The sequence below is a fragment of the Moraxella sp. CTOTU48268 genome (assembly GCF_032069585.1).
Classification (GTDB): Bacteria; Pseudomonadota; Gammaproteobacteria; order Pseudomonadales; family Moraxellaceae; genus Faucicola; species Faucicola cinerea.
This window is the reverse complement of record NZ_DAMALV010000004.1, coordinates 64,886-122,295: the sequence shown is the minus strand read 5'-3', so window position 1 is coordinate 122,295 and position 57,410 is coordinate 64,886. Positions and strand designations below refer to the sequence as shown.

The window sequence follows — 57,410 nt, the reverse complement described above, 5'->3', positions numbered from 1 at the left end:
ACGTTGGGTTAAGTGAAGCCCCAGGTGTCTCACCCAATGGACAACACTATATTTATTCCAATAAAAATGTCATTACCATTGTATCGAATGGCAAATCCATCAGTATTAGCCCATCCCAAAATGGCGTACCCAATGGCTTGATTTATGGACCACTTTGGCTCAATCCAGACGCCAATAATGTTTTACCTTAACCAAGCTACAAATAACATGAAGCATGTTTATCTCTTACCTCGTTTATGGTGCGCCGCTGTTATGGCAATTGTCATGGCAATTAGCTTGGCGATGACAGGCTGTCAGACCATGCGCTCGCCATCAACAACCTTATCTAACACCACCCTGCAAAGTTCAACCTCATTGCCCAAAGTCATAGCGACTGCACCCACCAATTTGCCGCACATGGATGCTCGCCAGCTGTCAGGCAAGTTAATTTTTATTTATTTAACCGGATTTGGGGAAAATCGCCAAGCGCAGCTGATTGAAACCCAAATCGATGGCAGCGATCCAAAGACTTTGTATGAGGTCAATGGGACGATAATGAGCTTATCCGCCAGTCGCTTAGGCGACCGCCTGATTTTTACGGTTCAAGCAGGCAAAAGTTATCCTAAAGTTGTTATCCTTGATAGAGCGACTTTGCAAGTCACTGAGGTTTCGGGGGCTTCTGCGGTTTCTGCCAAACGCACCCATAATTTTAGCGGCGCAATCTCCCCCGATGGGCGCCAATTGTTACTAGCAAATAGCCAACCGGGCAATCCAGAGATTTTTTTGACCGATAGTAGCGGCAATATAAAACAACAACTGACGCATCAACCAGCAATTGATTTAGCCCCTGTGTGGTTGCCCGATGGTCAATCCTTTATATTTACGTCGGATAAAGCCAAATTTTTACAACCGCAACTTTATCAATACCATTTTGCAAAACAACAATTTTTGCCTTTAAACTTGCCTGGTAAAACCAATGCCATCGCTCGGGTTAGTCCTAGGGGGCGTTTGATAACTTATGTCAGCGATAATAGCCAAGGCAGGCTCGCAGATATGGCAACTAAAAAAAGTATCGCTATCAATGATGAAGGATTGGCTGAACCTGCCAACTTTTCGCCCGATGGCAACTATTTGTTGTATTCGGCAAAAAATCGCATAAAAATCATCCCAGTACCAACCTTCGAGCCGTTGATACTGCAACAGTCGCCTGCTAATTGGACGATTCAGTTTGCCGATAGCAACCACCAACCATTTACCATTCGAGAGCCGATTTGGGTAACACCCTAAAGTCCATAACAATCAATTGAAATTCTATACTACGACCCGATAAAAAAAGTAATAATCATTAATGGAAAATTATAATGAACCTAGAAAAACCAACAGATGCTCACACACCTGACCCAGCCAATCCACAATTTGGTAGTGGGGCGAATGGTTATCCATCATCGTTACCGCAATACACGCAGCTTAGTCAAAACTTACCGGTGACCCAAAGCCAAATCAGTTATAACCACATTACTTATGCGTTGGCGCTGTTTAGTTATTTTACCGCGGGACTGACTTGGATTATTCCGATTGTGATGAATTATTTAAAGCGCGATGAGGCTAGAAACACGTGGCTTTATAGTCACTTTGATTGGCAAATCAAAACGTTTTGGTACAGCATATTTTTTTGGGTGATTGGTTTTGTCATGGTGATTTTTGCAACGGGTGGGCTGTTTTTTGGCGCCGCCGTTGATAGCAATCATACGATGGGTGGTAGCTTTATTGTCGGTGCTTTAGGCGGCCTGATAATCGTCGCCACAGTCTTATGGCATCTGTATCGCATTGTTCGTGGTTGGATTGCGTTGTCAAATGGTCGACCTGTGCCTTAACCTTCGATTAAAAGACTTTAAAAGCTAAATCCTACAATCTATACTCTAAATACTCTGGGTTGATAGCTGATATGATAGTTACTAAAGGCGTTAAGGTAAAGAAAATTGCAGGTGTTTATTTAGCCTCAACACTGATATAATAGCTTCTCTGATTTTGACGAGGTAGTCTAGACAGCGCGTCAACGGCTGCTATCTCTCAAGCTAAATAGGTTAGTTCTGCTTGTATAAAGGGCAGAGTCAATTAGATTCACCCATGCAATGTGAGTGCTTATTCAACTATGTATGCCTTTCTTCGTCCGTTCTTATTTAATACCGATCCTGAAAAAGCCCACGAAATCACGTTATCGTTACTCGAAAAATCGCAAAAATTTGGGATGCTCGGGTTTTTGTACGGTAAGCAAGAACTAATAACCGAATGTATGGGGTTAACCTTTACCAATCCGGTTGGTTTGGCAGCAGGGCTTGATAAAAACGGCGAATATATCGATGCGTTAGCGGCATTGGGTTTTGGCTACATCGAAATTGGTACGATTACCCCAAAACCACAGCCTGGCAATGAAAAACCCCGTCTATTTCGTATCAAAGAAGCTCATGCCATTATCAATCGCATGGGATTTAACAATAAAGGCGTCGATTATCTCATTGAGCAAGTCAAGCGTGCAAAATATCAAGGCATTTTAGGTATTAATATTGGCAAAAATGCCAGCACGCCGGTTGAAAATGCCCTAGATGACTATATTTATTGTCTAGAGCGAGTGTATCCTTACGCGTCTTATATTACGGTGAATATCTCCTCTCCCAATACCAAAAACCTGCGCGACTTGCAAAGTGGTGATGCGCTCACGGCGCTGCTTGATGGTATCAAATCACGTCACAGCCAACTCGCTAGCCAACATCAGTATTATGTACCATTAGTGCTGAAAGTTGCCCCAGATTTGGAAGAAGACCAAATTGATTATATAGCCAAAGAATTGGTGCGTTTTGATATTGATGGGCTGATTACCACCAATACCACCTTAAGCCGTAATGGGGTAGAAGATTATAAAACCAGTCAAGAAGCCGGCGGGCTATCAGGTCGACCACTCAGTCACCGTAGTACCCAAGTTCTTGAGCAGTTTGCCGAACGCTTACCGAGCTCAGTTGCGCTTATCGGCGTAGGCGGCATTGACAATGGTCAACGTGCGGTTAAAAAAATTGAAGCAGGTGCGGATTTGATTCAGCTCTATAGTGGTTTGATTTATGAAGGACCTGAGCTTATTCAAACCTGTGTTGAAGCCATTGACGGTTATCGTCTAAGCCAACATTCGCCGTCTAATTTGTAAATCCCATGATACGAGCTTGACCCGATGACTTTGTTAGATATGGTAGTGTTGTTTGTATTGTTTATGGGGTTGTGGCAGGGATTTAATAATGGCTTAATGCGCTCACTGGTGGGCATGTTTGGTTGGCTATTGGCACTGCTGCTAGCCAGTTATTTGGCAAAACCTTTAGCACCGTTTTTTGTGTCATTCACTGGCTCAACCGGCCTTAGTATCATTGCGGCATTCTTGGCAATTGGCTTATTTGTCATTGTAGGACTGCAAATCGTATTATGGGTGATGAGTAAAACCTTGCAGGGGCTTAGACTGAGCATTCTAGATAAATTGGCGGGCGCAGGGTTTGGCTTGGTCAAAAATTTGGTCATTGTGTTGATGGTGCTGAGTTTATTGGCGCCTTTTGTCGGTCAACGTGACTTTTGGCAGCAGTCTAAGTTTGCCAATGCGCTACTGCCAATGGCACCTTTTGCGACCCAAATCACCCAACAGCTTGCTACCACGCTGGGTAAAACCGCTGCCGATAAAATGGGTCAATAGTGGGGCAAATGGGCCAATAGCATTGGTAAGTTTAACTGACGGCTAACATCTTCTAAGCCGCCAAATAAGGTAGTTTCATTCAATTTTCATCAGGTCTCATAGCCATCCGTGAAAAATCAAAGGGGTAAAATATGTGTGGAGTTGTCGGTATAGCCGCTCACAGTCCGGTTAATCAAATGCTATACGATGCGCTGACTATGCTGCAGCATCGCGGGCAAGATGCTGCGGGTATTGTGACATGTCAAGATGGACGTCTGTTTTTGCGTAAAGAAAATGGCATGGTGCGCGATGTGTTCATGACCCGTCACATGATGCGTCTTGTCGGTAATCAAGGCATCGGGCATGTACGTTACCCAACAGCTGGTACGTCTAGCAGTGCGGAAGCTCAGCCTTTTTATGTCAATTCGCCGTATGGTATTACCTTGGCGCATAATGGTAATTTGACCAACGCAGAAGAGATTGCCAAAGAACTGTTTATGGAAGATATGCGCCATATTAATACCGATTCTGATTCAGAAGTCTTGCTCAATGTGCTAGCGCATGAGATGCAAAAACTCGGTATCCAGCATCCAAGCCCCGATGATATTTTTGAAGCGATGACATCCGTCTACAAACGTATCGAAGGCGCGTATGCGGTAGTCGCTATGATTACAGGCTATGGTATTTTGGCATTTCGTGACCCCAATGGTATTCGTCCGCTGATTTTTGGTCAACGATTAGCGGAAAATGGCGGTTTTGAATATGTGGTGGCATCTGAGTCAGTTGCGTTAACCGCATTGGGTTTTGATATCGTTCGAGATGTGAAGCCCGGTGAAGCGATTTTTATCGATGAAAACAATAACTTCTTTAGTCGCCAATGTGTCGAAGCCAAAGAGTTTAGACCTTGTATTTTTGAATATGTCTATTTTGCCCGCCCAGATTCGATTATTGATAATATTTCTGTTTATAAAGCCCGTATGCGTATGGGCGAGACTTTGGCGCAGAAGATCATCAAAGAATGGGGCGAAGATCACGGGATTGATGTGGTTATCCCTATTCCTGATACCTCACGTACTTCTGCGATGGAACTTGCCCAGCATCTAGGCGTAAAATACCGTGAAGGCTTTATGAAAAACCGCTATATCGGTCGCACCTTTATTATGCCAGGGCAACAGCAGCGCAAAAAATCGGTGCGTCAAAAATTAAGCGCAGTGCCTTTTGAATTTAGAAATAAAAACGTATTGTTGGTCGACGATTCAATTGTACGTGGCACGACTTGCCACGAGATTATCCAAATGGCACGTGATGCAGGCGCCAATAATGTGTATTTTGCCAGTGCCGCGCCACCCGTCAAATATCCCAATGTGTATGGTATTGACATGCCAGCGCGCAATGAGCTGATTGCCTCAGGTCATAGTGTGGAAGACGTTTGTAAAATCATCGGCGCGGATCGTTTGATATTCCAAGATTTGGATGATTTGATTGAAGCGGTACAAGACAAACACAGCGATGCCAAAAAATTTGACTGTTCGGTATTTGATGGCAAATACATCGCCGGTGGTATTGATGAAGACTATTTGGATGAATTGCAGCGTAAACGCAGTGATAAAGCCAAACAGAAAAAATCTGGGATACAAGACGTGGCGGATACGCCTGTGGATATTGTCGGGGTGCAAACCGAGGTATAAGTTATCCTACATAAAAAAAAGCCCAAGTTGGGCTTTTTTTATGGCTATTGAAAACCCATCAGATTCAATCCCCATAAAAATCCATTAAGGCTAGCAATCCCTACTAGCATACTTAGCAGTAATTGCTTTTTCCAATGATAGCTGAGCAACACCACTAAAAGCGCCAATATCTCTGCCACAAGCAATGGCGATAAGCCCAGACTCACAATCATAGCGTTGGGCATAGGCTTGGGCTGCTGCCAATGCAAGGAAGTTAAAATCAACAGCGTCATCACGGATAATGGCAATGCTTTATTCACCGCGAGCAACAAGGGAGCATCCAATAATCGCTTTGGCAAAATTAGTGGGGTTAAGCGGGTGAGAAAAGTCACCAACGCCATGGCAAAAGTAGCGGCGACTAAATAAAAGTTATCAGGTGGTGTGTTCATAATATTCTAACGATTAATGGATAAATTTTTTAGCGGTTGAGCTGTCAGATAGTTTGAACTATCAGAGAGCTTGCTCATGAGCAGATTTATTGCCCATCAAAAAATGGATGATAATGAGTCCCAAACTCACGCAAATCGCTGATAGTAAAAGCCAATCGGATATAAAATAAAACGCCGCTATAAATGCAATGATGGCAATGAAAATGGGATAGTAAGCCTTGACTGCTTTAAACTGCTCGTAGGCTAAAATAGCAAATAAGCACACTAACGCAAAATCCAAATGGGGCACCCAATCATTGAGCCCTGCACCTACCAAAATGCCTAATATGGTACCGATAACCCAATAACACTGATTGAGCAAACTCACCGGTAGTATCAGTCTTTGGCGTTCATTTTCATGAAGGGTGGTTAACACGGAGAAAGTTTCATCGGTTAACGCAAACAAGCAATAAAATCGACTGATAGGATTGGTTGGTAATTGTTTTAACAAAGGAATGGCATAAAAAGCATGGCGCAAATTTATCGCTAAGGTATTGCTGGCGATGGTTGAGATTCCAACCCCGCCCGCTAACAGCGCGATAGAAGCATATTGCGCCGCACCCGCGTACAACACCACACTAGATAAAATCGCCGCCCATATAGGCAGTTTTGCTGCCACAAACAACACGCCAAAGGCAATTCCTGCAGGTATATAGCCCATTGCTACAGGAAAACTTACTTTAAACGCCTGTTGCCATAACCCATTTTTTATTAATTCATTTGTCATCATTGCTATTCTTGTTTAAATTTTAGCCATAAAAATACCCTAGCAAGTAGGGTATTTTGCCGCTCAAACCATTTATTGATTATCTAACACTTTGTTGTCGTACATAGGCGCATTGCGGTCTTCAAAAACCACTTCGTCCTCAACAAATTCTGGTTTGACTTCGACAATAAAGTCTTTGCGTGACATACCGAGCCACAGTGGAATTGCACTGGCGATATACACTGATGAGAAAGTACCTAATATCAAGCCAATGAGCAATGCTACTGAGAACCAATGTAAGCTTTCGCCGCCAAGCAGCAGCATCGCGACAACCACCAGCAACACCGTTGAAATGGTCATAATAGTACGACGTAGCGTTTCAGTGAGCGATAAATTGACAATTTGCGTTGGACTAGCACCACGGACCCGGCGGAAATTCTCACGGATACGGTCAAAGACGACGATGGTATCGTTAATCGAGTAACCAATCAGTGATAACACCGCAGCAAGCACGGTCAAATCAAACGGCCATCCGAAAAGTGCGAAAATACCCACGGTGATAATACTATCATGAAATAACGCCAACACCGCGCCTAAGGCTAATTTGGCTTGGAAGCGCACCATCACATAAATAAACATACACACTAATGCCAGTGCCGTTGCCCCTAAGGAGCTGATATAAATCTCATTACCGACTTGGCTGCCAACCACATCAATGTTCTTGATGGTGGCATTGTTGTTGGGTAAATCTAACGCCGCATCAAGAGAGTTTGATAACCCTTCGATTTGTTTTTGCGGGGGCAGGCGTACCAAAATTTCTTTGTTACTGCCCAAATATTGCACCACACTGTCATTGATTTTATGGCTTGCTAAGGCTGACTGAACTTGGGCTTGTTGCACGGGTTGCTCATAAACTACCGTGGCTGACACACCACCAGTAAAATCTAAGCCTAGATTTAAACCTTTGGTTAAAATAGCGACCAAACTAAGAATCGTTAAGATGGCGGAAAATATGGCAAAAGGTTTAGCTACCTTTAAAAAATCAATAATACGCCGCCCCGCAAAGAGTTTTTCACCGCCAAAACCCTCTGCCGAAAATTCAGCACTGGCAGTGTTAGCCAGCGCTAACCCAGCGTTTTGGGTTGTATCGGTAGGAGTAACAGGCTGCTTGACCAAATTTTTATTCACCCCTTTACCATTACGGCGCGGCGTTCTGCGGTGCTGTGTATTTGATACCATTTCATCGCTACGACGTACACCCAGCTCGGAGAGTTTTTGCTCGGGGTTAATGGGTTCTGAGCCGTCTAAACCGTCTAGATCCTCTAACTTGTCATCATTCATTATTCGCTCCTTAACCAATACTTAGGCGTTTGACAGTTTTGCGGTAGCCATAAGCTAACTGTACCAGTGCACGCGTGACGGTCACTGAGGTGAAGATAGAGCTGGCAATACCAATGGCTAAGGTGACAGCAAAACCTTTAATCGGACCTGTACCAATCGCAAATAAAATAAATGCGACAATCAAAGTAGTCAGCTGCGCATCAAAAATACTGGTAAATGCGCGATTAAAACCCGCCACAATCGCAGATTTGGGTCTGGCGCCGTTGGCAAGCTCTTCGCGGATGCGTTCAAATATCAGCACGTTGGCATCCACCGCCATCCCGATGGTTAACACGATACCTGCGATACCCGGCAGGGTTAGGGCAGAACCAATCAATGACATGATGGCTAAAATCATCATTAAGTTAAAAATCAACGCGATATTGGCAATCAAACCAAATAAACGATAAAAAATAATCATAAATAAAAAGACGAGTAAGTAGCCGACTTGGGTAGAGAACATACCTTTTTGGATGTTATCTTGTCCCAATGATGGACCAATAGTACGTTCTTCAACAAAATACATGGGCGCCGCTAGCGCACCTGCACGAAGTAACAAAGCCAGCTCTGAGGCTTCTGCATTACTATCTAAACCCGTGATTTGGAAAGTTGAGCCAAAGACGCCTTGAACGGTCGCTTGATTGATAATATGGCTTTCTGCGTAAGGTGTTCTTACTTCTTTATTTTGACCCGTCACTGGGTCTGGCTGGAAGGTGACACGCTGCTTATTTTCAATAAACAGCACCGCCATTTGTTTGCCCACTGATTTTGCTGTGGTATTTTGCATCAAACGACCACCCGCGTTATCTAGCGTGATATTCACTTGGGGGCGACCGTTTTGGTCCATCCCTGCTTGAGCATCCTGTACGTTTCGACCGGTGACCACAGCTTGACGTTCCAATAAGGTCTTTTGTGGGCTGTCGACTTCACCAAATGAGTAGGCTTCAGTGCCTGCAGGCAATACCCCGGATGGATTGGCTTGGAAGGTATTGTTTTGCTCAGAGACCATACGAAATTCGAGATTGGCGGTACGACCAATGACCCGTTTGGCTTCTGCGGTATCTTGCACACCGGGTAATTCCACCACAATACGATTGGCACCTTGTGATTGCACCACGGCCTCAGCCACGCCTAGCTCATTAATACGGTTACGCAAAGTCGTCAAGTTTTGGGTGACCGCATCTTGAGAAATTTGTGAAATCGTCGACTGGGTCAAGGTCATGTTAATCGCTGGACCCCCCGCATTGATGAGCGGTTGTAATTCGTAATTTGTCCCAAAGCGACTACGTAACACATTCATGGCTTGATCACGCGCGGCATTATCGACAAAGTTTAAAGTCAGATTATTTTGCCCTGCTTGTAAATTGGTCACGGCAATTTTTTGGTTGCGTAGCTCTGTACGAATATCTCGAGTTAAGTTTTCCAAACGCTGAGAGACGGTTTTGCTCATATCAACTTCTAGTACAAACCGTACACCACCCCGCAAGTCCAAGCCTAATTTAATAGGATTGCCACCAATATTACGTAGCCATGCTGGCGTGGTTTGTGCCAAGTTTAGTGCCACCACGTAATTGTCGCCAAGCTTTTCTTTTAGCACTTGTTGCGCTTTAAGCTGCGTTTCAGTCGACTCATCACCAATTTTTAACAAAGCTGATTTACCATCAAAACTGTTGTTTTTGGTTGGGATGTTGGCGGCATTTAGGATGGTTTCCGCTTGCTTTAGCACATCATTGGTCAATGTGGTACTAGCGGAAGCCCCCGTGATTTGAACGGCGGGCTTGTCTGGATAAAGGTTTGGTAGGGCATACAGGGTGCTCAGTAGCAGCACAATGCCGATTAAAAAGTATTTCCAAGCAGGGTAGTGCATAATCTTGACTTCTTAAACTTGATTTTTTTAGGTAACTAGTTGTTCTACTAGGTCTATTAACCGTAGGGCTATTAACCGCGATCAACAAGGCATTACAATATCATAATAGCCAGTTGGCAACCTAACAGAATGCTAGGTCGCCAACCTGACAGGTGAGCTGCATCAGCAATTATTTAAGACTATCAATGGTACCCACAGGTAATACCGAAATGATTGAGGCACGTTGTACCATCACCTCTTGGGTAGTATTTAATGCTACAACCGCATATTCACCTTGAAGTTTTTTGATTTTCCCCATCAAGCCACCGGCAAATACCACTTCATTGCCTTCTTTAATGGCATCAATCATTTGACGATGCTCTTTGTTACGACGGCTTTGTGGTCGGATAATAATGAAGTAAAAAATAGCAAAAAAAGCCAATGGTAATAGCATTTGCATAATGGTGGAAGCACCCGTTCCAGTAGGTGCTGCCGCCGCACCTTCCGCATGGGCAGATTGGATAAATGCTAAAATAGCGGTAAGTAGCATAGTTAAAATACCCTTAAATTGAGATTTAGTCATAAAACAGTGATAAAAACAACCTGTAATGATAACCGATTTAGCCAAATTAATAAATGATTAACCCTTGTTTGCTGAAATAATTCAGCGCTAGGAAGATGAACGGTGAGTAGAAAATCCAGCGATTTTGGATGGTTTTGGATAATAAGGTCAAAAATTTTTATCGGAATTATTCACTATTTTATGCTTGATTATTAACAATGACGTAACAATAAAGTTAATGGTTATGCTATGCTTAGTTGTAACAAATTATTTCTTTTAGGGTCAAACAATTGGTGTTACCAATTGAAGGAAAATCTCATGACTATGACGTTAAATTTTCAACCGATTGATAAAATCCGAAAGCAAGTAAGGTCAAAATTATGGTTAGGGTTAGTCATGGCGACTTCGTTAACCGCCCCAACGCTGGCAAATGCTGAAATCACCCAGCGTGATATCGATAATTACGGTACTGCGATGGCGGCTGCAGCAAATGCCAAAAGTATTTCGCGCGTTGCAAGTCTAGTAGCAGATGATGCCTTGATATCTGTGTCGCGTAAAGGAAAAACCACCACCTTAAATAAAACCAATTATCTAAACCTCTTGCAAAACAACTGGTCAAAAGCAACGCGATATGGCTATGATATACAATTAAACAATGTGGTATCTAGCGGTAACCATGCCAAAGCAGATGCGATAACAACAGAAGTCATCGTCGAAAATAACGTAACGACACGTTTAGTAACAACTTCACGTATTACCTTCGCTGAAAGCGGTAACTCAGTGTTATTGTCCAGGGCGATTAGCCAACTTGTGATTGAAAAGCACTAATTTAGTGGTGTTAAAAAGGGTGGTACAAAAGTTTTGTGCCACTTTTTTTATGGATTCTAGTATAATTTCAGCCAATATTTAATTTCACGGGCTTGAAATCACAGCCGTTTTTTTATTTATAATGTCAAATTTTAGCTTATATTCTTCCATAGTTTTATGCTATGGGATGGGTATATGTCCTACATCTAAATTGCAAAAAAGAGCTAGGAATTATCATGTTGCTTTCGATAAGCCATTCATCAAAAAAAACTATCAAACCGTTAAGTTTAGCTATTTCCTCTATTATTTTGGCAGCCTGTAGCAGTGCGCCAACCACCAGCACCACCAGTCCAGCCGGTAAACCTATGATTGGATCATCCAGTCACAGCAAAAGCACGGTGCGTAGCGCGCAAGAAAATGCCGCCCTACTGGATATGGATAGTTTGGATGAACTTGAAGGCTTACTTGAAGCCACCGACATGAGCATGGTAGAGAATAACGCTTTGTTGGTTCAGCGCTATGGTAATTTGTGGGATAGACTGCGCGTCAATTTTCGTATGAACTCAAATGTGTACGATCCGCGTATTGAAGCGCAAAAAAGTTGGTTTATTAGCCGCCAAGACTATCTAAACCGCTTAACAGCGCGTGCTAGCCGCTATTTATACTACACGGTGCGAGAAGCTGAGCGTCGCAATATTCCAACGGAACTGGCATTATTGCCTGTTATTGAAAGCTCTTATGATCCCAATGCCAATAGTAACGCATCTGCTGCAGGGTTATGGCAGTTTATTCCAAGTACTGGTCGTATTTATGGGTTGAATCAAACCAGCACCTTTGATGGTCGCCGTGATGTGATTGAGTCAACCCGTGCTGCTTATGACTTTTTGACCGCATTGTATAACCAGTTTGGTAGTTGGGAGTTGGCATTGGCATCGTACAATGCCGGTCCAGGCCGTGTCCAATCTGCGATTAATTACAATGCAGCACGGGGGTTACCAACGGATTATTGGTCGCTCAAATTGCCCACTGAAACGATGAACTATGTTCCTCGGTTTTTGGCTGTGGCGCAAATTGTCAAAAATCCGAGTACCTACAATGTGTATTTACCCGCAATTGCGAACCGTCAGCATTTTAGAAGTGTCCCTGCCAATGTTGGGGTGAGCTTGTATGAAATTAGTAGTTTGACAGGCGTAAGCTACGATGAACTGCGTGCCCTAAATCCTGCGTTAATTGCAGGTACGGTAGATATGTCAGGCCCAAGCCGTATTCTGATTCCCAATGATCTCAATGAATCAATTGACCGTAAAATCACCCAGTTACGGGGTAATGGTTATATGAGTCAGCAAGGTTATTTGGCAAATAATAGTTATGTCACCCCTAAAACTACTACGTCTACTTATAACACACCGCCGACAAACTTTGGCAACCAAACTAGAACCACAACCGCAAGTCAAGGTGATTCGCTCACTGCCGCCCAACAAGCCTATAGCAAAAAAGAAAAAGTTACCTTGCCATCCTCTAGCAGCGACTTGGCGGCGATGGCAAATAATATGGTTAAAAACCAAACCACGACTTATATCGCCCCCATTCCTAGTGCGCCAAGTATCCAAAGCCGTAATACGGTAATCAAAGAACCGCCGATTACCGCCACTGAGCAAAAAATGGTGACCGCTGAAATGCAGTCTAGCAATACACTACCAACGACTTCAGCGATTGTCACTGCCAATAACACCGTTGTGCAAGAACCGCCTTTGTCCAATCAAGAGCGTAACTTAATTGCTAAAGAAATCGAACAAACCGCACCACAAGTAGAGCAAGCCATTAACCCTGCCGATGGCCATATCAAGCTCAATGCCATTCAGACCCAGCAATCTGTGCTAGAAGCCAAAGGTGAGACCAAAAAACTCACTTACGAAGAACCACCCGTGGTGTTGCCAAAAGAGGTCAAAATTACCCAATCATCGAGTTTAAATGGCAAAGCACCCAGCACGGCGCAAGCAACCACGAGCAAACCTGTCACTGTTAGCAAACCGGCTGCTAAAAAACGTCCGAGCGGCACACGTAGCACCTATCAAGTCAAAGCTGGCGACACCTTGGCAAATATCGCCAGTCGCATGGGTGTGAATTGGCGAGATATCGCTGAATGGAACCAAATTGATCCAAATGCCGCCTTGCTAGCAGGTTCAACACTTTACTTATACAACGCCAAGCCTATCGAACCCAAACTAGTGGAAGCGCCAAAACGTAAAGCCAATAGCTATATCGTGCAAGCGGGGGATACCTTGACAGGCATCGCCGACAAGTTTGATTTAAATGTCAGTGAGTTAGCAAAATTTAATAATTTGCCTGTAACTTATCAAGTTCGTACCAACCAAAATTTGTGGTTAATTCCAGACAAAATGCCGAAGCCGACCGTGGCACAGCCCGGAGCGCAAAAGCCTGCCCCTGCTAGAGCTGAAGTTCAACCGGTATCAAGTCGTTATACGGTTCAGACGGGTGATACCTTGTCGGGTATCGCTGATCGATTATCCGTATCGCCCAAAGATATTGCTGATGTCAACGGTTTTAACACCAATTATCGTGTGCAAAAAGGGCAAGTCATCATCGTGCCTGTCACAGTTGAAAAGGTCAAATATGCGCTAGCTGGCAAATCGATTAACTACACGGTACGCCCAGGTGATAGCTTAGGTAGCGTCGCCAATAACTTTGATTTAACGGTAGCAGCTTTAGCCAAAGCCAATTATCTAAAACCGACGGCAAATTTAATTCAAGGGCAAAAACTGGTTATTCCTCAAGCAGGATTGGGTACGGTGGCTAGCGTGACAGCGACCCGCGAACCGATGAGCAAGCAGGACTCTGCAAAACCAGAGAGCAAAAAAGAAACAAAAAAAGAGACCAAAACAGCCAAAGATACCCAATCAGAGGATGATAACAAGCCAGCGTCAAAACCAGTAAGCAAATATAGCCGTGGTGATACGCAAAGCTACCAAGTAAAATCTGGTGATAGCCTGACAAACTTGAGTGCAAAATATGGCGTTTCCAAAAGCGAACTTGCCGCTTTAAATAACTTAAAAGGTAATGAGTCGTTATTGATTGGTCAAAACATCAAAATCCCGAAAACCACAACAACCTATAAAGTTAAAGCAGGCGAAGGCTTAATTTCTTTGGCGGGACGCTTTGGCATCAGCCCTAAAGAACTGGCTAGTCTAAATAACTTGTCACCAACAGCATCGCTCAAAGTGGGTCAAACCATTACAGTGCCAAGATAGATGAACCAAAGCTTGCCAAACAAAAAGACCACTATGTAAAATAGTGGTTTTTTACTTAAGTTTTTACTCAGTTTTTATACTTAGTAAGGAAATTATAAGGCAATAAAAAAGCGTATTTAATTAAAAATACGCTTTTTTAGCTATAAAGAGATAAGGGTTAATTAGTTAACGATATCTTTTAAACTTTTGCCTGCTTTAAAGCTTGGGACTTTGCTTGCTGGGATTTGGATTTCTTCTTTAGTCTGTGGGTTACGGCCAGTACGTGCTTGGCGTTCTTTGACACTAAACGTACCAAAGCCAACGAGCGATACAGTATCATTAGCTTTCATCGCTTCGCCAATCGTTGCGATAAAGGCATTTAATGCTTCAGTTGATTGGGCTTTAGAAAGGCCACTTTTTTTAGCAATGCTATCAACTAATTCTGACTTATTCATAAGAATATCCTTCAAATTTTTAGGGATGAAAATAAACGTTATATATACAAAGCACACGCTTGGCAATTAATTAGGCTCAAAGCCTTAAGTATCAAGTGCTGCATAAGTAATTATGATTCGATTATAAGTAAACTCCAACGGCTTCACAAGCAGTTTAAGCATAATTTCTGTGGAATTAAGCATTGATTAACGTGTTTTTGCAAAATATAGTGGTTAGCACACCAAACGATAACATTTTTTTTCAACAAAAATCGCTAAAACTTGTTATATAAAACCATATGGCTAAAATCAATCTAGCCATTATGCTTTTATTAGCAGCCAATATGAATATTGAACGACTAGCATTGTTTTATACCAGACTTACAATAATTAATGTTATTAACAACCTTTTGAAGTTACACTATCGACAAATTACAAAACCCATATTTGATTAATTTTGTGGAAATTTAATGAACGATAATTTTCAAACTTCGACCAATGCCCCAAGCAATATAGCCACGACAGCGCTCAATGTTGTATTAGTGATTATTGAAACCTTGCTGACCCTGTTGCTACGTTTCGATGCGGATCTTCGTAAGGTTGTCTATCCTTTAGCCACTACCAATACCGTCGTCCGTATTCATGCTTATGTCCCAAGCGTCACTTTTTATATGACCTTTACGGTTAATGGTATTTTGCTAGACAGCCAATTACAGCCTTCTCAGCAGGTCGATGTGACCATCAATGGCTTTACTTGGCAAATCGCCCAAAATTTATTTACCAACCAGCCTAAAGCCATCGAGCAGCTACAAATTCGCGGCGAAGCACAAAAGATGGCAGAGGTGAAGGCTTTTTTACATCAAATTGGTATCAATCAGTTATTACAAGTCATCACAAAGGCAGTCAAAGGTGATAAAGATAAGCAAAAAACCAAAAAGCCTATCAAAACCGATGCTGACTACAAACAACAAGTTGAGACACTCAATAGCCAAGTCAACGCCGCAAATCTACAAAAAACAGCGCTTGAAGCACAAATTGTAGAATTAAAAAGTAAAAATCAATGGATGAAACGCGCGGCAATCGCATTTTTTGTATTATTCGTTATTTGCGCGATTGGCTGGGCGGTAAAATAACAACCATTGCCTGCATTGCTTTGATAAAAGTCGCTTATCATTAAACAAATAAATCTGAGAAATAAATAAATCCGAGTGTTTTAGTAAGAATTAATCTTGACTAAAAGACTCGGATTTTCATATAATAGTCCTACCAACCATAAAACGCGTTTTCACAGCTTACGATGCTTTAACAGATTTAAATTTTTAACTTAAGTGGGGCTATTATGCGATTGACAACCCGAGGACGCTATGCAGTGACGGCGCTGCTAGATTTGGCATTGCAAGAGCAAAAACATGAATTGGCTGTGTCATTGTCTGATATCGCAAAACGTCAAGAGATTTCTATTTCTTATCTTGAGCAGTTGTTTTCAAAGCTGCGTAAAAAAGGTTTGGTGGTAAGCACTCGTGGGGCATCAGGTGGTTACCATATTGCCAAACCCATCAATGAAATCTCAATTATGAGTATTATTTCAGCAGTTGATGAGTCGGTTGATGCTAGAGCGTGCGAAGGTAAAGGTAACTGCCAAGATGGCGCCATGTGTTTAACCCATGATTTATGGAATGGCTTGTCAGAGCAAATTGAAAATTATCTGTCCACCGTGACATTAGATACGCTCATTAATCGTCAAATTATCCGTGAAATTTCTGAGCGTCAAATTTTGATGGTTGAAGACATGCAGGATAAAAATCAGTCTGCGGTAAACCCAATGACAGAGGCACCCGTATCGCAACGATCAAAGAAAATCAGCAATAAAGTTAGTAACAACAGCAAAACCTTACAACAAAATTCCGGGGAGAATTTGTTAGCATGAATAAATTAGTCTATTTAGATTATGCCGCGACTACACCAATTGATGAGCAAGTCGCCCAAAAGATGATGAAATACATGACCTTTGATGGCGTGTTTGGTAATCCTGCCTCACGTTCACATGGGTTTGGTTGGCAAGCGGAAGAAGCAGTTGAAACCGCACGCGAGCAAATCGCGGAGTTAATCAACGCCGATCCACGTGAAATTGTATTTACTTCAGGTGCTACTGAGTCAGACAATTTAGCGATTAAAGGGGTGGCACAGTTTTATAGTGGTAAAGGCAAACACATCATTACCAGTAAAATTGAACATAAAGCCGTGCTAGACGTCTGCCGTGAATTAGAAACAGAAGGTTTTGAAATCACCTATTTAGACCCACAGCCAAAGACAGGTCTGATTACAGTTGATCAAGTCAAAGAGGCTATTCGTGAAGATACCATTTTAGTGACCCTAATGATGGTTAACAATGAACTTGGTACCTTAACAGATGTCGCGGCGATTGGTGAAATCACACGTGAAAAAGGTATTATTTTTCATGTCGATGCGGCGCAGGCAGCCGGTAAAACTCCGATTGATTTGGAACAATTAAAAGTTGATTTGATGAGTTTTTCTGCGCATAAAATTTATGGTCCCAAAGGTATTGGTGCCTTATATGTTCGCCGTAAACCGCGTGTGCGTCTAAAATCACAAATGCAAGGTGGTGGTCATGAGCGTGGTATGCGTTCAGGTACTTTGGCAACGCATCAGATCGTAGGGATGGGTGAAGCCTTTGCCATTGCTGGCAAACGTATGGCAGAAGATGAAGCCAGACTGACAAAACTGCGCCAACGTCTGTGGGATGGCTTAAAAGAGCTTGATGAGGTTTATCTTAATGGTGACATCAATCACAGCATTCCAAATATCGTCAACATCAGCTTTAACTTTGTAGAAGGCGAATCCTTGATGATGTCATTGAAAGATTTTGCCGTGTCGTCTGGTTCTGCTTGTACATCAGCGACGCTTGAGCCTTCCTACGTATTACGCGCGATTGGATTATCAGATGAGCTTGCTCACAGTTCAATTCGTTTTAGTTTGGGACGTTATACCACCGAAGAAGATGTTGACCATGCGATTGCTGAGATGCGAACCGCGGTTGAAAAATTACGCGCTTTATCACCGCTTTGGGATATGTATAAAGAAGGCGTTGATTTAAATAGTGTAGAATGGAATGAACATTAATTTGAATTAAAAATTAATTTCCATTAAAAATTTATTCAATCGAATTAATAAGTAAAGATTAGTCAGTTACGTTTGACGTAACCAGCCAAAAGGAAAATGAAATGGCCTACAGTGATAAAGTGCTTGACCATTATGAAAATCCACGCAATGTGGGTAACTTAGATAAAGATGCCAAAAATGTCGGTACCGGTATGGTCGGCGCGCCAGCCTGTGGTGATGTGATGCGCTTGCAAATCCAAGTGGGTGATAACGGTATTATTGAAGATGCGCGCTTTAAAACCTATGGCTGCGGTTCAGCCATTGCCTCAAGCTCATTGGTCACAGAATGGCTTAAAGGCAAAACGCTGGATGAAGCTAGCGCGATTAAAAACAAAGATATCGCTGAAGAGTTGGCACTGCCACCGGTTAAAGTGCACTGCTCAGTGCTGGCAGAAGACGCCATTAAAGCAGCGATTGAAGATTATAAATCTAAAGCCAATGCTTGATTGATTGTACGATTCTAAAAGTCTTATTGACTCATCCTCAATAAGACTTTGGCTCAGTTACTTAAAGTGAGTCGCTTGAAGATTGAAATTAGTAGATGGGGTAGTAAAGTGATTGAATTATCAAACGATGCAGCTGAACATGTACGCGATTTTTTACAAAACCGTGGTCATGGCGAAGGTATCCGTGTGGGTATCCGTACCGCAGGTTGTTCTGGCTTAGCTTATGTGCTGGAATTTGTCGATGAGCCAGACCCTAATGACCAACGTTTTGAAAGCAACGGGGTTAGTGTATTTGTCGATCCAAAAAGCTTAGTTTATCTTAATGGTTTGAAAATGGATTTTGTCAAAGAAGGTCTCAATGAAGGCTTTAAATTTAGTAATCCAAACCAAAAAGGTGAGTGTGGCTGTGGTGAATCTTTCACTGTTTAATTTTTAATAATTTTTTTGTTCTTTATTATAGTCAGGGTTGGGTAGGGGAAATTGAAAATGGTTAATTATTTTGAGTTGATGAATTTACCCCAACACTATCAAATTGATATAGCCAAGCTTCAGCAGACCCTTCGCCAACTTCAATCTAAGTTCCATCCTGATAATAATCTTGATGCGTCTGTATCTGAGCAAAACCTTTCGCTATCTGCTAATACGGATGGTTTTTTGCGTGAATCAATCGCCAAATTATCCGCACTAAAGCCTGAGCAAGCGTCTGCTATTATTAATGAAGCCTACAATACGCTTAAAAACCCTGATTCTCGCGCGTCACATTTATTGGCACTCAAAGGCATTTCACAATCTATTAATCAGCCGATTCGTGATTTGGATTTTCTAGACGATGCCATGTCATTTCGTATCGATTTAGACGATGCTGATAGCCAAAGTATTACGCTACTTAGCAAAAAACTTACCGAGTGGCTAAATAATTATCAACTTGCCTTTGACGAAGTTTATCAAAAAATTGATAATCTCGCTGCAGCTGAGGTCAATGATGATACCTTAACCAAGCAAGCGATAGATATCATTCAAAAACTGCAGTTTTTGGTTAAACTGCAAGCAGATGTGGCAAAAACCACCGATGAATTAGCCCAGCAGAATTTTGATAATGATGACGATCTGTACGTGTAAATCATGATTAAAGGGTAAGTTGTCATAGCGTTTGTTAATTTATTTGGTTTATCATGTTTTTAATTTATAATACCATCCGTTTTGACTTTCTATAAAGATACAAACTAAGCTAAAGATATAACCTAAGCTGGTTTTATTTTCAAATTATTTTTTCTTTTTTTTAATTGGTCCAATTTATGTCGTTATTACAAATCGCTGAACCCAATCAAAGTGCCAAGCCCCATGCGCATCGTTTTGCTTTAGGAATTGACTTAGGAACCACGCGCTCACTGGTAGCGGTAGTCCGTTCAGGTGAGCCACAAGTGATTGGCGATAAAGTTAGTGAGTGTCAATCTAGTGACAATAACGCCAATGACGACAGTCAAATTGCTAATCGGGTAAAAGGTATCGATTGCCAAAAGCTTTTACCCTCGGTGGTGTATTTTGGCTTAGATGACAATGGTAATCCAGAAACTTTGGTAGGTAGTCATGCTGAAGCAATGGCAGAACAAGCACCAAATCATACTGTACGCTCGGTCAAACGGTTTATGGGTCGAAGCATCAAGGATATTAAGTTCAATCATCCTTATGAATTAGTCGGTGATGTCGATGTGATGCCAAGTATCCAAACCCCACAAGGTGCCAAAAATCCTGTTGAAGTATCAAGTATCCTGTTAAAACATCTGTATGACCGAGCAAAATTGGCGTTACCTGACAATAGTATTGTGGGCGCGGTGATTACGGTGCCCGCTTATTTTGATGAAGCACAGCGCCAAGCGACCAAAGATGCGGCTAAATTGGCAGGCATTCATGTGATTCGCTTATTAAACGAGCCGACTGCCGCCGCGATGGCGTATGGGCTGAACCAAGCACAAGACGAAGCGTATCATCTCATTTATGATTTGGGTGGGGGCACGTTTGACGTATCGGTGTTAAAGCTCAATCATGGTGTATATGAAGTGCTGGCAACGGGCGGTAATAGCGCACTGGGTGGCGATGATATTGACCGCTTGATCGCTAATTGGCTCATTCAACAAACAGGCCTGTATCCTTCAAGCATTGATAACCATCAAAAACAACTGCTAAACGTACAGGCTCGCACGCTTAAAGAGCAGTTGTCAAAAGCAGACCAAGTGACTGCCGAAGTTTCACTGAACGGTCAAACTTTTGATATTGTGTTAAACCAAAGCAATCTTCGTCAAATCATCCAGCCAGTGACTGACCGTACATTAGCGGTGTGTGCGCGAGTGTTACGTGATGCTGGACTTGAAACGTCCCAGCTTGATGAAGTGGTATTGGTAGGTGGTTCGACACGAATGCCATTGATTCAGCAAATTGTGGCAGAAACTTTTAACCAATCGCCACTGTCACGCATCAATCCCGATGAAGTCGTCGCGTTAGGCGCAGCCAAATATGCCGACCAATTAATTGGACAACAGCAAAATACGGTGTTGCTGCTTGATGTCACGCCTTTATCCTTGGGGCTTGAGACCATGGGCGGCCTCACCGAAGTGATTATTCCGCGTAACACGCCCATTCCTGTCACACGTAAACAGGTATTTACAACCTATCAAGATAACCAAAATGGTATGATTATCCATGTGGTACAAGGTGAACGCGATACGGTGGCTGACAATCGCTCGTTAGGGCAGTTTAAACTGACTGACATTCCAGCGATGAAAGCAGGGTTGGCGCGTATCGAAGTCACTTTTCAAATTGATGCCAATGGTCAGTTAACAGTCGGGGCTAAAGAGTTGACAACAGGCAAAGAAAGCCAAATTCAAGTCAAGCCGTCTTATGGATTGTCAGAAGATGAGCAGGAAAAACTGCTCAAAGCAGGCTTTGATTTTGCCATGCAAGATCGTCTGCAGCGCAGCTTGATTGAAAGTCAAGTAGAAGCAAAACGAGAATTGTTGGCGCTAGAATCCGCACTTGCAGAATTTGGCTTTTTGTTAAGCGATGCGCAAAAAAATGCACTGCAAACCTCGATGGCTGATGTTCAACAGGCGATTGATGGTGGTGAACAAGCCCAGTTAGAAACAGCGAGCACGCAGCTAAAAGTTCATAGTGATGATTTTGCTGCACTTATCATGAACCAAGCGGTCAATGAAACCATGAAAGGCACTTCAACCGCGGATTGGTCAAATTAATTTTGAATACATAAGACTATTAATCGTTAAGAGATTGTTATGCCAAAAATTACTGTATTACCGCATCACCAAATTTGCCCTACTGGCGCAGAGATTGAACTCAATGAAGGCGATAATCTATGCCGTGGTTTGCTAGAAAAAGGCGTGAAAATTGAGCATGCTTGTGATATGTCAAAAGCTTGTACTACTTGCCATGTTATCGTGCGAAAAGGGTTTAATAGCTTGGAGGAAATGGATGATATCGAAGCTGATTTGCTAGATCGCGCTTGGGGGCTAGAGCCAGATTCAAGACTGTCTTGCCAAGTCATCATCGAAGATCAAGATTTGACGATTGAAATTCCAAAATATACCATCAATCACGCCTCTGAAAATCATTAATACCAACCAATAAAAAAAGGCTTACTAATCATCGTTAGTAAGCCTTTTTTGATGTCGCTACGTATCGCTAAACACTCGTTATTGCTAGAACAAGGCGCTGACTCATTCAGCGCATATTTATTCACAGCATATTATGGCGCAGCAGTCTGCGGTTTAACCGTGACTTTAGTGATGGATTTTAGGTATGCTAAATAATCCTCAAACTGAGACTGACCGATATTTTCGCGCACGATTTGGGCAGTCTGTTGTTTAACTTCGGGTGTGATTTGCGCGTTATCATTGCTAATAACCCCACCAACAATCACGCTCGCACCCGATACAGTAGGCCGCGTCATGACCGCTAGTTGATTGTTAACAGCAGGTTGACTAAATGCCACACCACGCTCGTCATCGCTGAGTTTGCTGTCTTGACGCGTCACAATCCCCAAATCTTGGAATGGGGCACCCGCCGCCGCAATTGAATTGGCTTGTTTGACTTTGGCAGCGATGGCATTGGCCTCTGCCACTGCTAAACTTTTTGCTTTTTCTTCAATAAGCTTGGCTTTGATAACCGGCTCGGCTTCTGCCTGTGTCATGAGTTTGCTGGTGCGGTGATTGGTTGATTGTAACCATACCACTTTATCAGAGACATCTATGCCGACTGATACACTGCCTTCTTGCAGCGCGAGTGGCTCAAATGCCGCCGCTACAATGGCAGGTTGATTGAGAGCAGACGAGTTATTGGTTTTAGGATAGTTTTTAATCGATTTGGCGGTTAATTTATAGCGATTGGCAAGTTCGGTGATAGTAGCGCCAGCAACTGCGTCATTGTTGATTTTACCAATCAAATCTTGATAGGCGGCTTCACGCTTTTGCGCCATAACTTGTTCGGTTAACACAGGCGTCAAGCTTTCAATGGTTGGTGGGGTTTGACCATTGATTTTTACCAATTTGAATAAATGATAGCCATAGTTGGTTTTGATGGGGCTGGTGACTTGCCCGACTTTTAGAGTCTTGATTTGGGTCATGATGGTGTCATAATCATTGGGGAACATCGATTGGGTAATCGGACCGATATTGCCGCCATCGTTTTTACTGCCTTCATCTTGTGAGTACTGTTTGGCAAGCGCCGCAAAATCCGCTTGATTGGCATCAAGCTTACTTTTTAATGAGGTTAAGGTGGCTTGTGCTTGACCGCCATTCATCAAAATCATTGCCAATTCGTATTCGGTTTGGTTGTTGCTATTTTTCAAATAGGTTTGATACTGTTGTTGCAATTCCTGAGCCGTTGGGGCAGCAACAGGCAGGGCATTTTTATTGAGTTCTAAATAAGTTAAATCCACCATGTCACTAGATTTAAGTGTCGCTTGATTTTTTTGATAATAGCTTGCAATCTCTTGCGGCGTCACTTGTACCTGCGGCGCAAAGCTATGCCAGTCCAAACGTAGCACTTGCACAGGGCGAGACTCAGACTGCATTGACATCAGCTTATCAATACTCCCTTGCGCAAAAATCCCTGTATTAATAATACCGCGGCTAAAGGCAGTCACCAACAAGTCTTGACGAACCGAATCAAATAATTGTTCTTTGGTCATGCCGCGACTGGTTAAATAGCTAGCAAACAACTCATTAGAAAATTTTCCGCTGGCGTCTTGAAAGGTTTTTTCTGCCATCAACATTTGGGTGATGGTGGCATCGGACACAGTAAAACCAAGCTGGTTGGCTTGGTTGATAATCAAATAACGGTCAATCAAATTGTGCAGCATTTGCTCACGTAATTTATCGCTATTAAGTAGGCTTGCATCGCCGTTCACTTGCTCAAGCAAGGTTTCGCGGCGATTGTTAATCATGGTTTGCAAGGTAGCATTATCGATATTTAACTCTGCAACTTTGGCGACAGCATTAGGGTCATCTCCGCTACGGACAATCGACTCAAAACCCGTGATGGCTAAAGGAAGTAAAAAAAGAACGAGCAAGGCTTTGCCCATCCAACCTTTCAAAAAATTGCGTAAAGATTCCATATTGCTCACTTGCAGTTTAGATGGATTTATTAAGGATAACTAATCAGGCTAAATAATCAAATCAAACACGATATTATAGGGGAACTGTCCACCAAAATCATTATCTTTCATCAAGTTGGGTAGACAGTTTTAAGATATAGCAAAATAGTAAAAAGGCAGACTGTTAACAATTTATAAATTTTTAGATAACGCTTTATAAATTATTAGATAGCTCGGAAATAATAGCATCAAGGATTTTGAGTCTCGCGGTATATTTATCATCGGTAGCAATCACATACCATGGGCGTTTTTTATGGTGGGTTAAATGAATCATGTCGGAAGCGGCTTGCACGTACTCATGCCATTTGGCGCGGTTACGCCAATCGTCATCGGTAATTTTAAACTGCTTATTGGGCGTCTCTTCACGCGCTTTAAAGCGTTTAAGTTCTTCTTCCTCACTGATAGCGAGCCAAAACTTGACCACAATGGCATTGCTCTGTACCAAGTCGTTTTCAAAGCGATTGATTTCGTCATAAGCACGTTGCCAGTCTGCCTCTTTTGCAAAGCCCTCAATACGCTCAACGAGTACGCGACCATACCAACTACGGTCAAAAATGGTCACTCGGCTATTATGCAGGCGTTGTTTGAGTAAGGCGACGCATTTATTGCGTTTAAATTTTTGCGATAAATACATTATATCCACATCTGCCATTTCATCATGGGGCAGGCGCGTCCAAAAACGCCATAGATAACAGTGTTTTAATTCATCTTCGGTCGGTGCGGAGATAGCGTGGATGGTAAATTCACGCGGGTCGAGTGGTGCAATGATGCGGCGTATCGCACCGCCTTTGCCTGCCGCATCCATGCCTTCGAAGACAAAGATGATATGGCGCTGACCTCGCTCACGAATCAGTTCAGCGAGTATATGTTGTTTGCTATGCAGTTGTTCTTTATAGTCTGCCTTTGCTAATGCTTGGTTATCGACGCTAACCAACTCATCAATCAGTGGGGTGGGTTTAAAAGGATTTTCATCCTTTTTAGGGTTAGCTGATTTGTCGGCTTTTTGGGGGTTGTCTTGGGCATCATCGGCTGCAGATAGTTGGTTCATGGTTTGCAGTGCTGCTAATACAACATTGGCAAATTGGATGTTTGAGGCATCAATATCCTGTCCATCTAGGTGGTGCCAGCTTGATTGTAACCCCATCAGCTTGCTGCTAAAGCGTTTGAAACGTTTCACGTCTTTTTTTCGAAACCAATCTAAATGGTACAACTGCTCAGGGTCAGGCTCCTCATCGGTCAAGCGTTTTTTTAGCGTTTTGTTATCGACCCAAAACCAGCATTTGACGATATCGGTGTTGTTATTGACCAAATCTTGTTCAAACGCCTCAATGTCTTCAATCATTTGCTGTAAGCGCTGTTCATCAATATCATCGCCACAGTCAAACACATAACGAATCAAGTCAGCGTACCAGTTGCCAAAATACACGGCAATCTCACCCTTTCTAGGCAGTTGCCATGTGTGACGTTGCCAAATCGGTTGGTAGCGGCTGGGATGCTGTCCCATGGTCGCGTGAACCTTGATATAGCGTGCGTCCATCCATTCGGTTAGCGCTTTAACCGCTTCGCCTTTGCCCGAATTTTCCATACCATTCACCAAGATTAGTAACCCGCGCGAGTTTTTGCCAGCCCGTTGCTCGCGTAGGGTGGTTTGCTCTGTAATCAGGTCAAAACTTAATTGGTCTTCAAGCGTGAAAGATGAGGAGTTTTTTTCAAGTTTGGTTACTTTATCGGTGGGTTTAGAAGCGGCTATATCGTTGTTTTTGGAATTGCTAGTGCTGTGTATTGCCATGTGTCCTGCTTAGGGGAATACCCGAAATGATAGGGATGAAGTTTTTATTTTTCTAAAAGATAGCAGTTATGCTACCGGTGAACAATTTACGATTTGTATTTTTGGTGGATTTACATTAAGGTAATGCGGCACAAAACGTCATTTTACTGTGGGTTTATATAATGGATAAACTACAGTTTCTCTGTTTTGAATTTAAAAACTTTGTAAAAAAATCGAGGCCCTATGAGCAGCTTAAGCCAATTAGAACAAGATTTAAAACAATTCCGCGCCCTTCCATACCACAGCGATACCCAGTTAGCGCAAAAACTCAGTGAAGTACAAGCCTGGCAACGCGGTCGTATTCATAAAACCCACCAAGCCTTGTTTGCCAGCGCCAACAACCAAGCCCTGGGGGAGTTTTTAATTGACCAACTATATGGGGGCGAAAAATTCAATGTGCTCGCTGAACAGCTAGAGCGCATGGTGCAAAAGGCTGAAAAACTAGAAAAATTTATCCCTGCCAATGCCGTGAGCACAGGGGCAGCCGGTATCATCGAAGCGATTAACGCCATTAAGCTTGATTTACAGCTTGCTCAATATTTACAAGAAAATCATTTATCCGTGGATGAGCCATCCATGATTAAAGCCTATCAGTCCGTGAATGCAGAGTCGGCAAGACGCCAGCAGATTGCTGACCTCAAACAAATGTGCTATCGCACGGACAAATATCTTAAATCATTTATCTTACAAAAAGCATTTTCACTTGCCAAAGGCACAGCGTACAAAAAAGGCTTTCAGCCGCTATATGACTTTATCGCCGAGGGCTTTGCTGCCATCAAACCGATTAAAAGTATTGGCGCATTTATCGAGCCATTTTGTGAAAAAGAGTTGCAAATCATTACCAATGTGCATGCGGGCAAAGAACATCCTTTTGATGTTTAGTGATAAAATAGAAAAAAATTTTGCAGTACCTTTGCGCTTTTAACTTTGCCAATTTTTGATTGGCGATGACCTCACTAGGAAACCACATGAACGACAATAACCATAATTCAATCCAAGACAGCTTGGTAAAAGACAGCCTCCAAGCCAACGACAAGCTCAATAGCCAAGTACAACAGTCACTGACAGCTGACACCACCATCAACCGTCAATTTACTGGCACAGCTGATTTGCCAGAATCCGTGCCCCAAGGTCAGCAGCTCACTCGCCCTACATCCGCTACCGCAAATGACGCTATCCCCAGTGAGTTGTCAGCGCAATCAACTAGCGGTTTTGATAAATCAGCTATCTACAATCCGCATACCGAAGCCACTGATGGTAATGAAGAAACCCATTTTGGCTATAAAACCGTCAAAAAAGCTGAAAAACAAGAAAAAGTAGCAGAAGTATTTACCTCTGTTGCCAAAAAATACGACATCATGAATGATTTAATGTCCTTGGGTATTCATCGTCTGTGGAAACGCTATGCCATCAGCCTAACGGGCGTGCGTGCAGGTCAACGAGTCCTAGATATTGCAGGCGGCACAGGTGACTTGGCAAAAGCCTTTAGTAAAGAGGTGGGTCGCACAGGTCATGTGGTATTGTCCGATATCAATGAAGCGATGCTAGAGGTCGGTCGTGAGCGTCTGCTCAATGCAGGCTGTAGTAACGTCGACTTTGTACTTGCCAACGCTGAGACGCTGGCACCATTTGAAGATGAAAGTTTTGATTTGGTGACAATTAGCTTTGGGCTACGCAACGTCACTGACAAAGACGCGGCACTGCGCTCGATGTATCGGGTGCTCAAAAAAGGCGGACGTCTGCTGATTTTAGAATTTTCAAAACCTGTGTTTGAGCCATTTGGTAAAGTCTATGATTTGTATTCGTTTACCGCATTGCCACTCATGGGTAAATTGGTGGCGAATGATAGCGAAAGCTATCAGTATTTGGCAGAGTCTATCCGTATGCACCCAGACCAACGCACCCTAAAAGGCATGATGGAAGATGCAGGCTTTGTCAATTGTGACTATAACAACCTAACAGGCGGTATCGTGGCGGTACATCGTGGGTTTAAAAAGTAACTGATGACGAAAAATATAATAGCTCACTGAAATTTATATACTAAAAGAGAATCAGATGTTTACTGTATTACTACTTGCAGGCATTGAAAAAGTGGTTAATCTAGCGATTGCCACTGACCCCATCACCCAAGCAGGGTTACAACCGTTATCGGGTAAAGTTTTGCGCCTAGTGATGGCAGAGCCGGCCATTGAATTTGATACGATTTTTAATGATGACCACATTCGCTTTGAACCTGTGACGGTTGATGTTTTTGAACCTAAAGGTAGCGCCGTGGTAAGCAAACCTAATTGTATTGTCAAGGTAGACAACCCTGTGCATTTGCTCAATTTGATGGGTGACCCACAAGGTAATCTGCCGATTGAGGGCGATTATAAAGTGCTGATGCAAGTCAAACAGTTAGTCGCCGGGTTTGACCCTGATATCATTGGTAAACTGCAACCTCTGATTGGTCTGCCGATGGCAAGTCAACTGTCTAATCTATTAGCTAACCTAAAAGGCACAATTGCTGCACCTGCCAAAGAGATGTTTGCCGATATTGCCAATATTAGAGAGTGGAAAACCAACGATGCAAGTACTGATGCCAATGCAGGCAATGAGTTAAAACAACAGCTACTAAAACTGCGGGCGGATATTGAGCGTGAACAAGCCAGACTCGATGCCATCAAGCAACAGCAAGCGGCTTTATTGCAAAAGTAGATTGCAAAGGTAAATTTATTGCAAAATTCGCTTTTGCACAATCAAAATGACGGGTTAAATCCCCGTCTTTTTTTTAACCATTAAAAAATTGCTTATATCATGCTAGAATTCCCACCATTGATAAGCTTTCTAACGAGTTGCCAACGTGTTACTAAATCATCGCAAACGTCTGTTACAACTGTGGCGCATTGCCGCTCATTATCGTGTTGACACGCATCTACCTATTGAAGAGACGCCGCAGCTTGAGCCCATTGCCAAACTTATCCGTATGCACCCTGCCAGCTATTTTCAAAAACCCCATCCAGACGGGGTTAGGCTGGCGCTTGAAGAAATGGGCACGCTGTTTTTAAAATTAGGGCAGCTGCTCTCCACCCGTCGTGATTTGGTCACCCCTGAGATTATTGAGCAGTTGGTGCATCTGCAAGACAGGGTGAAACCCTTTAGTGTCGATACGGTTATCGAGCAAATTGAACAATCGACAAAAAAAGGCGGTTTGGGGCAACCTATCAATCAGCTATTTGCTAGATTTGATGGCACACCGTTAGCGGCGGCATCTATCGCCCAAGTGCACACCGCACGCCTGCATGATGGGCGTGAAGTGGTGGTCAAAGTAGTTCGTCCAACCATCCGTGAACAGATTATTGAAGATTTTGAATTATTGCGCGATTTGGCAGGGTGGGCATCGGCACGGATTGAAGCGGCGCGTGCCGTACATATTATCGATATCGTTGAAGATTATCGGCAAGTCTTGCTCAATGAGCTTGATTTAACCCTTGAAGCTGCCAATACCACCCAAATGCGTAACAACTTTTTGGGTTCATCGATGATGTATGTGCCTGAAGTGTATCAAGCCAGCAAAAACATCATGATTATGGAGCGCATTGTTGGGGTGCCGATTTCGCAAACCCAAGTATTTGATGCGCTTGGATATGATAGGGCGGCACTTGCGGCAAAAGGATTAACGATTTTTTTCACCCAAGTATTTCGGGATAACTTCTTTCATGCCGATATGCACCCAGGCAATGTGTTTGTTGAAACGCTGCCAGCCGATACCCCAAATCCCAATCCCCGCTACATCGCCCTTGATTGCTCAATCGTGGGCGAGTTATCTAAAGCTGACCAAATGATTGTGGCAAGGCTTTTATTATCGGTAATGAACAATAACTTTACTGGTCTAGTGGATATCATCGCGCGGGCAGGCTGGATTCCACCCAATACCGATAAATACGCCCTCATGCGCGATATGCGCCGTACCGTGTCACCGATGATTAGTAAGCCGATCAACGACATTGATTTTGCAGGCGTGCTCATGTCGGTGCTCGATATTGCGCGTCGCTATCATTTGGATATACCGCCGCAATTAATGCTACTGCTTAAAACGCTAGTGCATGTGGAAGGTTTAGGACGGGATTTGTACCCTGAGCTTGATATCTGGTCGCTCGCCAAACCGATTTTGACAGGCTGGGTGAAGCAGCAATTTGACCCGATGCAAAAAATTGGCGAGCTACGCAAGCAATTACCTGAGCTGTTACTGAGTCTCAATGATATGCCACAATTGCTGGATAACAGTTTGCAAAGTCTGTCAAATTTGGGTGGACACCAAGATCAGCAGCTGCGTGAAATACAGCAAATTCGCTCAGATATGCTCAAAAGTCGCCAGCAGGATTGGCTTGCGCTGCTTGGGTTTGTGGGTGCGTTATTTATCGCACAAATGATTGCCAGTCATGCCGTTTGGCAAGTGAGTAGCTGGCTTGCACCGATTTTTTATGTGATTGCCGTGCTGTTTGTATTGTGGCGGTTATTAAATTAGCGACTTAAGCATGCTTCATATAATGATCGGCTAGTAGTTTGACAATCGCAGGGATAAATGGTTTTGCCAAATCGTGCCCCATGTCTTTAATCAAATGAAACTCACTGTGCGCAATCGCTTTGGCAATCGCCCGACCATGCGCCGATGGCACCAGCCCATCTTTTTCCCCATGAATGATAATGGTTGGCTGTTTGATTTTTTGGTCGAATTTAACAATAGAGCCAGTAGCTAATATTGCTTGTAGCTGCTGAAGCGCGCCACGTGGGTGATAACTACGTTCAAACCGCAAACGAATGAGTCGTTCTACTTCCTCTTCATCCACATGATTGGGCGAGCCGATACGCTGCATACACCACACGCCGTATGCGACCACGTCATCAATTTGGGTAGTTTTGGGATGTGACAGTAGGGTTTGCAGCTGCTTTGGCTTGGTGGGTGGTAAAAATGGCTTATTGTTACTGGTAAACATGAGACCCAGTGTCGACACGCGTTTTGGGTATTTGGCAGCCAAAATTTGCGCAATCATCCCGCCCATGGAGGCCCCCACCACATACACATTGTTCAGCGCTAATTTATCAAGCAAGCGGCGGGTATCTTCGACCATGTCAAATAAGTTATACGCCACAGGAAAATGACGGTTCGTCAAACCCACTTGCATACGCAGCATCATTTTGACATTGTTGATGGGAAAACGGGGGAAGGGTCGGGCGATTTTTGAGGATAGTCCGATATCACGATTGTCAAAACGAATCACAAAAAAGCCTGCGTCAATCAAGCCTTTGACAAAACTATCTGGCCAAAACACCAACTGCGAGCCTAAGCCCATAATCAGCAACAATGGCGGATGATCAGGATTGCCACCAACTTCAACACACAGTTGTAATTCATCACCGATATCAATGATGGCACTTTGCATAAAGTCCGTAATCACTGAGGGCTCAAAATTAAATTTGGCTAAATCCATAATTTATTCCAAAAATATCAATCTGCTAGTAGGTTGTTGAATGAACTTGCCGCATTAGATGACCCGTTGCACCAGCGTGGCAACTAAGACAGCCAATCCGCCACTTGCTTGGTTAACGTTAGGCGCTGTTTTGCTGCTTCTTTACCGGCTAATACAAACCCTAAAATGCTATTAGAGTTATCTTTTGGATGGGCGGTCATGACAATTCCATCAGTCGTTGGGGTCGTTTGCCAATACAGTTGATCGTCACTGTACTGCCCTGATACGGGTAATACCACCAAAGGTAAACTAGGTGTTTTGATAGCCACTGGCATGGCAGGATACGCCACTTTGGTCGGCGCCATGTTAGGGTCAGCCAGGGTTTTTGCCAATGCTTTGGCTTGGTTCATCAATGGCATGACATAGGGCATATAGCTACCCATCACGTTGGCACAATCGCCAATGGCATAAATATGCTCAGCTGATGTGGCTAGGTAGGCATCGACCTTGATGCCTTGCTGCACGGTTCTTGGTAAATGGGTTATTGTAGGATTGATGTGCTGTGACGATGCTATGGCAATGTTCGCTGATGCGGCAAGGTCAGTATTAGCCACCAAACCAATCGCTATCAAAACAATATCCGCTTCAAAGGTTTGTGATTGCTTATCCCTGTCAAACGAGATAGTCACGGTTGCATTATCGTTTGTATTAATAGTTGTAGTAATATTTTTATTAAGGTTTGTCTTGATACTGGTGATATCCGTGCCTAAATAAAATGCCACCCCTGACTGAGTCAAAGCGTCTTGTAGCATGATACCTGCCTGGCTAGGGAGCTGCTGAGCCAGTGGGCGTGCCGCTTTATCAAAGAGAGCTACTGTGATGTCAGCGGTCTGGTTATCTGTATTTTGACCAATCAAATCATTGGCAAATTCACAACCAATCAACCCTGCACCAATAATCGCTACCTTAACGGGCGCTGATTTTTGAGATTTCAGGGTGTTTAGACGCTGCTGAAAGCTTTTGTATTCATCTAGATGATTGACGGCAAAAATGGTTTGATGATTGACAGCTAGATTGGGTAACAGTCTAGAATGCGCGCCTGTCGCCAATACCAAATCTCGATAAGCAAGCGTTGTTTGAGACGCTTCATTGACTAACGAGCGAACTACGATGAATTGTTCATCGGCATTAATATCAGTGACTTGATGAAAATTTAATAGGGTTAGGTTTAACGTTTCTGCCATTTTTGCCGCGCTCGCATTCGCAATGCTATCGGCAAGTTTGTTTTGCGCATAGGCATTTGACAAGGTTGGCTTAGCGTAGCTATCACCACTGTCTTGACACACCATGACGATAGGCAAGCTAGTCGTTAGCTTTCTGAGCTCACGCGCTAGCGTATAGCCCGCCATCCCTGAGCCAATAATGATCACAGGTTTTGGTTGTGTATTTGATAGTTGCGCAATCTGCGCATCATTTGACATGATACTGTCTAAGCTTACACTATTGTCACTGGCACTATCGACACTCGCACTATTGACATTGTTAGTTGATTGCATAATAAAACCCTATTATATTTATTATAGTTCAATCATTTCAAAGTCCACTTTGCTAACCCCACATTCAGGGCAAGTCCAATCTTCGGGAATATCTTCCCAGCGTGTACCCGGCAGGATACCTTCTTCTGGGCAGCCCAATGCCTCATCATACACCCAACCACACACGATACATTGATATTTTTTCATTGGTAAATTTCCCTATGTTAGTGGTAACTTTTGCTATTGAAGATAAGGATAAAAATTGCAATTACAATGCCGAGCAGTATGTTAACCCTGCAAAACTCACGCAATCACCTAAAAATTTAACTTGCGATAGTTTACAAGTATGCACTGAAACAAGCAAGCCAATGACAGGCAACATTCAATCCCATATCGCAAATCTTTAAATCAGTTTGCCCAAGCCCAGCCTATTAATCATGACTGAAGTAAAGGCTTGACGTCATCTATGACCTTGATTGGCTCAGCAGGAAAAAATTGCTAGAATGAGGCACGCTTTAGCAATTTTTACTTAATTTTTACTTAACACTTATTTTTTCTGAACTCGGTCAATCCTATGCAATCGACTATCACCCCTGATTCACCACACCCATTTTGGCAAATCATCAGAGTGGTACCTGATTTTCCCAAAAAAGGCATTGCGTTTTATGATATCACGCCATTATTGCGCGCTCACGTCAATGCAGTAATTGATGCGTTACTGGCAGCGATACCACAGCCAGTATTTGAAGCGGTTGATTGCTTTGGCGCTATTGAAGCACGGGGGTTTATTTTTGCTAGCCTGTTGGCGGGTCGAACAGGCAAAGGCATGGTATTGGTACGCAAGGAAGGTAAGCTGCCACCGCCTGTGGCGAATAAAAGCTATGCGCTAGAGTATGGTAGTGATACTTTAGAGATGCAGGCGGGACTTGCGCCGGCGAATGTGTTGTTAGTGGATGATATATTGGCGACAGGGGGTACCTTGAGCGCTGCGGTGGGGCTTTGTGAAGCCGCAGGGCATCAGGTGTTAGGCGCACTTGTACTGCTTGATTTGGTGAATTTGCATCAACCGCTAGATATGCCACTTTATACAGTGTTGCAAGCTAAAGGTTAGTGGGATGGCATGAGGCTAATCATGATTAAAGAACATGATTAGCCGCTAATGAAAATTTAATGAACCAAGCTTCATTCATCAAAGTTTTAATGAATAAAGCTTTAATTAACAAAGCTTAGTTAATCAAGCCTCTCAAGGTTTGCTCTAACGCTTCTCGAGCTTGGATAAAGCCTTCAATACCGGCAGATAATAGCTCTTGGCTGATAGGATCAAGCGCATGTTGCTCGGCAAATTGGGTCTCATCGAGGGTTTCTTTTTTGAGGTCAATAAATTTCATGTCTGGGAATAGCTGACGCTCGACTTTGACGTCCATCGTGGCAAGTTGGTCTAGCAAATCAGGCGCAATCGTTAATAAATCACAACCTGCCAATGCCAATATTTGCTCAATACTGCGAAAGCTCGCGCCCATGATTTGGGTCGTGTAGCCATGCTGTTTGAAGTAATGATAGATAGTTTTGACTGAGCTCACGCCTTTATCGCGGCTGATTTCGATGCTATCGAGTCCTTCATCTTTTTTCTGCCAATCCAAAATCCGTCCGACAAATGGCGAAATCAAGGTAACATCGGCATCGGCACAGGCTTTAGCTTGGTGCAAGCCAAATAGCAGCGTCACATTACAATGGATACCTTGTTGCTCTAACGCTTTGGCGGCTTGGATGCCTTCCCACGTGCCAGCGATTTTGATGAGTACGCGTTTTTTATCAATCCCGGCGGCTTCATAGGCTTTGATAAATTGCTGCGCTTTGACGATTGTGCCATCGGTATCATAAGACAACCTTGCATCCACTTCAGTGGAAACACGACCATCAATGAGTTTTAAAATTTCGGTGCCGATATAAATGGTGAGCTCATCAATCACCGCATCGATATCATTGGGGTGTTTTTTTAATGTCTCAATTAAAATAGGCTGCATTTGCGGCGTTGACAATGCCTTGGTAATCAAGCTTGGGTTGGTGGTCGCATCGACTGGTTTTAAGCGGGCAATCGCTTGCAAATCCCCAGTATCTGCCACAATGGTTGTCATCATTTTTAGTTGGTTTAAGCTGCTAGTCATGTACTTTCCTAAATGTCAAATTGCTGCGTGTCACTGATAACCTATCAGGGACAAAATGGTTCAGGGACAAAATGGTATGGTTTCATTCAATGTTGTTTAACCTATGTCAAAAGCTATCACAAACATTGTGACAATCGCTAGTTTTTTTTCTATTTTGCAAGTATTTGTTAAGCATCAAACCAAAAAATCCAATTTTTTTTAGGGTATGCCAAAAATATTGTGTCTATATCACTATTTGTGATGAAAAAGCGCCGAGCGAAACTCGATTAACAGGCGTGATTTGTGCTAGTATTAGGCAACTTCTGCTATAAAGCCATTTGGTAACTTTATATATTTCAAGGTATATTTCAAGCTAGGCTGCCTGTGATTTACGACCCTCAATCCTATCGCGCAGGTCAGTGTTGACTGTTGAGTTGTAATTTTATGAATGAACAAACGATGAGCAATGATGAATTAATTGGACTTCGCCAAAAAATCGATGAAGTGGACGAAAAAATCCAGCGATTAATCAACGAGCGAGCAGGCTATGCGGTGCAAGTAGCCAAAGCCAAAAAGACGCAAGAAGACAATCCGATTTTTTATCGCCCAGAGCGAGAAGCACAGGTGCTAAAAAAAGTGATGGCGCGCAATGAGGGTCCACTCCCTGCCGATAAAATGGCACGTTTATTCCGCGAAATTATGTCAGTGTGTTTAGACTTAGAAGCGCCACAAAAAATTGCTTATCTGGGTCCTGCAGGCACCTTTACCCACATGGCAGCGCTGAAGCATTTTGGTAAAGCTGCCACGACAGTGCCGCTATCGACCATTGCTGATGTGTTTCGTGAAGTGGAAGCCGGCTCTGCGATGTATGGCGTTGTCCCTGTAGAAAATTCCTCAGAAGGCGTGGTCAATCATACCCTTGATGGCTTCTTATCCTCCGATCTGAAAATCATTGGTGAGGTAGAATTACCGGTGCATCATCAGTTTTTGGTGGGTGAGCATACCAAAGTGGGCGCGATTTCAAAAATTTATGCCCACAGCCAAGCGCTTGCCCAATGCCGCCAATGGTTAGATACCCATTATCCCAATGTCGAGCGTGTGGCAGTCTCTAGCAATGGTGAAGCGGCTCGGCGTATCAAAAATGAGTGGCACTCAGCCGCCATTGCAGGGGAAGTGGCAGCAAGCGAATATAATTTGCACAAACTATTTGAAAACATCGAAGATACCCCGTCCAATACCACACGTTTTTTAATCATTGGCCGCGAAGCAGTAGCGCCATCAGGTCAAGATAAAACCTCGATTTTAGTGGCAGCCAAAGATCAGGCGGGTGCGCTGATTCAAATACTGCAGCCACTCGCAAAACATGGGGTGTCAATGACCAGTATCGAAACCCGCCCAGAGCGTCCAAACAAATGGGCTTATGTGTTCTTTATTGATATGCTTGGTCATATTGACGATGCCAATATGCAAGCCGCGCTCGCTGAGATTCGCCCGCAAGTCAAAGATTTACGGGTATTAGGCGCTTATCCAAAAGCGGTGATTTAACCGTTTTTGGCAATAAAATTTTATCAGTATCAATCATCAACTAAAGGTTTTGATATGACGATCCAATCGGTCAATCACAGTATTGAGCAGTTAAAAGCTTATGAAATGGATAAATCCAATGAAGAGCTGACCCGTGAGTATGGCTTGGGTGACATCGTCAAATTGGCGAGCAATGAAAACCCCACGGGCTGCTCGCCACACGTGACCTTGGCAATCACGTCAAAACTGGGTGAATTATCGCGTTATCCCGATGGCGCAGGGCAGGGGCTTAAACAAGCCTTAGCTGATTTTTTGGGCTGCGAAACAAAACAAATTGTGTTGGGGAATGGCTCTAATGAGTTACTCAATAACATTACCGCAAGCTTTGCCGATGGCGATGATGTGATTGTGTATTCTCAATACGCGTTTTCGGATTACGAATTGGCGTCTTTGGGTATTAGTGAGCGAACCCAACAAGTCGCTGCCAAAAATTTTGCTCATGATTTGCCTGCGATGCTTGAGACGGTCAATCAAACCGCCAATTGTAAAATGGTGATTATCACCAATCCCAACAACCCCACAGGCACCGTGCTCGCCAAAGATGACTTGATTAAATTCATCAAAAAAGTGCCATCGGAGGTATTGGTGGTGATTGATGAAGCTTACATCGAATTTGTGCCAACGCTCAGCTGTGTAGATTTGACCCAAGAATATGACAATGTCATTGTGCTACGTAGCTTTTCCAAAGCTTATGGACTGGCAGCCTTGCGCATTGGTTATGCCGTAAGCAGCGTAAGCATTGCCGAGATTTTAAATTATACGCGCCAGTCGTTTAATACCAGTACATTGGCGCATGCCGCCGCCACAGCAGCGATTAAAGACCAACATTTTATTAACCAATATTTGGCGTTTAACCATGAGCAAAAACAAACCTTATATGATGGCTTGGATAGCTTAGGTGTCGTCTATGTCAAATCGGCTACCAATTTTGTGATGGTTAATGTCGGCGATGGCATGGATGTATACCAAACATTGATTGAGCAAGGCGTGGTAGTGCGACCGATGGTTGGGTACGGTCTGCCAGCCTGGATACGTGTGAGTGTGGGTTTGCCTGAAGAAATTAACCGTTTTCTAGATACGTTGGCGCAGGTATTGAGCTAAGCCGATGTTAGAAAAAAGGTTAGAAAAAAAGTTAGAAAAAAATCGTGAAGTATTTTGGCATTTTTTAGCGTTATTTGTGGTCATCGTTTGGGGCACGACCTTAGCAAGCACCAAGGTGCTGCTGGCGGATATGTCACCCATTCAGATTTTGCTGTATCGGTCGTTATTTGCCTATGGGTTATTGTTTGCCATGTCACCTAGACTGCGAACCTTTAGTAGTGTAAAAAACGAAGTGTTGTATTTTTTGTCGGGGCTGTGCGGTATCACCTTGTACTTTTTGCTAGAAAATACCGCATTGCTATATACCTATAGCAGTAACGCGGCGCTGTTAGTCACAGCATCTCCCTTGTTTACGGTGCTGATTGCCAGTTTTATCATTAAAACGCATGCCTTTAGCAAGTTGCTGTTGATTGCCTGTGTGATGGCGTTGGTTGGCGTGGCGTTGGTATTGGCGAATCAGCCGATGAATTTAACCAATGGCATGCTGGGTAATATTTTGGCGTTATTAAGTGGGTTGGCGTGGTCGTTCTTTGGATTTGCTAACAGTGCCATTAAAGATGCGCTCAACCCGATGGTACGCATGCGTAAAGTTTTTTTGTATGGCATAATCACCGCGTCACTGTATATGCTTGTGACAGGTGAAGCCTTTATCAACCTTCACGCGTTTACGCCCATCAATCTGGCAAATTTACTGTTTTTAGGTGGTATCGCTTCCGCCTTGTGTTTTGTGTTGTGGACCAATGCCAATAAGCATTTGGGCGTGGTAAAAACCTCGCTATATATTTATTTTATTCCCTTCATTGCAGTATTGTTGGGTGTGGTTTTATTGGGTGAAACAATAACCAGCAGCACTATTTTGGGTGGGATTTTGATTGCGTTGGCAGTCTTTTTAGCAAATTATAAAAAATCGGTAAGTTAAATGTTTGAAAAAGTGTGTTTTATTGGGCTAGGGCTCATTGGCGCAAGTTTGGCGCAAGCCATGCGTGATAAAAAATTGGCCAAATCAATTGTGGCGGTCAGCCGGTCACAATCAACCATTGACAAAGGTATCAACTACGGACTGCTTGATGCAGGATTTGATGATGCTGCCCTTGCGGTGCAAGGGTCGGACTTGGTGGTAATAGCCACGCCGGTACAGGCGGTCAAAAAAATTTTTGAACAAATCAAACCCATCATTACCGATAACACCATTATCATGGATGTGGGTAGTACCAAAGGCAATATCATTGCAGATGCCAGGGCGGTGTTTGGTGAGGATATGCCAAAAGGTTTTGTGCCGGCCCATCCGATTGCCGGCGCAGAAAAATCAGGGATTGATGCGCGTAATGCCAAACTATTTGATAACCATAAAATTATCTTAACGCCGCTAGATACCACGAGCAAACAAGCGGTTAAAAAAGTGATTGCACTATGGCAGCAGACTGGCGCAGAAGTGGTAACTATGTCAGCGGATTATCATGATAAGGTGCTCGCGCGTACCAGTCATTTACCCCACTTGCTCGCTTACAATCTAGTTGCGCAACTAGCCAAGCACAACGACAATATGGATATTTTTCGTTTCGCGGCGGGTGGCTTTCGGGATTTTACCCGTATCGCCGCCAGCGACCCAACCATGTGGCATGATATTTTTTATGCCAATAAAACCGCGCTCCTCGATGCCATTGATGAGTTTAGTGAGCAATTAAGCCAGTTGAAAGCAATTATCGAGACCAATGATTCTGAGCGGATGCTAGGCATATTGACCCAAGCCCAAGCCGCCCGACAACATTTTGGACATATGTTAAATAAAACGCCTTATTTGGAAAAACAAGCCATGAAGCAAACTTACGTTATCGCCCCAGCTCAACAATTTGAAGGCAGTCACACCGTCGCGGGAGACAAGTCTATTTCTCACCGTTCAATTATGTTTGGTTCGTTAGCCAAAGGCACCACCACGGTGACAGGGTTTTTGGAAGGTGAAGATGCACTCGCTACTTTGCAGGCCTTTCGTGATATGGGCGTAGTGATTGAAGGTCCAAACCAAGGCAGGGTAGTGATTCATGGGGTTGGATTACATGGGTTAAAACCCTCGCATGATCCATTATACATGGGTAATTCAGGCACCAGTATGCGCTTGTTATCAGGTATTTTATCAGCACAAAAATTTGATTCGGTGATGACGGGCGACCCGAGTTTATCCAAACGTCCCATGGAACGCGTCGCCAAGCCTCTGCGTGATATGGGCGCTAAAATCCAAACCACGGGCGAAAAAGGTACGCCGCCGATTAGCATCACCGGTAATCAAACTTTAACAGGTATCCGCTATGAAATGCCGATGGCATCAGCGCAGGTGAAATCGTGTTTGCTGCTAGCAGGGCTATGGGCACAAGGCACCACCACGGTGATTGAGCCAGAAGTGACGCGCGATCACACCGAGCGCATGCTGACGGCATTTGGTTATCCTGTGACAGTGTCAAAAGTGCAAAATGGCAATCAAATTAGTGTGACAGGGGGCGGCGAATTAACGGCATGTGATATCGCAGTGCCTGCTGATATTTCATCCGCGGCATTTTTTATGGTGGCAGGCGCCATCGCCCAACAAGGCAATGTGACCATCAACAAAGTGGGCATCAATCCCACGCGCACCGGCGTGATTGATATCTTAAAGCTGATGGGCGCTGATTTGACATTGACCAATGAAACCACCGTTGGCGGTGAGCCAGTTGCCGATATCGTGGTGAAATCTTCAAAGTTGCAAGGTATTGAGATTCCTGAGCACTTGGTGCCACTCGCCATTGATGAATTCCCTGTGCTGTTTGTGGCAGCAAGTTGTGCCACGGGTAAAACCGTGCTACATGGCGCAGCTGAATTACGCGTTAAAGAGTCTGACCGTATTCAAGTCATGGCAGATGGGCTAAAAACCTTAGGAATTGCATGTACCGTACTCGATGATGGCATTGAAATTGAAGGTCGCGGTGATGTTGCACAAGTGTTTGGCAGTGGTGAGATTGAATGTCACCATGACCATCGCATTGCCATGAGTTTTACCGTGGCAAGTTTGCGCGCAAGCGATACGATTACCATTCATGGTACTGAAACGGTCAATACCAGCTTCCCTAACTTTGCTGAACTGGTCAATAGTGCAGGATTGCAAGTTAAAGTGGTGACTGACTAAACCCTAGGTGAGCTAAACTTGTATCACTGTCGCAAGTCTTTACATGGATGACATGAAAACTAAGATAGACTATGACTTTCTTAGTTTTTACTTTTTTATAAAAAATAAAATTTATCGTTGTGTTAATGAAAAATCAAATCCCCGAAAATCAAATCCCCCAAAGTCAAACCATTGATATCATCAATAGTGACATTCCGACCCGTGCTGTTGATATTACTGACCATGAAAAACCAACCATAGTGACCACCCCCAAAGGGGTATTGACAGCACTGGCTGCTTTTTTGATTTGGGGGTTTTTCCCCCTGTATTTTAAGCTACTCAAAGATTATGATGCGATTGAAATCATTGGGCATCGAATTATTTGGACGTTTGTCACGATTTTACTGATCATGACAGTGACCAAAAACTGGCACTGGGTAAAAGTGATTCAAGCCAACCCAAAATGGCTACTTTATACTGCCGTTTCGGGGACGATTATCTCGGTCAATTGGCTGGTGTACGTGTGGGCGGTCAATCATGATCAGATTTTGGAAGCCAGTTTGGGCTATTATATTGGTCCGTTGATGGGTATTTTACTATCGCTAGTGGTCATCAAAGAAAAACTGCGTCCTTTGCAATGGATGGCAGTGATTTTGGCAGCGATAGGCGTGGCGATTCAGCTGGTCGTGCTGGGTAAATTGCCGTGGGTATCGTTATTGTTAGCGAGTAGCTTTTCTGTGTATGGTTTGATGCATCGCCATACCCCGCTTGACGCGCTGTCTGCGATGTTTATCGAAACGGCATTATTGGTGCCGGTCTTTATTGGCTGGTTTGCTATGCATGATGTTGCTAGTAGTCAGTTAGATTTTTGGCTGTCGCCATCAATTTTTTTATTGATGCTTGCAGGGCCAGTGACCTTGATACCGCTATTGATGTTTAATAAAGCTACCAAAATGGTCAACTTTAGTTTATTGAGCTTTTTAAATTATTTGACCCCGTCCATGATTTTTTTATTGGCGATATTTGTGTATCATGAGCCTTTTAACATTTATAAATTGATTACCTTTGCCTTTATTTGGACAGGGTTGGTATTTTTTAGTTATGATTTAATCAAACAACGAAATACCTAACGAGAGTAAAAATGACCACACCAGAAACCACCCAAAAAACCATGCATGAATCACTATATTCAGCGGCGGATGCCTTGCACGCGATTGCAAACGAAAAGTCCAACAATCAGCCAATCAAACTGACCGGTAATTCAACGGACACGGTATTTGTGAAGGGTCTCAAAGTCGATGCCGTGATTGGCGTGTATGAGTGGGAGCAGCAAATAACCCAACCGTTGATTTTTGATATTGAAATGGTGGGCTGTCAATACCAAGCGTCGCAGACTGATAATATTCAAGATGCCATCAACTATAAAAGTGTCAGTGAGCGCGTGGCTGAAGTGAGCATTGCCAACAAAGTGGCGCTATTAGAGCGGTTAGCGCAATTGGTCGCTGAGATGATTTTGGCAGAATTTGCCCCAGAAAAAGTCACAGTGACGATTCACAAACCAACCGCCATCAAACAAGCCGATAGTGTCGGGGTTAAAATTACCCGTTTTCAGCAAAATTAATTAGCCTAAGCAAAAATTATGTTTATTTGAGCATTTGAGTATGAGTGTACCACCGCGTGATGTCATAGTCATCGAAGCCTGCGTTTTGTCGTTAGCTAGTAATGTCAAACAACCTTATTATTTAGCAAAAGCCAAAGACTGGCTGCAAAACTTTGGTACTTTGACCTTCAGCGCGATTCATAGTAGTGAAGATACCTGTAGTGATGACAATTTAAACAAGCAAACATTCAATACACCGGTTTATTTTAACCAAGTGGCTTATTTAGACTTTGCGCAGCCCATAGATTATTGGCAGTGGTTACAACTCACCAAGAAGTTTGAACAGCAACAAGACAGACTTCTTTATAAAAAACCCGCTGTCACGTTAGACATTGATATCATTGCGGTAAAATGCCTGCATCAAATTGACAATATCGACCAAAGCCTCGATGAAAAAGGCAATCGATTCGTGCTATTTGCTAAATCAGCAAACCAGTGGTTAGGCATCCACCGGCGTTTTCCACTAGCTTGTTATGACCAAGTAGGGATAGTAGATTTATCAAAAAATATCGATTTGTCCTTTATCCGAAGTTTTTAATCCTCATCGCTGTCACTATCACTATTAATATCACTGCCACTATCAATGCCCAATTTTTTCATACGGTAGCGCAGTGAGCGAAACGTTGTATTTAACAGTTTAGCGGCTTGGGTGCGATTCCAACCACTACAGTTGAGCGCTGCTATAATGACTTTTCGTTCTTGATTCATCAAATATTCTTCAAGCCCTTCGGCAGGCAATTGACCTTCTTCAGCAGGGGGCTGGGCTAAATTAGGTACATTGATACCGGCTATTGGCGCATCTAAAGTTAACGATTCATGGGTTAATGCTTCATGGGTGGATTGGGTCGGTGTGGACGCAAGTTGAATATTGGGTTTGACTTTGTAACCACTTGCAAACAAGTTGCTGCTATAGGAAGTATTGATGGGGCTGTTGGAAGCGGATTTAGCTTCAGCTAATGGCACAACTTTTGGCGCGCTCGGTTGACTCAGTGTTGATAAGACGGTGTGATTGGAGTTTTCTATGAATTCATGGATTTCATGGATTCTTGGAGTGTCAGACGATACGTTGGCGGCTGATAATGGCAAATTCAAATGATGGGCTTCAATCACATTATCATCAGCTAGGGTAATCGCCCGCTCTAAGATATTTCTTAATTCACGCACGTTGCCTGCAAAGTGATGGTTTGTCAATTGAACCGCGGCTTCATTCGATAATGTCAGTGGCTGCGCTACTCCCCAATCGTCTGCAATCAAACAAATAAAATGATTGGCTAACAGTAAAATATCATCACGCCGTTCATTGAGACTGGGTAATTTTACTTCAATCACGTTGATGCGATAATATAAATCTTGTCTAAATTCACCCGTTTCGACAAGCTTAGCCAAATTTTTATGGGTAGCGGATAAAAGGCGCACATCCACGGCAATCTCTTGGGTACTCCCAATGGCGCGGATTTTCTTTTCTTGAATCGCGCGTAGTAATTTGACTTGCATTGAAATCGGCAAATCCGCTACTTCATCCAAAAATAGCGTGCCGCCATTTGCTTGTTGGAATAACCCTTCTTTGTCTGCGGTAGCGCCCGTAAAGCTGCCTTTTTTGTGCCCAAAGAACTCGCTTTCCATCAACTCTGATGGGATAGCACCGCAGTTAACAGGCACAAAATTGGCAGAGCAGCGCGGGCTTAAATCATGAATGAGCTTGGCAACGACTTCTTTACCCGTGCCCGATTCTCCCCACAGGAATACGGGCGCTTGGCTACGCGCCAATTTTTGGATGGTGGTTTTAAGCTGGGTAATGACGTTAGATTGTCCAATTAGGCGATTGCTAAAAGGATCATAGACTTCTTTACAATTGAGTTTATTGGCATTTTCCGCCACCTTCAAGGCGTTTTCGACCAGTTGGCGTAGCCGTGATAGCTCAAGCGGTTTATTGACAAAATCAAAGGCGCCCAATTTTAACGCTTCAATCGCCAAATCCATACTACCGTGAGCGGTAATCACTGCCACGGGGGTTTTGGCATAATTTTTACTGATAAATTTAACGATATCTAGTCCTGTCCCATCTGGGAGTTTGAGATCGGTTAAGCAAAAGTCAAAACTATACGCTTGAAGATGGCTGATGCCAGTGGCATAGTCATAGGCGACCTTGGTTTCAATGCCCATTTTTTTGAGTGTCATCTGCATCAAGCGACACAAATCTACTTCATCATCAATAATCAGCGCTAATGCCATACAGATGTAAAACCTTTAACACAAAGTAATTAGAGGGATTATAGCTCTTCGCTTGTTTTATCGTCAGTCAGCTATGGCAAAACAAGCTAGTGCAGACGTTATAGCGGGCTAACTTATGATAGCCCAGTTACTTGCTAGTCTCTGACTCACAAGCACCTTTGGTGACGCTCATAGTCTTGTCCATAGCATTGACGCCATTATTTGCCATACAAGCGTTGCCATAGGTTTGATAGCGGACGATGCCATTATTGATGGTCTTGACGCAGACAGGATCATATTGCATGGTGCACATCATCTCAGGTTTCTTGATGGGCTGAGGCATAGGTTGGGGGTTTTGCTGAGCTGGGCTAACAGCTTGGCAGCCAAATAAACTTAATGAGAAGCATAATGGGGTAAAAAACTTGAACATAGCATTTCCTTATTGTGTTCATTAGGTGATATTAAGAGGTGATACAAGCGGCATTGAGTATACCAAAACTATATGAAATCATCCTCAATAATAACCCACTTGCCAAATTATTATTGCTACTATCTGTTACCAAATCTTTAAAACTTAAGCAGGCAGCCAGCCGTCAGCCGTTGCACCCGTAACAAAGCAAGCCCCAAATCCGCCTATCCCCAAGTACAAGGCCGAGGCTTAAAGCAGATTCGCTCAATTCGCCAGACACCATATAAGGGTAGTGGATAAAAGACAAAAGCTAAAGGCTAATGGTTAAAAAGATGCGTTGAAGTCAATGTCATAGCCCAATCAAAAGTTGTTGTCAAATTTGTTAGCGCATTTTATAGTTAAATTTATGAAAAATTCAATATAAAGATAGGTAATACGTTTGACAATGAGGCAATCATGTTAACACTCACTTTTTTGGGCACATCAGCAGGGATACCCACTAAACACCGCAACGTCACCGCGCTTGCTGTATCACTCATCAATCCTTATAGCAAGGCAAAAAATATGCCTTGGATATTGGTGGACTGTGGGGAAGCCACCCAGCATCAATTACTCAAAACCCCGTTGTCCGTAATGCAACTAGAATTGATTTGCATCACCCATGTACATGGCGACCACTGTTACGGCTTGCCAGGTTTACTGGCAAGTATGGCGATGAGTGGGCGCAAGCACCCATTAACCCTTATCGCCCCACAAGCCATTGCTGATTATCTTGCCGCCGTGCAAGCCACGACAGCGCTGATGATAAGTTTTGACATTAATTTTATCGCCATTGAAAATAGAGGGCAGGGGGATAGTTACCCACCCATCATCCTGGATTTGACAGACGACCATCAGCTACAAGTTGACGTGATTGCGCTATCACACCGTATCCCTAGCCATGCCTTCAAATTCACCCAGCGACTGTCCAAAAAAACCTTATTGACCCAAAAACTCACCGAGCTTAACGTGGTAGATAAACGGCTATGGGGAAAACTTAAGTACGGTATTGACGTCAATCTAGATGATAACACCTTGCTAAAATCCGCGGATTTTGTCACCACCACGCTGCATAAAACCGTGCTGATAGTCGCAGGCGACAATGACTCACCTGAGCTATTAGCAAATGCCATATCAGATACCGATGTGCTAGTACACGAGGCGACCTATACCCAAGCAATCGCTGATAAACGAAAATTAGCCACTCATTATTTTGACCCCATGCACTCAGCCGCCAAGCAAGTAGCTGAGTTTGCGCAGCTGTCACAATTAAAAAACTTGATTTTGACCCATTTTAGCGCACGCTTTCAACCTGTTGATAAACCTAGTAGCAAAACTTTGAATATGTCACATATTCGGGCGGAAGTGGCTGCAAATTATCAAGGTAATTTTTGGCTCGCGCAAGATTTTGATGAATTTGAAATCGACAATGGCAAGGTTAAAAAGCACAATAGACAGCTAGATTAACCTTCAACAAGCCATCGTATTAAAAGAAAATTTTGTAAAAAGTTTTATTGATAACTTTTTTTTATACGCACCAGTCAAATTTACTTGTTATCCCGCCTAGAATTGTTTTGCATAATTAATTATATTTATGGTAATTTAATTATCATTTTTTTAATTTATAACTGTCTTAGCCAATCGTCAGTTGTGGATTGAGAATTCAACCGAACCGCTTGAGGAGAGTGTATGCAAATTGGTGTACCAAAGGAAACTGCATTATATGAAAATCGGATTGCGATTACCCCCGATACCATTAAAAAGTTCATCAAATTGGGTCACAGTATTGTGGTCGAACGCGATGCGGGTAAAGGTTCGTTTATTACCAATGATGCGTTGGAACAAGCAGGGGCGCAAATTGTTGATGATGCGATCTCAACAAGTGATGTGGTGCTCACGGTTAATAGCTTACCGATTGAAAAAATCAACCAGCTAAAACAAGAAGCGATTGTCATCGGCATGATGAATCCGTATCGCAATGCCAATTTGCAGGACTATGCCAATCGCCACGCCAAAGTGTATGCCATGGAGCTATTGCCGCGAACTTTGTCGCGGGCGCAGAACATGGACGTGCTGTCATCCCAAGCCAACTTGGCAGGCTATAAAGCAGTGATTTTGGCTGCTAACCAGTTTGGTCGTCCTTTCCCCATGTTTATGACATCGGCAGGGACGGTGAAACCTGCGCGTATTGTTATCCTAGGCGTAGGCGTCGCGGGTCTGCAAGCGATTGCTACCGCCCGTCGTTTGGGTGCCGTTGTAGAAGCCAGTGACTTACGTCCCACCGTGCGTGATCAAGTGGAGTCAGTCGGTGGTAAATGGCTCGATGTCCCCATGAGCGATGAGGAAAAAGCCAAAGCCAAAGACACAGGCGGCTATGCCTGGACACCGTCTGAGCAATATATCAAAGACCAAGCCGCGGTTGTCGATAAAGCAGTCAGCCAAGCAGATATCGTGATTACCACGGCTCAAATTCCGGGTCGCAATGCCCCGCGTTTGATACACCAAGCTACCATCGATAAAATGAAATCTGGCTCAATTCTACTGGATATGGCAGTGGAAACAGGTGGTAACGTAGAAGGCTCAGTGGTCGGACAAAATATCATCACCCCAAACGGTGTCACCATCATGGGTGTGCCCAATATTCCATCGACTTTGGCGGCGCAGTCATCGGTATTGTATGCCAACAACTTGTATAACTTTTTTGCAACCTTAATGGATGACAATAAAGCGTTTGCGCTCAATCCAGAAGATGAAATCCAAAAAGCCTTGCTGGTTACTAGCCAAGGTCAAGTATTGTTAGCCAGTCGCTAACCTAATTTTCATTTAATTTTACCTATCGAGGTTAGGAGGTTTTATGTTATTGACCCTATTAGCGTCTGCGACATCTGCCACCCCATTTGTGGCAATCTTTAGTATCTTCGTTTTGGCTATTTTTGTGGGTTATTACGTGGTTTGGGGGGTAACACCTGCACTTCATACCCCACTCATGGCGGTGACTAATGCATTATCCAGTATTGTCATCGTCGGTGCCATGCTGCAGACCGTCAGCATCGGTGGCAATATGTTTACCCCAACCAGCTTATTGGGGGCGTTTGCGGTATTTTTAGCCAGCATCAATATTTTTGGTGGTTTTTCGGTGACGGAACGTATGTTAGCGATGTTTAAATCAAAAGATAAAAAAGCCAAAGCTGAGCCAAACAAAGAAGGAAATGCTTGATGAATGAGAATTTGAATTGGGTCGCCCAACATGCTGATTGGTTTTATTTGATTGGTGCGGTGCTATTTATTTTAACCTTACGGGGTTTATCAAGCCCAAAAACCGCCATCCGTGGTAACCGATTCGGTATGATAGGTATGGCGATTGCCATTATTACTACCTTTTTCTTGGCACCCAGTCCGGTATTTGTATTAATTGTTGGCGCGATGGTGCTAGGCGCTGTGGTTGGTACTTGGAAAGCACGTACCGTTGCCATGACGCAAATGCCAGAAACCGTGGCTTTGATGCACTCTTTAGTGGGGCTATCGGCGGTTGCCATCGCACTAGCGAGCGTATTGCATACAGGCGTCGAGCATAGCACCATCGCGCGGTTTGAGTTGTTTGTGGGCTGTTTTATTGGTGCAATTACCTTCTCAGCGTCAATGTTTGCTTTTGGTAAATTGGCGGCAAAAAGCTGGGCAAAGACGCTTAAAGGCAGTTGGGTAAAACCTGTCCAAGCGTTATTATTCATCGCGATGTTAGCGTTTGGTATTATGTATTTTACCACCCAATCCATGCCAGCGTTTTATGCCATGACCATCCTTGCGATTATTTTTGGCTGGATGTGGATTGCACCGATTGGTGGCGGTGATATGCCTGTGGTGGTATCGCTACTAAACTCATTTTCTGGGTGGGCGGCAGCCGGTATCGGTTTTACCCTAGGCAACTCAATGCTGATTATCGCAGGGTCGCTGGTGGGTTCATCTGGGGCGATTTTGTCCTACATTATGTGTAAAGCCATGAACCGTTCATTGCTCAACGTATTGTTTGGCGGTATGTCAAGCAGCTCAGCCGCTGCGACAGAAGAAGATACGGGACCCAAAACTTACCGCACTGGTTCACCTGAAGATGCTGCCTTTATGATGGAAAACTCTAGCAGTGTCGTCATTGTGCCAGGTTATGGTATGGCGCAAGGCCGTGCGCAAAATGCGGTAAAAGAGCTTTATGAAATGCTCAAAGAAGAAGGCGTGGACGTGCGTTTTGCGATTCACCCCGTGGCAGGTCGTATGCCAGGTCATATGAACGTACTATTGGCTGAAGCAGATGTACCGTATGAAGACATCTTAGAAATGGATGAAATCAACTCGGACTTTGCAGGTACTGACGTTGTGCTCATTATCGGTGCCAATGACGTGGTCAACCCAGCGGCAAAAGACGATCCAAACTCACCCATCTTTGGTATGCCAATTCTTGAAGCAAATAAAGCGCAAACCGTGATGGTCATCAAACGCTCAATGAGTGCCGGCTACGCAGGTCTTGATAATAGCTTGTTCTACATGGACAAAACCATGATGATTTTTGGCGATGCCAAAAAAGTGGTGGAAGACATGATTCGCCATATCAATGGCACAGGTCACTAAGTTTTTTTAACTTTAATCAACCCTGACTAACCAGTTTAGTCAGGGTTTTTTATTTGCTATAATCAGGCGGATATCACAAGGAAAATTTATGAATTTATTAATTCGTTATCTTATCTTATGCTTGATGCTAAAATCTGATAAAGCAAAGTCATCTAAACCAAGCTATAGCGATGCGATTATCCGCCACTACCGGATTTTGCCGCATGATATGGGGTTTCGTCACCATGTGCCTAATTATCGCTACTTAAGCTTTATTGAGCTTAACATCCAGCAGTGGCTGATGCAGCAACGCCCAACGGACAAGCTAGGTTGGGTGATTGCATCGCAACAATTAACCTACATCAAAGAAAGCTTTTTGTTTGATAAATTGACGCTTCGCAGTCAATTATTGGCTTGGGATAAAAAATACCTATATTTTCGCCACGAGTTTTGGGTGAAAAATGACTTGTATGTGGTGGCACTGACCAAAATTGTATTGATGCTAGACCAGCAAGTGCAACCGACCAGCGTCATTGTACAGCAAGATGAACAAACTCATCCTGTCATTAAAACCTGGCAAGACAATCTTAACGAAATCAAAAAACTCACCCCCATCAAGTAATTGGAGAAAAATATGTCCCTCAAATGGAACGACACGTTAGAAATTGCCATTCAACTTTTTGAAAAATACCCTGATGAAGACGTGCAATATATTCGTTTTACCGATTTGCATCGGTATGTGACGCAGTTGGAAGAATTTAGCGATGATCCAACCAAATCGACCGAAAAACAACTAGAAGCGATTCAAATGGCTTGGCTAGACGAACTAGATTGAGCTGAATGCTAGATTCTTAAACATACTAGATTGTTAATGAGCAGCAGCTAAATTAATTTACCCATGAAAAATGACCCGCGTTTGCTTAATGCGTCAGCCAAAAAATAACGGTCTTTGATGTCATTTGACTTGGGTAATAATCATTTGGCTTGGGTAAATAATCAGTTGCCACGCCCACGAAGATTGCCAACCCCTAAATTAGCCTTATCACTGGGTTGTTAGCATGCAGTATTTAGTTTAACAGTAAGTTTTGTAATATTTGTTCATAAATTGCGGCAAGTTTGCCCAAATCTTCGACTTCTACACATTCATCAATTTGGTGGATGGTGGCATTACGCACGCCAAGCTCAACCACTTCCGGCGACCTATTGTCAACATTCAAGGTTGCAATAAAACGACCATCTGAAGTGCCGCCTGTGGTTGAAAGCTCTGTATCTGTCCCTGTCACGGCTTTAATCGCGGATTGACAGGCGCCGACGAGGTTGCCTTGCGGCGTCAAAAATGGGTTGCCCGATAATTTCCAATTGATGTGATAACTGGCTGCACCGTCTTGAAAATGCTTGTCAAAAATCGCATGGGTAGTCGCTTTAAGTTTCTCATCGTTGGTCTCAGTGGAAAAACGAAAATTAAACTCGGCACTTAAAGTTGCAGGAATCACATTGTTAGCCCCAGTGCCTGCATGAAGGTTTGAGATTTGCAGGGTGGTGGCAGGAAAATACGCATTGCCATTGTCCCAAGTTTGGCTACAAAGCTCGGACAGTGCTGGCAAAGCATAATGAATAGGGTTCACTGCCAAATGCGGGTAGGCAACATGGCCTTGTTTGCCGGTGACTGTCAAAACGGCGCCAAGCGAGCCACGACGACCATTTTTGATGATATCACCCAAGGTGTGAGTGCTAGAGGGTTCGCCAATCAAGCAATAGGTTATCGGTTGGTTGCGCGATTGCAATGTTTCCACCACTTTGATTGTACCGTTAACCGAAGGACCTTCTTCATCAGCGGTAATTAAGAAAGCAATTGAACCATGATGATTAGGGTGCTTGGCGACAAAGTTTTCAACAGCGACAGTAAATGCCGCAATCGCTGTTTTCATGTCTGCGGCACCACGCCCATAGAGTATGCCATCTTTGATAGTGGGTTCAAATGGCGGATAAGTCCATTGGCTGACATCGCCCGTGGGCACGACATCGGTATGTCCTGCAAAACATAATACGGGCGCCTGCGCCTGCCCACGACCTTGACGAATTGCCCATAAATTTTTGACTTCTGCTTCGCGTCCTGTTGTGCCTTTTTCACCAAAGTATAAAAACTCACAATCAAAGCCGAGGTGGTTAAGCCGCTCAGCCAGTATATTTTGACAGTCAAGGTCAGTTGGCGTCACTGATGGCTCGCGCATCAGCTGTAAACTTAGTGCTAAGGTTTGCGCTTGAAGGTGGTCTAAATCAGTGGCGTTACTGGCATAATCAGTCATTGTCGTTTCCTTAAAATCTCTCAAAAATCTCGCTTATTTGCGCTGCATATTAGCATAAATTAGCGCCTTAGCGGGTCGCATTGTTCGCAATCGCTCAGCATTTTGGCTACAATACGCTTTTTTTCTCGCTATGCTTTTTTTCTTATTGTGCTTTTTTGTGTTTTTTGCGAATGTTACTGGGGACATGTGGTATCGATGAATATCTCTACTTTTTTAATGGGCATGAGCGTGTGCTTTTCCCTAATTTTGGCGATTGGGGCACAGAATGCGTTTGTGCTTAAACAAGGGCTAAAACAACAATTTGTGTTTATCGTGTGTTTGATTTGCGCGTTATCCGATGCGGTGTTGATTACGGGTGGCGTGTTTGGTTTTGGCAAGCTGATTTCGCAATTCCCGCTGATTATCACCATCGCAAAATACGCAGGGGCGTTGTTTTTAATTGTGTATGGTGCCCGAAGTTTTATTGCGGCTTATCAATCAAACCAATCGCTCGTGGCGCAGGGTGAAGACGTTGGTAATTTAAAACAAGTGATTGCTATGTGCTTGGCGTTTACTTGGCTCAATCCCCATGTGTATTTAGATACGGTGATTTTGCTTGGGACGATTGCATCACAGGTTACCGATAAGCTGGCGTTTGCCTTGGGTGCAATTTTATCTTCGTTTATCTTCTTTTTTAGTTTGGGTTATGGTGCGCGTGTGCTGCAGCCGCTATTTGCCAAACCACTGTCTTGGAAAATTCTTGATATCCTCATCGGGGTTGTGATGTGGGGGATTGCGGCAAGTTTATTACTGGCTAATTAGCCCATCTTTTCTCATCCAAGTGGCAATGGAGAAGCGTTCACGATGGGTGATTGCGACTTGATGGACTAAGTTACTGTTAAAAATCACCAATCTGTTACCTTGGGGCTGTAATTGTTGTTGTGTATCATGCTGATCGATGACAACAATTTCACCGCCATCGTGCGCGCCCCAACCCTCATTGAGATAAAAAACCGCCGATAACACACGTTCATCACGCCCTTGCGGGTTGTCTGAATGCCACTGATAACCAAACCCTGCAGGGTAGCGGGCATAATGGGCTTCACTACGGCGAATGCCAGTGTATAAGGTTTGATTAAAAAATTGCGCGAGCTCATTAATCGCTTGTAGATACTGCATACCTATCGGACAGCGCTCATCAATCCAGCGGGTGCTATCTCCGCGAATGCTAGTGATTCGCTCACCCTGCGTCAAATTGGCCGCTTGATAGTCAATCAAGCCACTCTCTTTTTGTAACGCCTGAAAAAATTTGACGTCAAAACAGTCATCTAGCACGATAAACCCGTTATTAACCAGACCGTCAAGCTGTGCGTCGTTTATTTTTTCAAACCAGTTGGGCAGGATAAAATTCAACTCTGGCATGTGCGCTGTGTTTCCTCCAGCATTGTTTAACATTTAACTGGGCAATTTTTAGCAAAAACTTCTAGCAAAAACTTCGCCAATTTTTGATAGCTATGCTACCATATCTGCTAATTTGTTTACGAAAAATTTATTATGAATTATCAACACAGCTACCACGCGGGCAACTTCGCTGATGTGGTAAAACACGTTTTATTACTCCAATTACTTGAGATGATGAGCGCCAAGCCAAAACCTTATTATATTTTGGATGCATATGGTGGGCGCGGTTTGTATTCACTGGCCAGTGATGAGGCGAAAAAAACGGGTGAAGCCATCCATGGTATTACCAAACTGCTAGCGCAAGATAACAGCCAAGCACCACAGGCGGTGCAAGCCTATCTACAAGATATTGGCTACGCCAAAAAATTCTACGATAAGCATGTGTATCCAGGTTCACCTTGGTTTATTGCCCATCACATCGAAAAACAACAAGACGCTCACCCAGAGATTAACAATCGCGCCGAAGCGTTTGAATGGAAAGCCAGCGAGTTTGATGCGCTCAACTACCAACTGCACCAATTGCCCATTGGCGTGCAACATCGCAATGCCTATGAAGGGATTTTGGCGGTACTACCACCGCAAGAAAAACGCGGGTTGATTTTAATCGATCCCCCCTTTGAACAGGAACACCGTGATTTTAGCGCATTAGTAGATTTGTTGGTCAAAGCGCATAAAAAATGGTCAACCGGGGTGTTGGCTCTTTGGTACCCCATCAAAAACAACGATGCGGTTGAGCTGTTTTATAAAAAAATGAAACGTACCGAAATCCGCCGTCAATTGGTACTTGAGCTGAATATTTTCCCACCCGATTTGCCGATGGGCTTAAATGGGACGGGCATGTTGGTGATTAACCCACCGTGGCAATTTGATGCTAAAGCCGAAGAGATTTTGCAATATCTACAGCCAATTTTGCAGCATCCTGAAAGCCCACAAATGAGTGTGGAGCAGCGCACCAAAGTACAATGGTTGGTTGGCGAATAATTCACACTTGGCGGGTTAACTGGTCACAAAACCCGCCAAATTTTGCAATTTTTTACCGAGCTCGATGCACCTAGCAACAGACGATTTATTATAGACGACCTGCAAGAGACAACCTGCAAGGATAATCAATGAATAACGATAATAATAACCAACCAACCCTTATCAAGACGCCCATCGACCCCTCCCAACAGCCGCCACCGGCTCAGGATATCAATCCAATTCAGCTTGAGCATCAGCGTAACCGTGAATTGGCAGAAACCGATGACTATGATGGGCTCACCTTTGAAGTCATTGAAAATGCGCGTGTCGCTGACAAAACGATTGCGCAAAAAGGCGTTTATTTAATTCCCAATTCATTTACGCTATTGTCGCTGCTTGCGGCATTTTATTCGATCACCCAAAGCGCGTTGGGGGAAGGGCATTATATGCGCGCCTGTGTGGCGATTTTTATCTCGGCATTGCTAGATGGATTAGATGGTCGGGCGGCAAGGCTGTTCAATGCACAAAGTCCCTTTGGCGAGCAGCTAGACTCGCTAGCCGACTGCATCGCGTTTGGACTGGCGCCTGCGTTATTGATTTATCATTATGCGTTAGAGCCGTTGGGGCGTATTGGTATCGCTTGCGCCTTTGTGTATGCTGCCTGTGCGGCACTGAGACTGGCGCGTTTTAATGTACAAATTGGTGTCGTTGATAAAAAATACTTTGTCGGGGTAGCAAGTCCGTTAGCCGCTATTTTAGTCACTACGTTTGTGATGGTACATATGGATTGGCAAGTTGAATTGCCGGCGACCAGTCCCGCTTTTCAAATCTTGGCAGCTATTTGGGTAGTGGTTGCCGGCTTTTTGATGGTGAGTAATTTAAAATACTATAGCTTTAAAGAGTTTGATAAAAAGCGTGTCCCGTTTGTGGCATTGATTTTAATTGTGTTTGCGCTCGGTATCGTGCTGTATAATATTCCTGCAGGATTGCTCGCGATTAGCGTGATTTATGCCTTATCGGGCCCAGTAACTGCGGTTTGGAGCAAGTTTAAACGCAAATCTATTTAGCGCTACTTTAGGTTTTTTTGTTTTAGTAGTAATTTTTTTTAGAAACGGATGTTCAAATAGTACAAAAACTGGCATGATGAGCGTATCGTTTTCATGCCCGTTTTTTTTGGGTAACATGATGCGTTGTTCAAGGATATGAACCATTAATTTCCTCATAAGGAGTATGAGATGCACCGTCAGTCTGATTTAATCCACCCTACTTTTAGCCTAACCAAAATTTTTATCTCGGTGTGGTTGGCATCAACCTTAGCCGCTTGTGGTAGCGACAATGATTCCGCGACAACGCCACCTGCCAAAACAGGCGTTGCCTCACTGCCCACAGGTAATTTAATCAAAGATCCATTAACGACCAAAAATCTTACCACCAACGCCTTAACCCAGTTATTTAATACCACAGATCCCGATTTTAGCCAAGTTGCAGCCACGCCCAAGTGTGGTGTGCGTGTAGAATACATGCAATATGATACCGTCGATGTCAAAGGTAATAAGACCGATGCGACGGGTGCTGTGTTTATTCCGACAGGCACGGATGCAAACTGTAGTGGCAATCGACCCATTGTACTCAATGCCCACGGTACGGCAACGACCAAAGCCTATAATTTTGCAGAAGTCGGTAATGCCAACAATGAAGCAGGACCAGCCGCGACATTGTTAGCGGCTCTGTTTGCAGGGCAAGGCTATGTGGTTATCTCACCCAATTATGCAGGTTATGACAAATCAAGCCTAGCTTATCATCCATACCTCAATGCCCAGCAGCAGTCACACGAGATGGCAGATGCGTTAAAAGCAGGCAGGGAAGTGGTACGCCGCACAGGCAGTGCAACCAATGTCGCTGACAATGGCAAATTGTTTATCACAGGTTATTCTCAAGGTGGCTATGTCACCATGGCAACCACACGCTATCTTGAAACGCTTAAAGAACCTGTGACAGCAGCACTGCCAATTTCTGGACCCTATGCTATGGAAGCCTTTGGTGATGTGGTATTTGGTGGCAAAGTCATGCTCGGTGCGACTTTTTTTGCCCCGCTGATGGCTCGCAACTATCAAGAGCAGTATGGCAATATTTATGCCAAACCCAGTGACATGTTTGCGCCAGCCAATGCCGATGAAATCCCCTCGCTACTGCCTAGCGCCAGTATGACTGATATGCAGCTCATTTTAAGTGGCAAATTGCCTGCCTCAGCGATGTTTCAAAAAGCGCCAACTGGCAATTCAACGCTCGATGCGATATCACCGTCTGACCCAGGATTTAGCTTTGGTTTTGACAGCACGCAGTATTTAGTCAAAAATGACTACCGATTAGGGTACTTGGCAGATGCCCAAAAAAATGTCGATTGGGCAGTCCCTTATTTACAAGGCTATACCAACTATAAACCAGTGCCTGCCACACTGCCTGAACATCCCCTGCGTAAAGCGTTAAAAGCCAATGACTTGCGTGGCTATTTGCCCACAATGCCTGTCATTATGTGTGGGGGTAACCAAGATCCGATGGTGTTCTTTGACGTCAATAGTAGCTTGATGAAAACGCTATGGGACACTGATACTAATAAAACTAGCGCGACCAAGTTGGGAATTATTGATATCGATGTCACCAATCGCGCCACGCGTCAAAAACCAGTTTATCAAACGTTAGGTTTTGATACCGTCAAAAATAATAGCATCCAGTCTCAATCAGAAAAAATGCAAGCAGGATTCGCTAGCAAAGTGCAAAATATTGCAGCGATTGCGGCTGCCAACGGGGGCAATCCATCACAAGCCGTCGCTATGCAATATCATGGTTTAGTCACGCCATATTGTATGGGTGTGGCACAGACATTGTTTAGCCAGTTCTAA

General features: G+C 43.7%; 52 protein-coding genes and 2 pseudogenes. 38 read left to right on the top strand and 16 right to left on the bottom strand.

What is annotated here, in order from left to right:
* The 6 genes and pseudogenes from RT143_RS02520 to purF all read left to right on the top strand — a co-directional run.
* Positions 1-191: pseudogene (locus RT143_RS02520) on the top strand (hypothetical protein); the annotation flags it as partial.
* A gap of 61 nt (positions 192-252) precedes the next feature.
* On the top strand, positions 253-1,266 hold the full coding sequence (locus RT143_RS02515; RefSeq protein WP_313090956.1) for a hypothetical protein: 1,014 nt from the start codon (positions 253-255) through the stop codon (positions 1,264-1,266).
* 74 nt (positions 1,267-1,340) lie between these two features.
* On the top strand, positions 1,341-1,853 hold the full coding sequence (locus tag RT143_RS02510) for a DUF4870 family protein (protein WP_313090955.1): 513 nt from the start codon (positions 1,341-1,343) through the stop codon (positions 1,851-1,853).
* Positions 1,854-2,131: 278 nt separating this feature from the next.
* Positions 2,132-3,175, top strand: coding sequence for a quinone-dependent dihydroorotate dehydrogenase (locus tag RT143_RS02505; RefSeq protein ID WP_313090952.1), 1,044 nt, complete (start codon positions 2,132-2,134; stop codon positions 3,173-3,175).
* A gap of 24 nt (positions 3,176-3,199) precedes the next feature.
* On the top strand, positions 3,200-3,706 hold the full coding sequence (locus RT143_RS02500; RefSeq protein ID WP_313090949.1) for a CvpA family protein: 507 nt from the start codon (positions 3,200-3,202) through the stop codon (positions 3,704-3,706).
* Positions 3,707-3,837: 131 nt separating this feature from the next.
* On the top strand, positions 3,838-5,373 hold the full coding sequence (purF, locus tag RT143_RS02495) for an amidophosphoribosyltransferase (RefSeq protein WP_284034001.1): 1,536 nt from the start codon (positions 3,838-3,840) through the stop codon (positions 5,371-5,373).
* Positions 5,374-5,417: 44 nt separating this feature from the next.
* Here the strand turns inward: purF and RT143_RS02490 are convergent, their stop codons facing one another.
* The 5 genes from RT143_RS02490 to yajC all read right to left on the bottom strand — a co-directional run bounded on the left by RT143_RS02490 (position 5,418) and on the right by yajC (position 10,307).
* Positions 5,418-5,801, bottom strand: a complete 384-nt coding sequence (locus RT143_RS02490) for an AzlD domain-containing protein (RefSeq protein ID WP_313090947.1) — start codon at positions 5,799-5,801, stop codon at positions 5,418-5,420.
* A 61-nt stretch (positions 5,802-5,862) separates the two neighbouring features.
* On the bottom strand, positions 5,863-6,570 hold the full coding sequence (locus tag RT143_RS02485) for an AzlC family ABC transporter permease (RefSeq protein WP_313090946.1): 708 nt from the start codon (positions 6,568-6,570) through the stop codon (positions 5,863-5,865).
* A 69-nt stretch (positions 6,571-6,639) separates the two neighbouring features.
* Positions 6,640-7,785 carry a protein translocase subunit SecF gene (gene secF / locus RT143_RS02480; protein WP_313090959.1) on the bottom strand — a complete coding sequence of 382 codons (1,146 nt, stop codon included), beginning with the start codon at positions 7,783-7,785 and terminating at the stop codon, positions 6,640-6,642.
* Positions 7,786-7,897: 112 nt separating this feature from the next.
* A complete protein-coding gene (gene secD / locus RT143_RS02475) occupies positions 7,898-9,793 on the bottom strand; it encodes a protein translocase subunit SecD (protein WP_313090943.1) in 1,896 nt (631 codons plus the stop codon).
* Positions 9,794-9,962: 169 nt separating this feature from the next.
* Positions 9,963-10,307, bottom strand: coding sequence for a preprotein translocase subunit YajC (yajC, locus tag RT143_RS02470; protein ID WP_081454568.1), 345 nt, complete (start codon positions 10,305-10,307; stop codon positions 9,963-9,965).
* 345 nt (positions 10,308-10,652) lie between these two features.
* Between yajC and RT143_RS02465 the strand changes: the two genes are divergently transcribed.
* Complete coding sequence (locus RT143_RS02465) at positions 10,653-11,162, top strand: hypothetical protein (protein WP_313090940.1); 510 nt, start codon at positions 10,653-10,655, stop codon at positions 11,160-11,162.
* 215 nt (positions 11,163-11,377) lie between these two features.
* A complete protein-coding gene (locus RT143_RS02460; protein WP_313090938.1) occupies positions 11,378-14,410 on the top strand; it encodes a LysM peptidoglycan-binding domain-containing protein in 3,033 nt (1,010 codons plus the stop codon).
* Positions 14,411-14,571: 161 nt separating this feature from the next.
* Here RT143_RS02460 and RT143_RS02455 read toward each other — a convergent pair whose 3' ends face one another.
* Positions 14,572-14,844 (bottom strand): HU family DNA-binding protein, encoded by a 273-nt coding sequence (locus RT143_RS02455; protein WP_099808014.1) that lies wholly within the window; start codon positions 14,842-14,844, stop codon positions 14,572-14,574.
* 449 nt (positions 14,845-15,293) lie between these two features.
* On the opposite strand from RT143_RS02455, the gene RT143_RS02450 reads away from it, so the two are divergent.
* The 8 genes and pseudogenes from RT143_RS02450 (at position 15,294) to fdx (ending at position 22,075) form a co-directional block, all read left to right on the top strand.
* On the top strand, positions 15,294-15,956 hold the full coding sequence (locus RT143_RS02450; RefSeq protein ID WP_313090935.1) for a hypothetical protein: 663 nt from the start codon (positions 15,294-15,296) through the stop codon (positions 15,954-15,956).
* 206 nt (positions 15,957-16,162) lie between these two features.
* A pseudogene (locus RT143_RS02445) lies at positions 16,163-16,594 on the top strand (Rrf2 family transcriptional regulator); the annotation flags it as partial.
* 152 nt (positions 16,595-16,746) lie between these two features.
* Entirely contained in the window at positions 16,747-17,964 is a 1,218-nt protein-coding gene (locus RT143_RS02440) for an IscS subfamily cysteine desulfurase (protein WP_188875561.1), read from the top strand.
* 101 nt (positions 17,965-18,065) lie between these two features.
* Positions 18,066-18,449 (top strand): Fe-S cluster assembly scaffold IscU, encoded by a 384-nt coding sequence (iscU, locus tag RT143_RS02435; protein ID WP_050324430.1) that lies wholly within the window; start codon positions 18,066-18,068, stop codon positions 18,447-18,449.
* A gap of 108 nt (positions 18,450-18,557) precedes the next feature.
* On the top strand, positions 18,558-18,878 hold the full coding sequence (iscA, locus tag RT143_RS02430; RefSeq protein WP_050324431.1) for an iron-sulfur cluster assembly protein IscA: 321 nt from the start codon (positions 18,558-18,560) through the stop codon (positions 18,876-18,878).
* Positions 18,879-18,935: 57 nt separating this feature from the next.
* Positions 18,936-19,568 carry a Fe-S protein assembly co-chaperone HscB gene (locus tag RT143_RS02425; protein WP_313090933.1) on the top strand — a complete coding sequence of 211 codons (633 nt, stop codon included), beginning with the start codon at positions 18,936-18,938 and terminating at the stop codon, positions 19,566-19,568.
* Between the two features lie 176 nt (positions 19,569-19,744).
* Positions 19,745-21,697: a Fe-S protein assembly chaperone HscA gene (hscA, locus tag RT143_RS02420; protein ID WP_313090932.1), complete on the top strand. Its 1,953-nt coding sequence runs from the start codon at positions 19,745-19,747 to the stop codon at positions 21,695-21,697.
* Between the two features lie 39 nt (positions 21,698-21,736).
* A complete protein-coding gene (fdx, locus tag RT143_RS02415) occupies positions 21,737-22,075 on the top strand; it encodes an ISC system 2Fe-2S type ferredoxin (protein ID WP_036597564.1) in 339 nt (112 codons plus the stop codon).
* 131 nt (positions 22,076-22,206) lie between these two features.
* Here the strand turns inward: fdx and RT143_RS02410 are convergent, their stop codons facing one another.
* Entirely contained in the window at positions 22,207-24,075 is a 1,869-nt protein-coding gene (locus RT143_RS02410; protein WP_313090931.1) for a SurA N-terminal domain-containing protein, read from the bottom strand.
* A gap of 193 nt (positions 24,076-24,268) precedes the next feature.
* The gene (locus tag RT143_RS02405) at positions 24,269-25,903 is read right to left on the bottom strand and encodes an ATPase (protein WP_313090930.1); all 1,635 of its coding nucleotides are present in this window, start codon (positions 25,901-25,903) and stop codon (positions 24,269-24,271) included.
* 222 nt (positions 25,904-26,125) lie between these two features.
* Between RT143_RS02405 and RT143_RS02400 the strand changes: the two genes are divergently transcribed.
* The 4 genes from RT143_RS02400 (at position 26,126) to RT143_RS02385 (ending at position 30,449) form a co-directional block, all read left to right on the top strand.
* Positions 26,126-26,824 (top strand): DUF8198 family protein, encoded by a 699-nt coding sequence (locus RT143_RS02400; protein ID WP_313090929.1) that lies wholly within the window; start codon positions 26,126-26,128, stop codon positions 26,822-26,824.
* Between the two features lie 86 nt (positions 26,825-26,910).
* A complete protein-coding gene (ubiE, locus tag RT143_RS02395) occupies positions 26,911-27,942 on the top strand; it encodes a bifunctional demethylmenaquinone methyltransferase/2-methoxy-6-polyprenyl-1,4-benzoquinol methylase UbiE (RefSeq protein ID WP_313090926.1) in 1,032 nt (343 codons plus the stop codon).
* A 55-nt stretch (positions 27,943-27,997) separates the two neighbouring features.
* Complete coding sequence (locus RT143_RS02390) at positions 27,998-28,639, top strand: ubiquinone biosynthesis accessory factor UbiJ (RefSeq protein WP_313090925.1); 642 nt, start codon at positions 27,998-28,000, stop codon at positions 28,637-28,639.
* Between the two features lie 145 nt (positions 28,640-28,784).
* A complete protein-coding gene (locus tag RT143_RS02385) occupies positions 28,785-30,449 on the top strand; it encodes an ABC1 kinase family protein (protein WP_313090924.1) in 1,665 nt (554 codons plus the stop codon).
* 4 nt (positions 30,450-30,453) lie between these two features.
* On the opposite strand, the gene RT143_RS02380 is transcribed toward RT143_RS02385, so the two are convergent.
* The 3 genes from RT143_RS02380 to rubA form a co-directional block, all read right to left on the bottom strand.
* Positions 30,454-31,413 carry an alpha/beta fold hydrolase gene (locus tag RT143_RS02380; protein WP_313090923.1) on the bottom strand — a complete coding sequence of 320 codons (960 nt, stop codon included), beginning with the start codon at positions 31,411-31,413 and terminating at the stop codon, positions 30,454-30,456.
* A gap of 83 nt (positions 31,414-31,496) precedes the next feature.
* Complete coding sequence (locus RT143_RS02375; RefSeq protein ID WP_313090921.1) at positions 31,497-32,948, bottom strand: FAD-dependent oxidoreductase; 1,452 nt, start codon at positions 32,946-32,948, stop codon at positions 31,497-31,499.
* 21 nt (positions 32,949-32,969) lie between these two features.
* The gene (rubA, locus tag RT143_RS02370; protein ID WP_036589380.1) at positions 32,970-33,134 is read right to left on the bottom strand and encodes a rubredoxin RubA; all 165 of its coding nucleotides are present in this window, start codon (positions 33,132-33,134) and stop codon (positions 32,970-32,972) included.
* Positions 33,135-33,501: 367 nt separating this feature from the next.
* On the opposite strand from rubA, the gene RT143_RS02365 reads away from it, so the two are divergent.
* Positions 33,502-34,038 (top strand): adenine phosphoribosyltransferase, encoded by a 537-nt coding sequence (locus RT143_RS02365; RefSeq protein ID WP_313090919.1) that lies wholly within the window; start codon positions 33,502-33,504, stop codon positions 34,036-34,038.
* Positions 34,039-34,153: 115 nt separating this feature from the next.
* On the opposite strand, the gene RT143_RS02360 is transcribed toward RT143_RS02365, so the two are convergent.
* On the bottom strand, positions 34,154-35,092 hold the full coding sequence (locus tag RT143_RS02360) for a transaldolase (protein ID WP_313090916.1): 939 nt from the start codon (positions 35,090-35,092) through the stop codon (positions 34,154-34,156).
* A gap of 423 nt (positions 35,093-35,515) precedes the next feature.
* Between RT143_RS02360 and pheA the strand changes: the two genes are divergently transcribed.
* The 7 genes from pheA to RT143_RS02325 all read left to right on the top strand — a co-directional run bounded on the left by pheA (position 35,516) and on the right by RT143_RS02325 (position 43,087).
* Positions 35,516-36,616, top strand: coding sequence for a prephenate dehydratase (gene pheA, locus RT143_RS02355; protein WP_050324445.1), 1,101 nt, complete (start codon positions 35,516-35,518; stop codon positions 36,614-36,616).
* Between the two features lie 54 nt (positions 36,617-36,670).
* Positions 36,671-37,756, top strand: coding sequence for a histidinol-phosphate transaminase (gene hisC / locus RT143_RS02350; RefSeq protein WP_313090914.1), 1,086 nt, complete (start codon positions 36,671-36,673; stop codon positions 37,754-37,756).
* 4 nt (positions 37,757-37,760) lie between these two features.
* A complete protein-coding gene (locus tag RT143_RS02345; RefSeq protein ID WP_313090911.1) occupies positions 37,761-38,675 on the top strand; it encodes a DMT family transporter in 915 nt (304 codons plus the stop codon).
* Positions 38,676-40,910 (top strand): bifunctional prephenate dehydrogenase/3-phosphoshikimate 1-carboxyvinyltransferase, encoded by a 2,235-nt coding sequence (locus RT143_RS02340; RefSeq protein WP_313090908.1) that lies wholly within the window; start codon positions 38,676-38,678, stop codon positions 40,908-40,910.
* A gap of 125 nt (positions 40,911-41,035) precedes the next feature.
* A complete protein-coding gene (gene rarD / locus RT143_RS02335) occupies positions 41,036-42,019 on the top strand; it encodes an EamA family transporter RarD (RefSeq protein WP_313090907.1) in 984 nt (327 codons plus the stop codon).
* A gap of 11 nt (positions 42,020-42,030) precedes the next feature.
* Positions 42,031-42,510, top strand: coding sequence for a dihydroneopterin aldolase (gene folB / locus RT143_RS02330; protein ID WP_312533663.1), 480 nt, complete (start codon positions 42,031-42,033; stop codon positions 42,508-42,510).
* 40 nt (positions 42,511-42,550) lie between these two features.
* On the top strand, positions 42,551-43,087 hold the full coding sequence (locus RT143_RS02325) for a 2-amino-4-hydroxy-6-hydroxymethyldihydropteridine diphosphokinase (protein WP_313090904.1): 537 nt from the start codon (positions 42,551-42,553) through the stop codon (positions 43,085-43,087).
* Here RT143_RS02325 and RT143_RS02320 read toward each other — a convergent pair.
* Positions 43,084-44,781: a sigma 54-interacting transcriptional regulator gene (locus tag RT143_RS02320; protein ID WP_313090902.1), complete on the bottom strand. Its 1,698-nt coding sequence runs from the start codon at positions 44,779-44,781 to the stop codon at positions 43,084-43,086. The two genes, RT143_RS02325 and RT143_RS02320, sit on opposite strands and share 4 nt — an antisense overlap.
* A gap of 127 nt (positions 44,782-44,908) precedes the next feature.
* Entirely contained in the window at positions 44,909-45,190 is a 282-nt protein-coding gene (locus tag RT143_RS02315; protein WP_099808037.1) for a subtilase-type protease inhibitor, read from the bottom strand.
* Positions 45,191-45,625: 435 nt separating this feature from the next.
* On the opposite strand from RT143_RS02315, the gene RT143_RS02310 reads away from it, so the two are divergent.
* From RT143_RS02310 to iscX, 6 genes are all read left to right on the top strand, one after another.
* A complete protein-coding gene (locus RT143_RS02310) occupies positions 45,626-46,675 on the top strand; it encodes a ribonuclease Z (protein ID WP_313090899.1) in 1,050 nt (349 codons plus the stop codon).
* Between the two features lie 222 nt (positions 46,676-46,897).
* Entirely contained in the window at positions 46,898-48,019 is a 1,122-nt protein-coding gene (locus tag RT143_RS02305; protein WP_313090898.1) for a Re/Si-specific NAD(P)(+) transhydrogenase subunit alpha, read from the top strand.
* A 43-nt stretch (positions 48,020-48,062) separates the two neighbouring features.
* The gene (locus RT143_RS02300; RefSeq protein ID WP_101963738.1) at positions 48,063-48,425 is read left to right on the top strand and encodes a proton-translocating transhydrogenase family protein; all 363 of its coding nucleotides are present in this window, start codon (positions 48,063-48,065) and stop codon (positions 48,423-48,425) included.
* Between the two features lie 11 nt (positions 48,426-48,436).
* Positions 48,437-49,825: an NAD(P)(+) transhydrogenase (Re/Si-specific) subunit beta gene (locus RT143_RS02295; protein ID WP_313090957.1), complete on the top strand. Its 1,389-nt coding sequence runs from the start codon at positions 48,437-48,439 to the stop codon at positions 49,823-49,825.
* An 88-nt stretch (positions 49,826-49,913) separates the two neighbouring features.
* Positions 49,914-50,426 (top strand): acyl-CoA thioesterase, encoded by a 513-nt coding sequence (locus tag RT143_RS02290; protein ID WP_313090897.1) that lies wholly within the window; start codon positions 49,914-49,916, stop codon positions 50,424-50,426.
* A 12-nt stretch (positions 50,427-50,438) separates the two neighbouring features.
* Positions 50,439-50,639 (top strand): Fe-S cluster assembly protein IscX, encoded by a 201-nt coding sequence (gene iscX, locus RT143_RS02285; protein WP_313090895.1) that lies wholly within the window; start codon positions 50,439-50,441, stop codon positions 50,637-50,639.
* 232 nt (positions 50,640-50,871) lie between these two features.
* On the opposite strand, the gene dapE is transcribed toward iscX, so the two are convergent.
* Positions 50,872-52,110, bottom strand: a complete 1,239-nt coding sequence (dapE, locus tag RT143_RS02280; RefSeq protein ID WP_313090894.1) for a succinyl-diaminopimelate desuccinylase — start codon at positions 52,108-52,110, stop codon at positions 50,872-50,874.
* Positions 52,111-52,296: 186 nt separating this feature from the next.
* Here dapE and RT143_RS02275 point away from each other — a divergent pair, with 186 nt between their 5' ends.
* Positions 52,297-52,911, top strand: coding sequence for a LysE/ArgO family amino acid transporter (locus RT143_RS02275; protein WP_409519678.1), 615 nt, complete (start codon positions 52,297-52,299; stop codon positions 52,909-52,911).
* On the opposite strand, the gene RT143_RS02270 is transcribed toward RT143_RS02275, so the two are convergent.
* The gene (locus tag RT143_RS02270) at positions 52,897-53,511 is read right to left on the bottom strand and encodes a 2OG-Fe(II) oxygenase (RefSeq protein ID WP_313090893.1); all 615 of its coding nucleotides are present in this window, start codon (positions 53,509-53,511) and stop codon (positions 52,897-52,899) included. The two genes, RT143_RS02275 and RT143_RS02270, sit on opposite strands and share 15 nt — an antisense overlap.
* A gap of 132 nt (positions 53,512-53,643) precedes the next feature.
* Between RT143_RS02270 and RT143_RS02265 the strand changes: the two genes are divergently transcribed.
* From RT143_RS02265 to RT143_RS02255, 3 genes are all read left to right on the top strand, one after another.
* A complete protein-coding gene (locus RT143_RS02265) occupies positions 53,644-54,531 on the top strand; it encodes a 23S rRNA (adenine(2030)-N(6))-methyltransferase RlmJ (RefSeq protein ID WP_313090890.1) in 888 nt (295 codons plus the stop codon).
* A 128-nt stretch (positions 54,532-54,659) separates the two neighbouring features.
* The gene (pssA, locus tag RT143_RS02260; protein WP_313090888.1) at positions 54,660-55,577 is read left to right on the top strand and encodes a CDP-diacylglycerol--serine O-phosphatidyltransferase; all 918 of its coding nucleotides are present in this window, start codon (positions 54,660-54,662) and stop codon (positions 55,575-55,577) included.
* Positions 55,578-55,745: 168 nt separating this feature from the next.
* Positions 55,746-57,410, top strand: a complete 1,665-nt coding sequence (locus RT143_RS02255; RefSeq protein WP_313090886.1) for an alpha/beta hydrolase family protein — start codon at positions 55,746-55,748, stop codon at positions 57,408-57,410.

Excerpts from the sequence above, each read along its gene's own strand:
- RT143_RS02515 (WP_313090956.1), top strand. The coding sequence starts at position 253 with ATGGCAATTGTCATGGCAATTAGCTTGGCGATGACAGGCTGTCAGACC.
- RT143_RS02510 (WP_313090955.1), top strand. The coding sequence starts at position 1,341 with ATGAACCTAGAAAAACCAACAGATGCTCACACACCTGACCCAGCCAAT.
- RT143_RS02505 (WP_313090952.1), top strand. The coding sequence starts at position 2,132 with ATGTATGCCTTTCTTCGTCCGTTCTTATTTAATACCGATCCTGAAAAA.
- RT143_RS02500 (WP_313090949.1), top strand. The coding sequence starts at position 3,200 with ATGACTTTGTTAGATATGGTAGTGTTGTTTGTATTGTTTATGGGGTTG.
- purF (WP_284034001.1), top strand. The coding sequence starts at position 3,838 with ATGTGTGGAGTTGTCGGTATAGCCGCTCACAGTCCGGTTAATCAAATG.
- RT143_RS02490 (WP_313090947.1), bottom strand. The coding sequence starts at position 5,801 with ATGAACACACCACCTGATAACTTTTATTTAGTCGCCGCTACTTTTGCC.
- RT143_RS02485 (WP_313090946.1), bottom strand. The coding sequence starts at position 6,570 with ATGATGACAAATGAATTAATAAAAAATGGGTTATGGCAACAGGCGTTT.
- secF (WP_313090959.1), bottom strand. The coding sequence starts at position 7,785 with ATGGTATCAAATACACAGCACCGCAGAACGCCGCGCCGTAATGGTAAA.
- secD (WP_313090943.1), bottom strand. The coding sequence starts at position 9,793 with ATGCACTACCCTGCTTGGAAATACTTTTTAATCGGCATTGTGCTGCTA.
- RT143_RS02465 (WP_313090940.1), top strand. The coding sequence starts at position 10,653 with ATGACTATGACGTTAAATTTTCAACCGATTGATAAAATCCGAAAGCAA.
- RT143_RS02460 (WP_313090938.1), top strand. The coding sequence starts at position 11,378 with ATGTTGCTTTCGATAAGCCATTCATCAAAAAAAACTATCAAACCGTTA.
- RT143_RS02455 (WP_099808014.1), bottom strand. The coding sequence starts at position 14,844 with ATGAATAAGTCAGAATTAGTTGATAGCATTGCTAAAAAAAGTGGCCTT.
- RT143_RS02450 (WP_313090935.1), top strand. The coding sequence starts at position 15,294 with ATGAACGATAATTTTCAAACTTCGACCAATGCCCCAAGCAATATAGCC.
- RT143_RS02440 (WP_188875561.1), top strand. The coding sequence starts at position 16,747 with ATGAATAAATTAGTCTATTTAGATTATGCCGCGACTACACCAATTGAT.
- iscU (WP_050324430.1), top strand. The coding sequence starts at position 18,066 with ATGGCCTACAGTGATAAAGTGCTTGACCATTATGAAAATCCACGCAAT.
- RT143_RS02425 (WP_313090933.1), top strand. The coding sequence starts at position 18,936 with ATGGTTAATTATTTTGAGTTGATGAATTTACCCCAACACTATCAAATT.
- hscA (WP_313090932.1), top strand. The coding sequence starts at position 19,745 with ATGTCGTTATTACAAATCGCTGAACCCAATCAAAGTGCCAAGCCCCAT.
- fdx (WP_036597564.1), top strand. The coding sequence starts at position 21,737 with ATGCCAAAAATTACTGTATTACCGCATCACCAAATTTGCCCTACTGGC.
- RT143_RS02410 (WP_313090931.1), bottom strand. The coding sequence starts at position 24,075 with ATGGAATCTTTACGCAATTTTTTGAAAGGTTGGATGGGCAAAGCCTTG.
- RT143_RS02405 (WP_313090930.1), bottom strand. The coding sequence starts at position 25,903 with ATGGCAATACACAGCACTAGCAATTCCAAAAACAACGATATAGCCGCT.
- RT143_RS02400 (WP_313090929.1), top strand. The coding sequence starts at position 26,126 with ATGAGCAGCTTAAGCCAATTAGAACAAGATTTAAAACAATTCCGCGCC.
- ubiE (WP_313090926.1), top strand. The coding sequence starts at position 26,911 with ATGAACGACAATAACCATAATTCAATCCAAGACAGCTTGGTAAAAGAC.
- RT143_RS02390 (WP_313090925.1), top strand. The coding sequence starts at position 27,998 with ATGTTTACTGTATTACTACTTGCAGGCATTGAAAAAGTGGTTAATCTA.
- RT143_RS02380 (WP_313090923.1), bottom strand. The coding sequence starts at position 31,413 with ATGGATTTAGCCAAATTTAATTTTGAGCCCTCAGTGATTACGGACTTT.
- RT143_RS02375 (WP_313090921.1), bottom strand. The coding sequence starts at position 32,948 with ATGCAATCAACTAACAATGTCAATAGTGCGAGTGTCGATAGTGCCAGT.
- rubA (WP_036589380.1), bottom strand. The coding sequence starts at position 33,134 with ATGAAAAAATATCAATGTATCGTGTGTGGTTGGGTGTATGATGAGGCA.
- RT143_RS02365 (WP_313090919.1), top strand. The coding sequence starts at position 33,502 with ATGCAATCGACTATCACCCCTGATTCACCACACCCATTTTGGCAAATC.
- RT143_RS02360 (WP_313090916.1), bottom strand. The coding sequence starts at position 35,092 with ATGACTAGCAGCTTAAACCAACTAAAAATGATGACAACCATTGTGGCA.
- pheA (WP_050324445.1), top strand. The coding sequence starts at position 35,516 with ATGAATGAACAAACGATGAGCAATGATGAATTAATTGGACTTCGCCAA.
- hisC (WP_313090914.1), top strand. The coding sequence starts at position 36,671 with ATGACGATCCAATCGGTCAATCACAGTATTGAGCAGTTAAAAGCTTAT.
- RT143_RS02345 (WP_313090911.1), top strand. The coding sequence starts at position 37,761 with ATGTTAGAAAAAAGGTTAGAAAAAAAGTTAGAAAAAAATCGTGAAGTA.
- RT143_RS02340 (WP_313090908.1), top strand. The coding sequence starts at position 38,676 with ATGTTTGAAAAAGTGTGTTTTATTGGGCTAGGGCTCATTGGCGCAAGT.
- rarD (WP_313090907.1), top strand. The coding sequence starts at position 41,036 with ATGAAAAATCAAATCCCCGAAAATCAAATCCCCCAAAGTCAAACCATT.
- folB (WP_312533663.1), top strand. The coding sequence starts at position 42,031 with ATGACCACACCAGAAACCACCCAAAAAACCATGCATGAATCACTATAT.
- RT143_RS02325 (WP_313090904.1), top strand. The coding sequence starts at position 42,551 with ATGAGTGTACCACCGCGTGATGTCATAGTCATCGAAGCCTGCGTTTTG.
- RT143_RS02320 (WP_313090902.1), bottom strand. The coding sequence starts at position 44,781 with ATGGCATTAGCGCTGATTATTGATGATGAAGTAGATTTGTGTCGCTTG.
- RT143_RS02315 (WP_099808037.1), bottom strand. The coding sequence starts at position 45,190 with ATGTTCAAGTTTTTTACCCCATTATGCTTCTCATTAAGTTTATTTGGC.
- RT143_RS02310 (WP_313090899.1), top strand. The coding sequence starts at position 45,626 with ATGTTAACACTCACTTTTTTGGGCACATCAGCAGGGATACCCACTAAA.
- RT143_RS02305 (WP_313090898.1), top strand. The coding sequence starts at position 46,898 with ATGCAAATTGGTGTACCAAAGGAAACTGCATTATATGAAAATCGGATT.
- RT143_RS02300 (WP_101963738.1), top strand. The coding sequence starts at position 48,063 with ATGTTATTGACCCTATTAGCGTCTGCGACATCTGCCACCCCATTTGTG.
- RT143_RS02290 (WP_313090897.1), top strand. The coding sequence starts at position 49,914 with ATGAATTTATTAATTCGTTATCTTATCTTATGCTTGATGCTAAAATCT.
- iscX (WP_313090895.1), top strand. The coding sequence starts at position 50,439 with ATGTCCCTCAAATGGAACGACACGTTAGAAATTGCCATTCAACTTTTT.
- dapE (WP_313090894.1), bottom strand. The coding sequence starts at position 52,110 with ATGACTGATTATGCCAGTAACGCCACTGATTTAGACCACCTTCAAGCG.
- RT143_RS02270 (WP_313090893.1), bottom strand. The coding sequence starts at position 53,511 with ATGCCAGAGTTGAATTTTATCCTGCCCAACTGGTTTGAAAAAATAAAC.
- RT143_RS02265 (WP_313090890.1), top strand. The coding sequence starts at position 53,644 with ATGAATTATCAACACAGCTACCACGCGGGCAACTTCGCTGATGTGGTA.
- pssA (WP_313090888.1), top strand. The coding sequence starts at position 54,660 with ATGAATAACGATAATAATAACCAACCAACCCTTATCAAGACGCCCATC.
- RT143_RS02255 (WP_313090886.1), top strand. The coding sequence starts at position 55,746 with ATGCACCGTCAGTCTGATTTAATCCACCCTACTTTTAGCCTAACCAAA.